This is a genomic window from Nocardia otitidiscaviarum (assembly GCF_007362295.1).
Taxonomy (GTDB): domain Bacteria; phylum Actinomycetota; class Actinomycetes; order Mycobacteriales; family Mycobacteriaceae; genus Nocardia; species Nocardia otitidiscaviarum.
The window spans coordinates 3,610,801-3,667,231 of sequence record NZ_CP041695.1 but is presented as its reverse complement, the minus strand read 5'-3'; the positions used below and the strand labels follow the sequence as shown (position 1 = coordinate 3,667,231).

The 56,431-nt window shown below is 68.2% G+C and carries 59 protein-coding genes (2 of these 59 running past the window's edge); 29 read left to right on the top strand and 30 right to left on the bottom strand.

The window, feature by feature from the left end:
* The 3 genes from lexA to FOH10_RS16245 form a co-directional block, all read left to right on the top strand.
* Positions 1-107, top strand: the final stretch of a protein-coding gene (gene lexA / locus FOH10_RS16255; RefSeq protein WP_143981368.1) for a transcriptional repressor LexA. 559 nt of this gene lie to the left of the window's left edge; the window shows 107 of its 666 coding nt (coding positions 560-666); the start codon falls outside the window, past its left edge; its stop codon occupies positions 105-107.
* 92 nt (positions 108-199) lie between these two features.
* Entirely contained in the window at positions 200-649 is a 450-nt protein-coding gene (locus FOH10_RS16250; RefSeq protein ID WP_143981367.1) for a DUF4189 domain-containing protein, read from the top strand.
* Between the two features lie 161 nt (positions 650-810).
* On the top strand, positions 811-1,431 hold the full coding sequence (locus FOH10_RS16245) for a hypothetical protein (protein ID WP_143981366.1): 621 nt from the start codon (positions 811-813) through the stop codon (positions 1,429-1,431).
* Positions 1,432-1,642: 211 nt separating this feature from the next.
* On the opposite strand, the gene FOH10_RS16240 is transcribed toward FOH10_RS16245, so the two are convergent.
* The 4 genes from FOH10_RS16240 to FOH10_RS16225 all read right to left on the bottom strand — a co-directional run bounded on the left by FOH10_RS16240 (position 1,643) and on the right by FOH10_RS16225 (position 5,014).
* Positions 1,643-2,125, bottom strand: a complete 483-nt coding sequence (locus tag FOH10_RS16240; protein WP_143981365.1) for a hypothetical protein — start codon at positions 2,123-2,125, stop codon at positions 1,643-1,645.
* 118 nt (positions 2,126-2,243) lie between these two features.
* Positions 2,244-2,798, bottom strand: a complete 555-nt coding sequence (locus tag FOH10_RS16235; protein WP_039814827.1) for a GNAT family N-acetyltransferase — start codon at positions 2,796-2,798, stop codon at positions 2,244-2,246.
* Between the two features lie 76 nt (positions 2,799-2,874).
* A complete protein-coding gene (gene ku / locus FOH10_RS16230) occupies positions 2,875-3,783 on the bottom strand; it encodes a non-homologous end joining protein Ku (protein ID WP_186000863.1) in 909 nt (302 codons plus the stop codon).
* 139 nt (positions 3,784-3,922) lie between these two features.
* Positions 3,923-5,014 carry a lycopene cyclase family protein gene (locus FOH10_RS16225; RefSeq protein WP_143981363.1) on the bottom strand — a complete coding sequence of 364 codons (1,092 nt, stop codon included), beginning with the start codon at positions 5,012-5,014 and terminating at the stop codon, positions 3,923-3,925.
* A gap of 102 nt (positions 5,015-5,116) precedes the next feature.
* Here FOH10_RS16225 and FOH10_RS16220 point away from each other — a divergent pair, with 102 nt between their 5' ends.
* The 5 genes from FOH10_RS16220 (at position 5,117) to FOH10_RS16200 (ending at position 9,677) form a co-directional block, all read left to right on the top strand.
* A complete protein-coding gene (locus tag FOH10_RS16220) occupies positions 5,117-6,055 on the top strand; it encodes a hypothetical protein (RefSeq protein ID WP_143981362.1) in 939 nt (312 codons plus the stop codon).
* Positions 6,056-6,117: 62 nt separating this feature from the next.
* The gene (locus FOH10_RS16215) at positions 6,118-6,687 is read left to right on the top strand and encodes a TetR/AcrR family transcriptional regulator (RefSeq protein WP_143981361.1); all 570 of its coding nucleotides are present in this window, start codon (positions 6,118-6,120) and stop codon (positions 6,685-6,687) included.
* Entirely contained in the window at positions 6,684-7,862 is a 1,179-nt protein-coding gene (locus tag FOH10_RS16210; RefSeq protein WP_143981360.1) for an NADH:flavin oxidoreductase, read from the top strand. Before FOH10_RS16215 ends, FOH10_RS16210 begins: the two co-directional genes overlap by 4 nt.
* A 106-nt stretch (positions 7,863-7,968) precedes the next feature.
* A complete protein-coding gene (locus tag FOH10_RS16205) occupies positions 7,969-8,388 on the top strand; it encodes a YciI family protein (protein ID WP_143981359.1) in 420 nt (139 codons plus the stop codon).
* A gap of 11 nt (positions 8,389-8,399) precedes the next feature.
* Complete coding sequence (locus FOH10_RS16200; protein WP_143981358.1) at positions 8,400-9,677, top strand: RNA polymerase sigma factor; 1,278 nt, start codon at positions 8,400-8,402, stop codon at positions 9,675-9,677.
* Between the two features lie 30 nt (positions 9,678-9,707).
* Here the strand turns inward: FOH10_RS16200 and FOH10_RS16195 are convergent, their stop codons facing one another.
* From FOH10_RS16195 to FOH10_RS16180, 4 genes are all read right to left on the bottom strand, one after another.
* Entirely contained in the window at positions 9,708-10,472 is a 765-nt protein-coding gene (locus FOH10_RS16195) for an SDR family oxidoreductase (RefSeq protein ID WP_143981357.1), read from the bottom strand.
* Positions 10,473-10,551: 79 nt separating this feature from the next.
* Positions 10,552-12,591, bottom strand: coding sequence for a TerD family protein (locus FOH10_RS16190; protein WP_186000862.1), 2,040 nt, complete (start codon positions 12,589-12,591; stop codon positions 10,552-10,554).
* A gap of 254 nt (positions 12,592-12,845) precedes the next feature.
* Positions 12,846-13,220 (bottom strand): nitroreductase/quinone reductase family protein, encoded by a 375-nt coding sequence (locus FOH10_RS16185; RefSeq protein ID WP_244962017.1) that lies wholly within the window; start codon positions 13,218-13,220, stop codon positions 12,846-12,848.
* Between the two features lie 215 nt (positions 13,221-13,435).
* Positions 13,436-13,771 (bottom strand): spore germination protein GerW family protein, encoded by a 336-nt coding sequence (locus FOH10_RS16180; RefSeq protein WP_143981355.1) that lies wholly within the window; start codon positions 13,769-13,771, stop codon positions 13,436-13,438.
* 274 nt (positions 13,772-14,045) lie between these two features.
* Between FOH10_RS16180 and FOH10_RS16175 the strand changes: the two genes are divergently transcribed.
* Positions 14,046-14,735, top strand: a complete 690-nt coding sequence (locus FOH10_RS16175) for a hypothetical protein (RefSeq protein ID WP_143981354.1) — start codon at positions 14,046-14,048, stop codon at positions 14,733-14,735.
* Positions 14,735-16,030, top strand: coding sequence for a hypothetical protein (locus FOH10_RS16170; protein WP_143981353.1), 1,296 nt, complete (start codon positions 14,735-14,737; stop codon positions 16,028-16,030). Before FOH10_RS16175 ends, FOH10_RS16170 begins: the two co-directional genes overlap by 1 nt.
* 112 nt (positions 16,031-16,142) lie before the next feature.
* Here FOH10_RS16170 and FOH10_RS16165 read toward each other — a convergent pair whose 3' ends face one another.
* On the bottom strand, positions 16,143-16,946 hold the full coding sequence (locus tag FOH10_RS16165; protein ID WP_143981352.1) for a hypothetical protein: 804 nt from the start codon (positions 16,944-16,946) through the stop codon (positions 16,143-16,145).
* Positions 16,947-17,252: 306 nt separating this feature from the next.
* Here FOH10_RS16165 and FOH10_RS16160 point away from each other — a divergent pair, with 306 nt between their 5' ends.
* The 5 genes from FOH10_RS16160 (at position 17,253) to FOH10_RS36280 (ending at position 21,971) form a co-directional block, all read left to right on the top strand.
* Entirely contained in the window at positions 17,253-19,268 is a 2,016-nt protein-coding gene (locus tag FOH10_RS16160) for a P-loop NTPase family protein (RefSeq protein WP_143981351.1), read from the top strand.
* Positions 19,265-20,749, top strand: coding sequence for an ABC transporter substrate-binding protein (locus FOH10_RS16155; protein WP_143981350.1), 1,485 nt, complete (start codon positions 19,265-19,267; stop codon positions 20,747-20,749). The genes FOH10_RS16160 and FOH10_RS16155 overlap by 4 nt, the downstream gene beginning before the upstream one ends.
* A gap of 141 nt (positions 20,750-20,890) precedes the next feature.
* A complete protein-coding gene (locus FOH10_RS16150; protein ID WP_039814804.1) occupies positions 20,891-21,148 on the top strand; it encodes a hypothetical protein in 258 nt (85 codons plus the stop codon).
* Between the two features lie 66 nt (positions 21,149-21,214).
* A complete protein-coding gene (locus FOH10_RS16145) occupies positions 21,215-21,595 on the top strand; it encodes a hypothetical protein (RefSeq protein WP_143981349.1) in 381 nt (126 codons plus the stop codon).
* Positions 21,522-21,971, top strand: a complete 450-nt coding sequence (locus tag FOH10_RS36280; RefSeq protein ID WP_425326146.1) for a DUF6000 family protein — start codon at positions 21,522-21,524, stop codon at positions 21,969-21,971. Before FOH10_RS16145 ends, FOH10_RS36280 begins: the two co-directional genes overlap by 74 nt.
* A gap of 349 nt (positions 21,972-22,320) precedes the next feature.
* Here FOH10_RS36280 and FOH10_RS16140 read toward each other — a convergent pair whose 3' ends face one another.
* Both FOH10_RS16140 and FOH10_RS16135 read right to left on the bottom strand, forming a co-directional pair.
* Positions 22,321-22,908: a DUF6630 family protein gene (locus tag FOH10_RS16140; protein ID WP_143981348.1), complete on the bottom strand. Its 588-nt coding sequence runs from the start codon at positions 22,906-22,908 to the stop codon at positions 22,321-22,323.
* Between the two features lie 301 nt (positions 22,909-23,209).
* On the bottom strand, positions 23,210-23,758 hold the full coding sequence (locus tag FOH10_RS16135) for a hypothetical protein (protein WP_143981347.1): 549 nt from the start codon (positions 23,756-23,758) through the stop codon (positions 23,210-23,212).
* A gap of 173 nt (positions 23,759-23,931) precedes the next feature.
* Here FOH10_RS16135 and FOH10_RS16130 point away from each other — a divergent pair, with 173 nt between their 5' ends.
* On the top strand, positions 23,932-24,624 hold the full coding sequence (locus FOH10_RS16130; RefSeq protein ID WP_143981346.1) for an SMI1/KNR4 family protein: 693 nt from the start codon (positions 23,932-23,934) through the stop codon (positions 24,622-24,624).
* 83 nt (positions 24,625-24,707) lie between these two features.
* Here FOH10_RS16130 and FOH10_RS16125 read toward each other — a convergent pair whose 3' ends face one another.
* The 5 genes from FOH10_RS16125 to FOH10_RS16105 all read right to left on the bottom strand — a co-directional run bounded on the left by FOH10_RS16125 (position 24,708) and on the right by FOH10_RS16105 (position 28,818).
* Entirely contained in the window at positions 24,708-25,232 is a 525-nt protein-coding gene (locus FOH10_RS16125) for a DUF1499 domain-containing protein (RefSeq protein WP_143981345.1), read from the bottom strand.
* A gap of 81 nt (positions 25,233-25,313) precedes the next feature.
* Positions 25,314-26,048 (bottom strand): dienelactone hydrolase family protein, encoded by a 735-nt coding sequence (locus FOH10_RS16120; RefSeq protein WP_143981344.1) that lies wholly within the window; start codon positions 26,046-26,048, stop codon positions 25,314-25,316.
* Positions 26,049-26,239: 191 nt separating this feature from the next.
* Positions 26,240-27,046: an LLM class flavin-dependent oxidoreductase gene (locus FOH10_RS16115; protein ID WP_143981343.1), complete on the bottom strand. Its 807-nt coding sequence runs from the start codon at positions 27,044-27,046 to the stop codon at positions 26,240-26,242.
* Positions 27,047-27,071: 25 nt separating this feature from the next.
* Positions 27,072-27,716 carry a maleylpyruvate isomerase family mycothiol-dependent enzyme gene (locus FOH10_RS16110; protein WP_143981342.1) on the bottom strand — a complete coding sequence of 215 codons (645 nt, stop codon included), beginning with the start codon at positions 27,714-27,716 and terminating at the stop codon, positions 27,072-27,074.
* Between the two features lie 184 nt (positions 27,717-27,900).
* The gene (locus FOH10_RS16105) at positions 27,901-28,818 is read right to left on the bottom strand and encodes a YqjF family protein (protein ID WP_244962016.1); all 918 of its coding nucleotides are present in this window, start codon (positions 28,816-28,818) and stop codon (positions 27,901-27,903) included.
* A gap of 66 nt (positions 28,819-28,884) precedes the next feature.
* Between FOH10_RS16105 and FOH10_RS16100 the strand changes: the two genes are divergently transcribed.
* The 4 genes from FOH10_RS16100 (at position 28,885) to FOH10_RS16080 (ending at position 35,227) form a co-directional block, all read left to right on the top strand.
* Positions 28,885-29,973: an AraC family transcriptional regulator ligand-binding domain-containing protein gene (locus FOH10_RS16100; RefSeq protein ID WP_143981340.1), complete on the top strand. Its 1,089-nt coding sequence runs from the start codon at positions 28,885-28,887 to the stop codon at positions 29,971-29,973.
* Positions 29,974-30,400: 427 nt separating this feature from the next.
* Positions 30,401-31,654 (top strand): cytochrome P450, encoded by a 1,254-nt coding sequence (locus FOH10_RS16090; RefSeq protein WP_244962015.1) that lies wholly within the window; start codon positions 30,401-30,403, stop codon positions 31,652-31,654.
* A gap of 450 nt (positions 31,655-32,104) precedes the next feature.
* Positions 32,105-33,874, top strand: coding sequence for an acyl-CoA dehydrogenase family protein (locus FOH10_RS16085; protein WP_143981339.1), 1,770 nt, complete (start codon positions 32,105-32,107; stop codon positions 33,872-33,874).
* A gap of 372 nt (positions 33,875-34,246) precedes the next feature.
* Entirely contained in the window at positions 34,247-35,227 is a 981-nt protein-coding gene (locus FOH10_RS16080; protein ID WP_186000861.1) for an AraC family transcriptional regulator, read from the top strand.
* Positions 35,228-35,424: 197 nt separating this feature from the next.
* Here the strand turns inward: FOH10_RS16080 and FOH10_RS16075 are convergent, their stop codons facing one another.
* A complete protein-coding gene (locus tag FOH10_RS16075; RefSeq protein WP_221937984.1) occupies positions 35,425-36,633 on the bottom strand; it encodes a cytochrome P450 family protein in 1,209 nt (402 codons plus the stop codon).
* 811 nt (positions 36,634-37,444) lie between these two features.
* Complete coding sequence (locus tag FOH10_RS16070) at positions 37,445-38,068, bottom strand: TetR/AcrR family transcriptional regulator (RefSeq protein WP_143981336.1); 624 nt, start codon at positions 38,066-38,068, stop codon at positions 37,445-37,447.
* A 73-nt stretch (positions 38,069-38,141) separates the two neighbouring features.
* Between FOH10_RS16070 and FOH10_RS16065 the strand changes: the two genes are divergently transcribed.
* The gene (locus FOH10_RS16065) at positions 38,142-39,560 is read left to right on the top strand and encodes an MFS transporter (protein ID WP_143981335.1); all 1,419 of its coding nucleotides are present in this window, start codon (positions 38,142-38,144) and stop codon (positions 39,558-39,560) included.
* 45 nt (positions 39,561-39,605) lie between these two features.
* On the opposite strand, the gene FOH10_RS16060 is transcribed toward FOH10_RS16065, so the two are convergent.
* Complete coding sequence (locus tag FOH10_RS16060; RefSeq protein WP_143981334.1) at positions 39,606-40,223, bottom strand: TetR/AcrR family transcriptional regulator; 618 nt, start codon at positions 40,221-40,223, stop codon at positions 39,606-39,608.
* 118 nt (positions 40,224-40,341) lie between these two features.
* Here FOH10_RS16060 and FOH10_RS16055 point away from each other — a divergent pair, with 118 nt between their 5' ends.
* From FOH10_RS16055 to FOH10_RS16035, 5 genes are all read left to right on the top strand, one after another.
* A complete protein-coding gene (locus FOH10_RS16055) occupies positions 40,342-41,349 on the top strand; it encodes a Rieske 2Fe-2S domain-containing protein (protein WP_143981333.1) in 1,008 nt (335 codons plus the stop codon).
* Positions 41,346-42,428: an NAD(P)H-dependent amine dehydrogenase family protein gene (locus FOH10_RS16050; RefSeq protein WP_143981332.1), complete on the top strand. Its 1,083-nt coding sequence runs from the start codon at positions 41,346-41,348 to the stop codon at positions 42,426-42,428. Before FOH10_RS16055 ends, FOH10_RS16050 begins: the two co-directional genes overlap by 4 nt.
* A gap of 66 nt (positions 42,429-42,494) precedes the next feature.
* Positions 42,495-44,063, top strand: a complete 1,569-nt coding sequence (locus FOH10_RS16045; RefSeq protein ID WP_143981331.1) for an HD domain-containing phosphohydrolase — start codon at positions 42,495-42,497, stop codon at positions 44,061-44,063.
* Positions 44,064-44,174: 111 nt separating this feature from the next.
* Positions 44,175-44,888, top strand: a complete 714-nt coding sequence (locus tag FOH10_RS16040; RefSeq protein ID WP_221937983.1) for a hypothetical protein — start codon at positions 44,175-44,177, stop codon at positions 44,886-44,888.
* Between the two features lie 85 nt (positions 44,889-44,973).
* Complete coding sequence (locus FOH10_RS16035; protein ID WP_143981330.1) at positions 44,974-45,258, top strand: hypothetical protein; 285 nt, start codon at positions 44,974-44,976, stop codon at positions 45,256-45,258.
* A gap of 94 nt (positions 45,259-45,352) precedes the next feature.
* Here the strand turns inward: FOH10_RS16035 and FOH10_RS16030 are convergent, their stop codons facing one another.
* The 9 genes from FOH10_RS16030 to FOH10_RS15990 form a co-directional block, all read right to left on the bottom strand.
* Positions 45,353-45,805: a hypothetical protein gene (locus FOH10_RS16030; protein WP_143981329.1), complete on the bottom strand. Its 453-nt coding sequence runs from the start codon at positions 45,803-45,805 to the stop codon at positions 45,353-45,355.
* A gap of 107 nt (positions 45,806-45,912) precedes the next feature.
* Positions 45,913-46,212 (bottom strand): hypothetical protein, encoded by a 300-nt coding sequence (locus tag FOH10_RS16025; RefSeq protein ID WP_143981328.1) that lies wholly within the window; start codon positions 46,210-46,212, stop codon positions 45,913-45,915.
* Positions 46,213-46,286: 74 nt separating this feature from the next.
* Entirely contained in the window at positions 46,287-46,877 is a 591-nt protein-coding gene (locus FOH10_RS16020) for a maleylpyruvate isomerase family mycothiol-dependent enzyme (protein WP_143981327.1), read from the bottom strand.
* Between the two features lie 38 nt (positions 46,878-46,915).
* On the bottom strand, positions 46,916-47,914 hold the full coding sequence (locus FOH10_RS16015; protein ID WP_244962014.1) for an RNA polymerase subunit sigma-70: 999 nt from the start codon (positions 47,912-47,914) through the stop codon (positions 46,916-46,918).
* 81 nt (positions 47,915-47,995) lie between these two features.
* Positions 47,996-48,409, bottom strand: coding sequence for a MerR family transcriptional regulator (locus tag FOH10_RS16010; RefSeq protein WP_143981326.1), 414 nt, complete (start codon positions 48,407-48,409; stop codon positions 47,996-47,998).
* A gap of 1 nt (position 48,410) precedes the next feature.
* A complete protein-coding gene (locus FOH10_RS16005; protein ID WP_143981325.1) occupies positions 48,411-49,928 on the bottom strand; it encodes a SulP family inorganic anion transporter in 1,518 nt (505 codons plus the stop codon).
* Between the two features lie 223 nt (positions 49,929-50,151).
* Positions 50,152-51,147: a BtrH N-terminal domain-containing protein gene (locus FOH10_RS16000; protein WP_143981324.1), complete on the bottom strand. Its 996-nt coding sequence runs from the start codon at positions 51,145-51,147 to the stop codon at positions 50,152-50,154.
* Positions 51,148-51,285: 138 nt separating this feature from the next.
* Positions 51,286-51,654: a hypothetical protein gene (locus tag FOH10_RS15995; protein ID WP_143981323.1), complete on the bottom strand. Its 369-nt coding sequence runs from the start codon at positions 51,652-51,654 to the stop codon at positions 51,286-51,288.
* Positions 51,655-52,041: 387 nt separating this feature from the next.
* On the bottom strand, positions 52,042-52,425 hold the full coding sequence (locus FOH10_RS15990; RefSeq protein ID WP_143981322.1) for a PLD nuclease N-terminal domain-containing protein: 384 nt from the start codon (positions 52,423-52,425) through the stop codon (positions 52,042-52,044).
* 264 nt (positions 52,426-52,689) lie between these two features.
* Here FOH10_RS15990 and FOH10_RS15985 point away from each other — a divergent pair, with 264 nt between their 5' ends.
* Together FOH10_RS15985 and FOH10_RS15980 are read left to right on the top strand one after the other, a co-directional pair.
* Positions 52,690-53,802, top strand: a complete 1,113-nt coding sequence (locus FOH10_RS15985; RefSeq protein ID WP_143981321.1) for a class I SAM-dependent methyltransferase — start codon at positions 52,690-52,692, stop codon at positions 53,800-53,802.
* 333 nt (positions 53,803-54,135) lie between these two features.
* Positions 54,136-54,465: a nitroreductase/quinone reductase family protein gene (locus tag FOH10_RS15980; protein WP_186000860.1), complete on the top strand. Its 330-nt coding sequence runs from the start codon at positions 54,136-54,138 to the stop codon at positions 54,463-54,465.
* Between the two features lie 18 nt (positions 54,466-54,483).
* Here FOH10_RS15980 and FOH10_RS15975 read toward each other — a convergent pair whose 3' ends face one another.
* Positions 54,484-55,185, bottom strand: a complete 702-nt coding sequence (locus FOH10_RS15975; protein WP_143981319.1) for a hypothetical protein — start codon at positions 55,183-55,185, stop codon at positions 54,484-54,486.
* 53 nt (positions 55,186-55,238) lie between these two features.
* Positions 55,239-56,192 carry an alpha/beta hydrolase gene (locus FOH10_RS15970; RefSeq protein ID WP_143981318.1) on the bottom strand — a complete coding sequence of 318 codons (954 nt, stop codon included), beginning with the start codon at positions 56,190-56,192 and terminating at the stop codon, positions 55,239-55,241.
* A 216-nt stretch (positions 56,193-56,408) separates the two neighbouring features.
* Here FOH10_RS15970 and FOH10_RS15965 point away from each other — a divergent pair, with 216 nt between their 5' ends.
* On the top strand, positions 56,409-56,431 hold the 5' end (the start) of the coding sequence (locus FOH10_RS15965; protein WP_143981317.1) for an HpcH/HpaI aldolase/citrate lyase family protein. It continues 805 nt past the right edge of the window; 23 of the gene's 828 nt are visible here — the first part of the coding sequence; its start codon is at positions 56,409-56,411; its stop codon lies beyond the right edge, outside the window.

Below are 56,431 nucleotides of genomic sequence, written 5' to 3'. Positions count from 1 at the left end.
CCGGCGGGCACGTCTATCTGGAACCCCGTAATCCGGCCTACCAGGTGATCGACGGCGACGAGGCCGTGATCCTGGGTAAGGTCGTCTCGGTAATGCGGCGGGTTTGACCCTGCTGTTCGCACTACCAGCCAACTGGACATAACGGTTGGTCTCGGCAAAGATTCCACCCGTTATTGCCTTTCTTCACGGGGAGAAGTGAATGTCGTTGCTGCGCAAGACCTGTTTGGGTCTCGCTGTCTCGTCGATGGCGACGCTCGGCGTCGTCGCCGCGGGTCCCGCGTCGGCGGTCGATGGCGGTTTCACCGCCACCGCCGGTGATCTGTACGGCGCCCTGGCGCTGTCCAAGAGCACCGGAAACGTCGCCTACGCGGTGAACTACGGCAGTTACGGTGCCGCGGACACGGCCGCGATCGCCGAATGCGGCGGTGGCGACTGCGAGGTCGTCGTGCACTTCGCCAATGCCTGCGGTGCGGTGTCCCAGGGCGCCGACACCCGTTTCGGCTGGGCGTGGGCGGCGACCAAGGTGGAGGCCGAGCAGGCCGCCATCGATGTGCTCGGTCAAAGTGCGCCGTCGTTCCCGGATGCGGGTTCGGCGTCGCCGCGGCAGGCGAAGGTGATCCTCTCCGCCTGCACCGATAACGCCAGGTGAGACAGCAATAACAAGCGAACGCCGCGGTCTTCCGGATCTTTCGGAAGGGCGCGGCGTTTCGCTTTCCCGGGCGGAATCGGGGGAGGGCAACCGGCAGTGATCGGCGTGTCCGCCGGCCGAATTCCCCGCCTCACCCACGGTGCCCCGGCGATGATTTCGAGGTGGACGACATCACCTACGAGGACACCCGATTCGCGTTGCACGCGGCCGCGGAACTGCTGATCGCGGGACCGCAGTATCGGCGCTTCGGCACCATTCGAATGCGCATCGTGCTGGGTGGGTTCACCGGAATCAAATGGCCGGTCTCGGTGACGGGCACCGATCTGGTCTGGCCGCGGGGCCGCGCCGCGCTGCACGGCACCTACCGCGAATTGGCCGCGGCCGCCGGATTCGAACCGGACGGGCCGCCGGACGGTCTCTACAGCGACGGCACCAATATGGACCCCGACGAGCCGTTCAGTCTCGATTCCGGCGCGGCCGCGACCGTGCACGACTGGTTCGCCATCGGCGATACCGCACTACGCCGCTTCGCCGCCGAACAGCCGGTGCTGTGGCCGGAACACTTCGATCTGTCCGTCGCCATCGACGAGGTGAACTACGGGGTGTCACCGGGCGACTGGGACAACCCCTGGCCCTACGCGTATGTCGGACCGTGGACCCGCCGCCGGGGCGAATTCTGGAACGCGCCCTTCGGCGCCATGCGCCCGCGCGACGAGGTCGGCACCGTGGCGGGGCTGCTCGACTTCTTCCACGAGGGCCGGGCGCGCGCGGCGGAGAACTGAGCCGCCGCGACCGGTCGTGCCCGTGCCAGGCGAGCGCGCCTGTATCCGCCGCGCCCCGCACCGATCGCGCCGCCACAGCCGTGCCGGTACCCGGGTCGCGCCTGCACCGGTCACGCGGTAAACGGCCACGCCGCACCGGTCACGTCAACTACGGCCCACTCGCGCCGCCCCGGTCGGCCGGATATATCGGCCGTGAGGCGAGTCGTCGGTGTCAGTGTGTGGGTAGGCGTTCGGTGGATCCCTCGGCCAGGGCGGTCTCCACATGGGAGATGCCCGCGCGTACCCCCGCGCCGTAACCGTCGTCGTCCAGGGCGTCGAGGCGGGCGCGGGCCGCGTCCAGGTGGGTGTGCGCGGTGTCGAATGCGCCCAGGCGGCGGTAGTTGTCGGCGAGGTTCAGGTGCAGCGACGGGTAGAAGCCGCGCACGGTGAGGGCCGAGTGCTCCTGTTGGGCGCGTTCGTCGGTGAGCGAGGCGGCCGCGTCCAGGGCGCGTACGTCCCAGGTGAGCGCGTCGGCGGCGTGCTCGTGCAGATCGGCCAGGTAGTGGGCGATGGTGCAGCGGTGCAGGGCGTCGCCGGTGACGCCCACCGTCTCCCAGAGTGCGGTGAGCGCCTCCCGGGCGCGGGCGGTATCCCCTTGACGCCCAAGGGTTACCGCGTCGGTGATGGCGAGCATGGTCGGGTCCGCGACGGTCATGCCGACACCGTAGGGGAGGGGGCCGACAGATTCGGACGATCGACGAAGGCACCCTCGTGCGAGACACCGCTCGCGGAGGTCCGCGCGGTCGACCGCGACGCGCTGGATGTCGACCCGGTCAGCCCTTCGGACGGCCGTGCCTGCCGTCGCCGGTGATGCGGCCGCGCCGGATGAGGTCGCGTTTGGTTCCGGGGCCCAGCGTGATCTGGTCGTCGCCCGCGTCGTCGTCCGGATTGGGGCGGACGAACAGGGTGACCGTGGTGCCCTCGGTGAAGCCGTTCTTGCGCATCATGTTCGCCGAGGCGGTGTTGTGGTTCTCCACATCGGTGACGATGCGCCGCGCGCCGTGCTTGAACAGCGTGTCGCAGCAGGCGGTCATGAGCCGTCCCGCCACCCCGCGCCCCTGCATGTCCGGCGCGACCGCGATCCACTCCAGGTAGGCCCAGTCGTCGCGTAGCTCGAACTCCATGGAGGCCAGCACGAATCCGACCACCCGATCCGAATCCACCGCCACCCAGCAGGAGCGCCCCGCGCTGTCGAGATGCTCGGCCACCGAGGTGAGCGACCAGGAGGTGTAGGGCTTGGCGGAGGTGTCGAACACCTGGTAGCCGAGGTCGATGACCTGGCGCAGATGGCCGAGTCCCATCGGGACGATGGCTATGTCGGATTCCATACCGCTAGTTTGCCAGGGGTGTGCCGGTGAGTATCGAATCGCGCTGGTAGACGCGGGCGAGCGGCGCGGGGCCGGGTCACGCGCCCTTGCGCGTCTGCTTGCTCGCGGTCTTCTTGGCGGCCTTGGCGGGGGCCTTCTTCGCGGGCTTCTTCTCGGCCTTGGCGGCCGTCTTCTTGGCGGGCGTGGCCTTCTTGGCGGGCTTCTGCCCGGACGCCTCGAGGCTGCGTTGCAGCGCCGCCACCAGATCGACCACCTCGGCGTCCATCTCCGGCTCGGCCGGTTCCGGAGCGCGGGTGACCTTGCTGCTGCCGCTGGCGATGGCCTCGTCCAGCATGCGCTTCAATTCGATCTGGTATTCGTCGGTGTAGAGGCTCGGATCGAAATCGTCGGACATGGTGTCCACCAGCGTCTCCGCCATGGACAGTTCCTGTTTCTTCGGTTCGGCCACCCCGTCGAGGGATTCGAATTCCACCGAACGCACCTCGTCGGGCCACAGCAGCGTTTGCAGCAGCAGCACGCCGTCGTGCACGCGCAGCGCGGCCAGGCGGGTCTTCTGCCGCAGCGTGAAGTGCACCAGCGCGACCCGATTCACGTCCTCCAGGGTCTTGGCCAGCAGCACATAGGCTTTCGGCGTACTGGAATCGGGTTCGAGATAGTAGCTCTTCTCGTACAGGATCGGATCGATCTGTTCGGACGGCACGAATTGCAGGACCGGAATCTCGTGCTTCTCGGCCACCGGCAGTTTCGCGAAGTCCTCGTCGGTGAGAATCACGCGATCGCCCTCGGGCGATTCATACGCCTTGTCGATATCGGCGAAGGCCACCGATTTCCCGCACACGGTGCACACCCGGTCGTACTTGATTCGCCCACCGTCGGCCGCGTGGACCTGGTGGAACCGAATATCGTGGTCCTCGGTCGCGGTGTAGACCTTCACCGGTACATTGACCAGTCCGAACGCGATCGAGCCCTTCCAGATAGACCGCATGGCCTCCACTGTACGTTCGGTCCGATTCGCTGTCTCAGCGAATCGCCGCCGACCTGGGGAGACGGCAGGTCGGCGGGTTGCGCTCGGCCGCATCAGCACAGCGGGCGCGCCGCACCGGCACAGCCGGGTGCGCACGGCATCAGCGTGGCGGACGAGTGCCGATCGTCGCGCTCACCAGGGTGCGCCGCAGCCGCCACGGAAGGTTGGCGAACAACCATGACATGGCCGCGGTTGTGCCGGGCAGGTCGTCGCGACCGGAGAGGTACGCGCGCCGCAGGTGTGGCGGCAGCGCGAAGAAGGCATCGAAGAATACGGGCACATCCTGCGCGGGGAGGGCGAGCAGGGCGCGCAGGCCCGCCAGCCGCAGGGCATGGACCGCCCGCGCCGATGGCGACCAGAGCGAGTGCCCAACGGCCAGGTCGTCGGCGGTACGCAGGGCGGTGGCGACGCTGTACCCGGTGGCGGGGTGGATGAGCGCACCGGCCGCGCCGAAGCCACGGCGGCTCGGTCTACCCCCCTGAACGGGAAACCGGACCCGCTCGACCGGCACGTCCACGCCGACGGTGATGCCCCGCGAACGCAAGCGGTGGTGCAGCCGGGTGCGGAGTTCGGCGGTGTCGAGGGCGGGGCGGCCCGCCAGGCAGGTTTCCTCGAGCAGCATGCTGTGCTCGTTCAGCGGGATCGCGTAGAGGAACGACCGCGGTGCCGCCGCATCCGCGCCATTGTCCGGACGCCAGTCCATGAACAGGGTGTCGAATTCCGGATCGCGTTCGACCACCACGCCGAAGGCGGTCTGCTCGGCGCGAGCGGGGGAGCGGGTGAGCCCGCGGGCGTCGATGACGCGTCCGGCGGTGCGGACCGAGCCCGAGGCGAGCCGGACGCCCTCGGGCCGATCACGATGGGCGGGAAGGATTTCCACGACGCTGTCGGCGACGATCTCCGCCCCGGTCAGGTCCAGGCAGTGTTGCAGGGCCGTCGTGTCGAACACGGTGTAGGCGCGGTGCAGGTCGACGCGGCGCAGCGCCCAGGCGGCTGGGTTCGCGACCGTCGCCGCGACGGCCGCGGACGGCAGCCAGGGCGGCAGCTCGTCGGCCCAGGCGGCGTAGGTGGCCGTCCATCGCCGGTCCGGATGCGGATCGACCACGGTGACCGACAGCCCGTGGGTCAGTGCCCGGTGGGCGAGGGCTCGCCCGGCGGGGCCGAGCCCGCAGACGAGGAGATCGCAGCTCACCCGGTGATTGCATCACGGTCCGCACGGAGCGTTCGGTGCGGGCGCGTTTTGTCTGATTCGGTAGGGTCACGAGGTCAGCAGTGATCGGGGAGGAGCAACGCGATGACATACCCACCTGGGCAGGACCCGTACGGGTACGGCCAGCAACCGCAACAGGACCCGGCCGGGTGGGGGCAGCCGGTGCCGCCGACCGGACCCCAGGCGAGTCAGCCGGGCTGGGAGCAGCAGGGGTGGCAGCAGCCGGATTACCAGCAACCGGGTTACCAGCAGCCGGGCTATCAACAACCGGGATACCAGCAGCCCGATCCGCATGCCGGGTACCAGCAGCCCGACTTCCAGCAGGGCTACCAGCCGCCCGGCTATCAGCCGATGCCGCCCAAGAAGAACAACGGCCTGCTCATCACCCTCGCGGTGGTCGTGGTGGCCGCGCTGGGCTTGGTCATCGGCGCGGTCGTGGTCGTCACCGGCAAGGACGACGACAAGCAGGCCGCCGCCACCACGACCACCGCCACGGCGACGACCTCCGCCGCCCCCACCACCACGACCCGCACCACCACGACCGCCGCCCCCACCACGAAACCGGCGGCGGGCGCGAAACTCAGCTACACCGAGTACGGCGGCGACTGGAACTTCCGGCTCGGCGAGGTGGCCTTGCAGGCGCAGTGGGTGCAGGGCAAGGACGACACCAGTTGCGCTCCCATCGAGGAGAACGGCACGCTCACCAATCTCGGCTGCGAGTACGCGGCGGAGCTGACCTGGTCGGCCGAGGGCGGCGACCTCATCCTCACGCAGCTGATCCTGGGCATGGGTGATGCGGCCACCGCGACCGCGGCGGTCGACCAGTTCGACGACGGCGATGTGCGGCTCGGTCCGGGCATGTACGTCGAGCACTGGGAGACGGGTAAGTGGCGCAATGGCAGTGAGAAGGAGTTCCTGGTGATCACCTTCGCCACCGCGACCGCCGCCGTGCCGACCGAGACCGTGGAGAAGTACCTGCGCTACCGCCACAGCGACACCACCGCCGCGCTGCTCTGGCGCTAGCCGCTCCGCACGCGTTTCAATCAATGATTGAAACGACGAATGGAACGTGTTTCACTTCTTCCATGGTCGAGAAGACATCCGCGCGGGCGGCTACCCGCGACCGGCTGCTGGCCGCCGCCGAGAAACTGCTGTTGACCGAGCGCTACGAGGATGTCTCGGTGCGCGGGATCTGCACGGCGGCGGGGGCCAATCCCGCTGCCGTGCACTACCACTTCGGTTCGAAGGAAAACCTGGTCGCCGCGCTCATCGAGGATCGTCTCGGCCCGCTGTGGGCCGACCGGCTCACCGCTCTGGACACCGAGCACGCCTCGGTGCCGACGGTGGTGGACGCGGTCATCGCGCCGTTCGTGGAGTTGTCGGGCGATCCGGTCGGGCGGCTGCACCTGCGGCTGCTCGCGCAGCTGGTACTGGGCCGGTATCCGATGACGTGGACTCGCCATTGGTTCCACATGGATTCGTGGGTCGGCCTGCTACCCGAAATCCCCCCGGCCGACAGTCGCCGTCGCTGGAAACTGGCCTTCGATCTCATCATCAGCCGCTTCGGCACCGACACCACCGTATCGCCGGAATCCGTGGCGGCCCTGCGCGCTTTCGTCGTCGCCGGGCTGACATCACCGGGCGGCCGGGCATGACCGAGATCTTCGCACCCGCCCGGCTCGGCCCGATCACCCTGCGCAACCGGGTAATCAAGGCCGCGACCTTCGAGGGCCGCACCCCCGACGCACTCGTCACCGATGAACTCATCGCCTTTCACCGCGAAATGGCCGCGGGCGGAGTCGGACTCACCACCGTCGCCTACTGCGCCACCGCACCCGGCGGCCGTACCGACCGGCATCAGATCTGGATGCGGCCCGAGGCGGTACCGGGGCTGCGGCGGCTCACCGACGCCGTGCACGCCGCCGGTGCCCTGGCCAGCGCCCAGATCGGCCACGCCGGGCCGGTCGCCAACGCCGCCTCCAATCGCGCGCCCGCACTCGCGCCCAGCCGCCTGTTCAGTCCGCTCGGCATGCGTCCCATGCACGTCCCGGACGACACCGAGATCCGGGGCATCATCGCCGAACACGCCACCGCGGCCCGGATCGCCGAGGAGGCCGGATTCGACGCGATCGAAATCCATTTCGGCCACAACTATCTGGTGAGCTCCTTCCTCAGCCCACTGCTCAACCGGCGCCGGGACGGCTACGGCGGCTCCCTCGTCAATCGGGCTCGGCTCGCGCGCGAGATCGCCCGCGCGGTACGGGACGCCGTGGGCGACCGGCTCGCCGTCATCGCCAAACTGAATATGGAGGACGGGGTGCGCGCCGGTCTCCGGCTGCCCGAGTCCCTGCGGGTCGCGGCCTGGCTGGAACAGGACGGCGCGCTCGACGCCCTGGAGTTGACCGCGGGCAGCTCCCTGCTCAACCCCATGCTGTACTTCCACGGCGACGCACCGCGCCACGAGTTCGCCCAGGTGCTGCCGCCCCCGGCACGCTGGGGATTCCGGCTCATCGGCCGAGGGTTCCTGCGGGAATACCCGTACCGGGAGGCGTATCTGCTCGACCGCGCCCGTCAGTTCCGGCGGGAGCTGACCATGCCGCTGATCCTGCTCGGCGGCATCACCAACCACGACACCATGCGGTTGGCCATGGCGGAGGGCTTCGACTTCGTCGCCATGGGCCGGGCGCTGCTGCGGGAACCCGATCTGGTGCGCCGCATCGAGGCCGATCGGACGCGGCGGTCGGCCTGTATCCACTGCAATCAGTGCATGCCGACCATCTACTCAGGCACCCGCTGCGTGCTGCGGTTGGACAGCCCGGCAGCGCTGTAGAAAAAATTCGCGAGAAAAATTCGCGGCCGTGTCGATTCGATGTCGCGCCCGTTCGACCTAGGGATGAGAGGGTTCGAGAGGGACCCGCGACACCGAGGAGACAACCATGAAGTACATGCTCATCATGCGCGCCACCGACGAAGGCTTCGCCCGGTTCGCCGACGTCGACTTCAACGAGATGCTCGAGACCATGGGCCGCTTCAACGACGAGCTCATCCGGGCGGGCGTTCTGGTCGCCGCCGAAGGGCTCGACGATCCGGCGGAGAGCGTGGTCGTGGACTACTCGTCGGAGACCCCCGTGGTCACCGACGGGCCGTACGGCGAGACCAAGGAGCTGTTCGGCGGCTACTACATCCTGAACGTGACCTCCAAGCAGGAGGCCGTCGAATGGGCCAAGCGGATGCCCATGACCGGTCCGGGCATCAAGACCGAGATCCGCCGCGTGCCCAGCATCGACGAATTCCCGCAGGACAACGAGTGGGTCAAGCGGGAGCGGGCCTGGCGCGAAGAGACCGGTCAGCTCTGACGTCCGAGCGCATGAGTGAGGTCGCGAGCCGGGAGAGCGTCGCCGCGGTCTGGCGGATCGAATCCGCCCGGATCGTCGGCGCGCTCGCCCGCTACACCGGGGATTTCGCGCTGGCCGAGGATCTCGCGCAGGAGGCGCTGGCCGAGGCGCTGGTGAGCTGGCCGCGCGACGGGGCACCACGCAATCCGGCAGGCTGGCTGCTCACCGTCGGCCGTCGGCGCGCGATCGACACCTTCCGCCGCCGCGCTGCCCTCGACGATCGATACGCCGACCTCGCCCACGGGCTCGGGGAGGGCGGGATCGTCGCGGGCGCGACCCCCGTGGACTCGGAACCGGATATGCCGTGGGATCCCGATCAGATCGACGACGACGTGCTGGCGCTCATGTTCACCGCCTGTCATCCGGTGCTGTCGGCGGAAGCCCGGGTGGCCCTCACGCTGCGGGTGGTCGGCGGGCTCACCAGCGACGAGATCGCGAAGGCGTTCCTGGTCCCCACCGCCACCGTGCAGGCACGCATCACCCGCGCCAAGAAAACCCTTGCGGCGGCGCGGGTTCCGTTCGAGGTGCCGCCCGCCGACAAACGGGCGGAACGCCTCGTCTCGGTGCTATCGGTGGTCTACGTGATCTTCACCGAGGGCTCGTCGGCCAGCTCCGGTGACGACCTCATCCGACTCGATCTGGCCAGTGAGGCACGGCGTCTCGCACGGGTGCTGGCCCGGCTGGTACCCACCGAACCCGAAACCCACGGCCTGCTGGCCCTGCTCGAACTCACCGCGGCGCGCTTCCCGGCCCGCACCGGACCCGACGGCGAACCGATCCTGCTCGAACACCAGGACCGCCGCCGCTGGGACCGGTCAGCCATCCGCCGCGGCCAGGCCGCCCTGGCCCGCGCCGCCGAGATCGGCAGGGGCCTGGGCGCTTTCGGCCTGCAAGCCGCCATCGCCGAATGCCACGCCGTCGCCCCCTCGGTCGAGGAGACCGACTGGGAGCGCATCGTGGTGCTCTACGAGGCGCTGGGCCGCCTGCGCCCGGCCCCCATCGTCGACCTCAACCGCGCGGTCGCGGTATCCATGGCGCACGGCCCCGCCGCCGCCCTCCCGATCGTCGATCGATTGGCTTCGAGCGGAAGTCTTTCCGCCTCGCACCTGTTGCCGACCGTGCGCGCCGAACTCCTCGCCCGCCTGGGCCGCACCGCCGAAGCGCGCACCGAGTACAAGGACGCGATTCGACTGTGCGGCAACGACCGTGAGCGGGCGGTGCTGGAACGCAAACTCGCCGAACTGGTTTGATCCGCCGCCCTGCTGGGGGGAGGCGAACCCTCAGATCCCGCCCGTGGACAGCAGCCCGCCGTCCACGCGCACGGTCTCACCGGTGATCCACGACGCCTGATCCGACACCAGGAACGCCACCAGCGCCGCCACATCCTCCGGCTTACCGAGCCGCTTCATCGGGTACACGTTGGCGGCAGCCTCCTCATCGGCCGAGTAGAGCGCGTCCGCGAACTTCGTCTTCACCACCCCCGGCGCGACCGCGTTCACCCGAATACGCGGCCCCAACTGCCACGCCAACTCCTCGGTGAGCCGGATGAGCGCCGCCTTGGACGCACCGTAGGCCGCGATCACCCCGGTGGAGCGAATCCCGGCCACACTGGCCAGGTTCACCACCGCGCCACCGTTGTCCCGCATCCACGCCCTGTACGCCTCCTGGACATAACCCAGCGCCGCCACGACATTCACGTCGAAGATCTTGCGCACGGCATCCAGATCGGCATCCATGAGCGCGCCGTACACCGGATTGATCCCCGTGTTGTTGACCAGAATGTCCAACGACCCGAACTCGGCCACCGCCGCGGCCACCTGCTCCGCCCGCGCCCCCGCATCCCCGGAATTCCCCGCCACCGCGAGCACCTTCCCCGGATGTCCCAACGCCCGCAACTGCTCGGCGGCCTGCTCGAGCGGTTCCGGCTTACGTGCGGTGATCAGCACACTGGCCCCCCGCGACAACAACTCCGCCGCCACCGCATGCCCGATACCCCGGCTCGCCCCACTGACCAGCGCGCCTTTGCCCTTCAGATCATCACTCATGTGACGGCACGCTACTTCAGTCACAGATACGCGTCGAGTCTGCCCTGACTCTGACGCACTTGTCGGGAGCACCACAGTGTCAGGAGAGGGGAGCCCATGCGGTGGCCAATTGCAGGTGTTGACCGCTGGCGGCGATGTCCGACCATTCGGCGTAGTCGCCGAACGGCAGGTTCTGCTCCGCGTCGTCGGTGATCGTGGTGTACCAGTCTCCGTCGGGTCGCCCGTCGGTGCGGATGTTGATGGCTGCGATGTACTGTCGGTGGATCGTGAATCGGACGACAGCCAGGTATTCGCGTGTGCGGTGGTCGCCGTGGGGTTTGATCGGTTCCCATGCTGTCGCGATCTCGAATTCGCGGACGCGTGCGGCCAGGCGGGGCCACGACATGACCTCGTCGATCACGCCCCAATCTTGTGTGGCGGTGGTTTCCCACCGGTTGCCGCGGCGGACCGCGATGTAGTTGTAGCGGCGTCCCTTGGTGAAGCGAACGACCGATCCGTCGGCGGGTTCTGCCGGGATGGGTGGCGGCGGTGGTGGCGGGATGGGTGGCAGTGGCTGGAGTTTCGGTCGTAGCGCGGTGAGGTCGTAGTCGTACGGATCCGGCATGGTGGCTCGGAGGATCGGGATGGTGGCCGGAGGCCCGTTCAGCACATCGTCGGTCGCTTCGTTGGCTTTGACGGCATCGATCCGGACTTTGGCCGCCACCGCCGAGCCGGTGATGTCGGCCCAGCAGGCCGCGACCAGAGCCCGTTGGTTCAGATGTCGAAGCATCGGCAGGAAGCGCTGGCTCATCTGCGGGGTCAGCTGACCGATCCGTTTCTCGTCGAGACGAACCTCGACATGGGGTTTGGCTTTGTTCGTGGCGGCCGTGTTCTCGTGGAGGGTGGCGAACAGCAGGCCGTATCCCTTGTCCGGGACGTACTTTCGGAGGACATCGAAGTGGTCGTCTTCCTTGGTGACCTGAATGATCGACGATCGGGGCAGCATCGTGTACGGCACCGCGGGCGGCTCGTTGAGAGGTAGCGCCTCGTCCGGGTCTCCCAGCGCGATGTGCATGTAGGCGCTGAACTCGATGCCATCGAATCCGTCGTATTCTCGGGCCCAAATCCGGCTGGTGGTGGTCGGCACGAAACCCGAGGAGACGATACGTCTCAGCACACCTGCCCAACGTGGAGCATCCTCGTCGTTCAGGTACCCGACCGTGCGGCCGTCCGCCCGAACCGATACCGCCCATTCGCCTCGGTCGCCGTCGGGCTCGGGAACGAGCTCGACGATCGGTCGCAGCTCTTCGCCGTCTGTCAGGAAGTCCTGTGGGAACAGGCTACGAAGAGCGGGCAGAAGCGGGGGCTCGATGGTGAGTTCGTAATCGCAGAATGTCCTGGCCTGGGTCCACAGCCGGTATCGATCACCGACCTCGTGTCGCACGGTCTCGTCGGTACGCTCGTGGTCGATGTCGTCGTCGATGTTCACGCCGAAATCCGTTGCCAGACCGGCGAGCCCGGAGTCCCAGCCCTGCCCGACCGCACGGATCTTCCAGCCGTCGCCACGGCGGTAGACCTCGCCGCAGAACAGGGCTGTCTCGGTGGTCGCATCGCTGGTGATGTACTCGGCCAGCACGCGGTTGTGTTCATCGGCGAAGGTGAGGGTCAGATCGCCGAGTTCGGTGAAACGACGGGATTCGAGGCTGGCGACCACGGCGATGGAGGCAACGGAGTCCGACAGCCTCGCCAGGTCGATCGAGATTCGTGCCTGCACACTGTCGTCGTCGGTAGGGGTGATGCCGAGGAAACGCACCGTACCGTCCGGCGAGGCGGGCTGGTTGAAGAAGATGAAATCGCTGTCGGCACCGACTTTCCCGCCACTGCCGAGCAGCAGGGCCGAGGCATCGACATCGATGTGCGGATCGGTCCATCCGATAGCGACCGTGATGCGGCGCGTATGCGGTGGCAACGGCTGATTCTGTCCCTTGCCCAGCCTCGGAGCGGACACAGCGATCCAACCTTTCTCTCGTGTGAACACACCAACTGCGCAGCGATCACGTGTGTCGGTCGGGTGGGGCGAAGATATTGCACCGGGGCGCCTCGAGCCCTCGTATCTGCCTGACGTGGCTCGATTTGTCACCGATCCCGTGCAACAGCCCCCCTTGTCGGTGCGCTGGCTGATGATGGTGGTGGCATCTCGCTCATATTCCTTTGGTCACCACAGGAATACGGCGTGCTGTGCACCGCCGGAATCGGCACGATGCCTACGACGAATGTGAGGGGATTCGATGACTGTCACCGACCGCCCAGCCCGCCAAGGCCAACCCTGGACGCCGCGAGCGCGGATCTGCCCGATCGGCGCAGTCGGCGCGGCGCGGATGACGCCGGGCTGTCCTACCGCGTGATCCGGAAGACCGGGTAATCCGCGGCGATGCGCTGCCAGTCCGTGAGAGGCGCGTCGCGCCCGACCGGGATGTGCGGGCGCGCGCCCGGCGCTATCTGGACATAGCGCCGCAGGATGGGAGGTCTGTGCGCCGGTTCCACTTCCGTCAGTCGGACGTCCTCGCGGCGGCCGTGGCGCAGTACCGCCCGGCCGTGGGCCGCGGCCAGATTGCGCACCCAGTTGACGTTCGGACCGAGCATCGACACCACATACCGTTCGCCGTCGACCTCGGTCAGGACGATCGGAAACCAGATAAGCCGTCCGCTGCGCCGTCCCACGATGCCGAGCGCGGCTACCCTGCGCGGGGCGATGCCGAGCGCGAACACCCACGCCGAGGCTCGGTTCTGTACTCGGGCAAACCAATTCGGTCGGCCGGTTCGGTACAACCAACGCAGATAATCGCTGTAGCTTCGCATCGCAACCCCGTACGGCGGACTCGTCGCCACGGTAGCACGGTGCGGCGTACTCGACTCCGGAGTGATCACGGACGCGGCGGGCTGCCGTCTCGTCGGACGACAACCCGGCGAACGTCCTTGAACACTTAGCGTTCGTGCGCTCTGGCGATGCGCGCACCGATGATCATCGCGACGGCGATGACGAATCCGGCGACGGTGATCACCCGATTGACGTCGACGGCAGGTTGCCAGCGCAACTGACCGTCCTGCAGCACGAACGCGCCGACCGGTTTGGCTCCGATGCCGTAGCCGCCGCCGGAGCCTTCCTGCCCCTCCTTGTCGTGGCCGCCACCGCCGCCTGCGCCGCCGGAGACCGCGGCGGCCGCGATCACCGTGATTCCGTCCCGCTCGACCGGTTCGGCGTAGACGCGCTTCACCGTGGCGTTGTCCTTCGCGGCCGCGAGGAGTTCTTCGACCTTCATGATGTTGCCTCCGTGATAGGTGTCGGGCACCTCCCAGTCTCGGCCGGTCCGGTATCCGGAACAGGGGCCGATGGACCCGCAAAGGTGCGCGAAAGACCCCAGCGTGGTCATCCGGAGCCTCGCCCGATCGAGACGGTGGAAGTGAGAATCGTTCCGTCCCAGGGCTTACCGCTGAGCGTGACCCGATCTCGAGGCCGCCGAACCGGGTGGGCCGATTGGCGACCAGCTGGCCGAAAGACCGCGCGGAGCCACCGGTATCGCTACTGTTCTCGCTGTGCTGGTGATCTCGGTGCAGGCCATCCTGGAGGAGGCGACCTCCGACGCCCGCTTCGACGGAGGGAATGTCCGACAGCTGTCCAGTCTGCTGGAAGCGGAGAACCTGGCGCGGCTGCGCAGGGACTACTCGACCGTGTGCTTCCTGGCATTCGATCCGGCTGCGGACCGGCCGGTCGCCGATTATGTACAGGGGTGCACGCTCGCCGACGACAGCGGGCCGGACATTCTGGTCATGTTCACCTGGCACCAGCCCGCGCCGATCGTGGTTCCGGTCTCGGGCAGCGTCACCGGTGGGTGGGGAGAGATCCAGCGCGGGGTGAATCCATCGTACGAGTTGCTGCGGACGCTGTTCGACGGCGGGCGACGCGTGCCGCGCCCACCGGGGCTGGTCGTGTTCGGCGACTTCGCCGAATCGACCGATGGCGTGTTTCTGCCCCTGCCCCAGGAGGACTCGGACGCGGTCCGCAGCCATCTGCGCACGGTTTTCGCCGATATCGAGGAGATGGCCCAACACACCAAGCCGCGAAAGTTCCTGGACGCTCTCGGTGTGCACTGGACCCAAGCGGGACTGGAGTACGAGCGCACCAGCGCGCGCCCCATTCGGGAATGGCTGCTCAAGGGATTTCAGGCGGCACGGCGAAACGGTGGTGACATCGTCGGGGTGGTCGGCGGGCTCGGGGTGCTGTGATGATCCCGATCGGGTTCACGGTCGATCGCGGTGTCCGGGGGTTGGACACCCTCGCGGAGGTTCTCGCCTTTCTGATGAAAGAGGCATTGCTCGTCAGTGCGTTCGAGGCGGTGACGCCGAACGCCGCCGACAGGGTGACGGCGCGGCGCTCGCGGCACAGTGTCGTCTATTCCTTCGCCCAGGGCCTCGAGCAGGCGACCGGTCTGCGGTTCACCGCTATGTGGACACCGTTCCTGCACCACGCGGTCGGCGGTTCATCCGACATCGAACTGAGTGGCTACCTGTCCGAGCGCCCGCAGTACCCGCCGTCGGACTGGCTTCTCGACCTTTTCGTGCGCTGGGAGGCACACACCGAGGTGCGCCGGAACTCGGGGTCGAGCCGGCAGTCCGACGGCGACAGCTATGTGTTGGAGTCGGCGCGCTTACAGCGAGCCGCGCTGCATCATGCTTGGAAGTGCGGAAGTCTCACCACCGCAACGGATTATGTTGTCGACCTGGTGGAGAGCGGCTTGTGCCGCGACGCTCGCGGGGCGGCGCGAGCGCTCACGTTGCTGCTGTGGGCGATACGTGATACCGACACTCCGGAGGATCTGGTTCGCCGCTACTTCGGCGGTCAGGTGCCGGCGACCAGGAACGACTGGGCGCACTCGCCGCTCACCGAGCCCGACCGGCCCGCCCGCGTCTCCAGATCGGCATCGGCGGCACTGACCGGCCTCATCCAGCGTCCATGGTTGCGACTGGCGGACGCGCGCGGGGCCTCCGATATCGACGGGTGGTTCATTGCCCTGACCCGGTCGGTTGGCGTCATTCAGTGCACACTGTATGTGCTGCAATGGATTTCCGATCGTATTCCGCTCGGCGCACGTGCCGTTCGCGGTCAACTCGCCGAACTCGACGCCGACTACGCCGTCCTCTGCGCGATGCTGCGGCTCGACGGCACAGTGGACATGTCCCGAGTCGTCGCGCACCAACGCTCGAAGGCGGAGGTGTTCCGTCGTAAGGGCGACAGCACCGGCGACCGATTCGCGCACGAGCGCATGGTGGTGCCACGGTTGCTGCTGGAACATGACGGTGAGCTGCCGCCGTCCTGGCGGTATCCCGGATGGCGCACCGCCACACTGCTGAATCCGCCGCAGGCTGTGCTGGCACACCTGTCACCTACACAGGCTCTCGTCGTCGACCCCCTCGATCCCGGCCGCTGGCGAGTACTGGCACGACGATTCGAACAAGAGGGTGCGCCGTGGGCGGCGGCGATGTCGGAGCGCGTCGCCAAAGCCGCCGAGAACCCCCGATAGCCGGAGCGACGTGGCGCCGCTCGCCGGGACGCGGTTCTGGAGTTGGGGGCGGTGTCGGGTCGAGCACGGGTCTGCGCCACAGGACTCCGTACGTACCGTCCGAGGGGGTTGCTCAGAATGCGGCCTGCACCGCCGCGAGCAGGTCGTTGGCTGGCTGGGTCAGAGGACCCAGCGTGTCGGGGGCGAGCGGTGGCATCGCGTCGAGCGCGGCGTCGAGCGAGGTGATGGCGGCGTTGTCGGGGCTGACCGCGGCGAAGGCGTCCACCGGCGCGGCAATCGGCGAATCAGCTTGGGGCACTGGATCGTTGGCGATGGTGGTGGGCGCATGTGTGGGAGGAATCGGTTCGGTGCCGGAGCCCAACGCGCCACCGATGGTTCCGCCGATAACGGCCCCGCCGACCAGGCCGAGCACATCCACCGGGATGGCCACCGCCAGTCCGCCGAGCAGGCAGCCCGCCAAGCCGCCCACCGCCGCGCCGACCGGGACGCCCGCACCCACGGTCGGAAGTCCGCCGATGACGCCACCGGCGATCGCGCCGACCGTCGCGCCGACTCCGCACCCCACGATCTCCAAGGGAAAGACGACGACCTTGCCGACCGCGGCGCCGATGACGGCACCGGCCACGGTGGACGCGGTGCGGCGGTCGGATTCGTTGCGGGGGAAGCCGATATCGTCGTAGGCGGTGGCGATTCGCCGTTGCGCGTCGTCCACGGAGTTCTGCGCTTGTTCCCGGAGATCGGGGTCGATCCCCTCGGGCAGGGGAATCGTCTGGGAACCGATCCGCAGGTGGTTGAGATCCTGCGCCGCGGTCCGCGTCTCGGCCGCGTCGAAGTTGCCCGCGACGGGCCGGGGGAGATCAGGGTGTTGCGGTGCCGCGGTAGCGGTACCGGAGCCGAATGCGAAAAGCGCGGGCACTGCGATCAAAACCGTGTAAGCGCGCGGGTCTGACATCGGCACATCCCCTCGATCCGGCGAACCACCATCGGGCCTCTCGGGGTGGACCCGAATCTGAGACGGCTACGCCGACCGTGATCCTACTCCGAACGCGGTGCCTTCCAGATTGATTCGCGATGCCGCGTCACGCCCCGTCGCATGCGCGACCTTGACGGCAGTGTTACGAGTTGACGACGGTGTGCAGCACCGGGCGTTCGGTTCGGCTGTCGTGACTAGCATCTCCGGTACGCATTGATCGGAATCGAATGAGCTCTGGAGCGGGTGGGGATGGCGATGGATCCACCGCGGCTGTCGGGCACCCGCCCCTTCACCGGGTGGTTTCTCGAACATCTGCTCGCCCGGCCGCGGGGGCACGATGTGGATTCTCCGATCGTGGTCGCGGTCGGCCCGCGAGGTACCGGAAAGACGGCGCTGCTGAGCGAGATTCGGTATCGGTGCCGGGAGATACCGCACGTGTATGTGGATTTCGAGCATCGAGAGGCGGAGCCGAGTGAAGTGCTCGGTGAATTGGCGTTCGGGCTGAGCCGCCGTCGGTCGCAGTTCGGTCGGCTGGCTTTTCCGCGACTGTGGCTGTGCCTGTTGGTCGTCGGCAGTTCGATCCACACCGACGCCGACGATCGTCGGCGCGCCCTCGACGGGTTGCGACGAGTCGTTGCCGGCAGCCAGCCGATCGAACGCAACCACGGCGCCATCACAGACCTGGTGGAATTCGCTGACGGGGTGGTAGCGGGCGGATCGGGTCTGCCGCCTTGGATTTCGTCGGCCACGGGGTTGCTGCTGCGAGGTCTGGGTTGGTTCGACCGGCGGAGGCTGCTACGGCACATCGGTCGGCTTGCCGCCGTCGAGGGCGGTCCCGAGGACGCACTGATCGATCTGGCCCGGTGGTCGCACGGCGAGGGCGAAGCCGAGCGAAGCGAGGTCGACACCATCTTCTGCGAGGCGTTCCTCGGAGATCTGCGGCACGCCTACTCCGGGTTCAACCGGAGCAGGAGGACCCTCAATTGCGTTGTCCTGCTGGACAATGTGCACACATCCGCGGGCCGGAACTTTCTGTCCGCACTAGAGCGCAGCCGGTACCGGTCGGATGCGGAGAACGATCCGATGGTGGTGTTCGCTACCAGCCGGACCTGGATGCCGCGGTGGAGCGAGGGCTGGCACCATCCGGGCAGTCAGCTGCCCCGCGGCCCTCGGCATCCATCGACACAGCTCACCGGTGGCCTGAACATGCCCGCACCACGCATGCTCACCGATATCGCCGCGGACTGGCATGAGCACCGCGAATCGGCCCCCTGCCCGTGGCTGCCCTGGTACCTCGTCGATCTCGGACGCTTGGCACCCGAGCAGATCGCCGATGTGGCGGCCGCCCGTGGCATGCGTCCGGACGCGACCCTCGTCGGCTTCGTGCATCGACTGACCGACGGCCATCCCGGCGGTGCGATCGATGTGCTCGGCGCCGCGTCGAATTGCGGCTACCAGGAGAGGCCGACGCGGCTGCGGCAGGTCATGACCCTGCGTGTGCCGCCCTCGACCCTGCCCGGTCATATCTCCGAGCAGCCGCCGACGGTTTCGGAGAAGGCGCGCGAACATCTGCTGCGGGATTTCGACCACGCCGCCGAACGTCGCGACCTCGTCACGGCGAGCGCGGCCCACACCATCGACATGCTGTACGAACCCGAATTGCTGGACTCCGCCCGCCCGGACGCGGCCGCGCTGGTGGAGAAGTTGCGTAACCACCTGTGGATCCGGGAACAGTCCGGTGTCGGCTTTCGCGTCAATCCGTGGCTGCGTCGAATCCTGTTGTCCGAGTTGTCCGAGCGAGCAGCGGACGATCCGCGGGACTGGGTCGCCACGCACTCGATCTGCCGCGACAGCCTCGTGCGGCGGGAGCGGACAGCGGAGGCGTGCTACCACGACCTGGCGTTGGAGAACGTGGCCGCCGTGATCGGCTACCTGCGTCGGCCGTTCGACGCGCCGGGCACCGAATTCGATGTCGCGGCCGCCACGGCGTGGCTGGCGGACCTGGACCTCATCACCTCCGCGCCGAACCGGCTCGCGACCGATGTCGCGCCCATCGACCAGATCCAGCCGATTGTCGGTGAGCCGGAGGACGAATTGGGCAGCAGCCTGGGCTGGTTGACCGCCGCACTCTGGGTCACGAACGATCCGCTCGGCGATCCGGATTCGACGTTGCACGCCATGATCCGCAGCGAGCTCCAGCATCTGGCGATCGGGCGGGGCAGCGGGTCCATGGTGCTGTACGAGCGTGCGGAGAGGTATCGATGAGCGGTCGAAGCGAGCCGATAGCGCCACCGCGACCGCCGTGGCACCGGTGGGCGTGGATCGTCGGTGGCACCGTGCTGGTGGTGATCGCACTGGTCGCGGCGTTCGTCGTGGTTCCGTCGGTGCGGGACGCGCTGCGCGCGTGCGGGGCGGGCGTGACCCGCACCGGCGAATCCGGTGAATGTACGGGCATTACCGACGGCAGCTACGTCTTCGCTCCGGAACTCGACGACGTGCAGCGACTGATCCACGCGGAGAACCAGGACGTCGCACGCCGGGACGAGAACTACGTCAGCGTTGCGGTCCTGCTGCCGATGACGCTGCGGCCGGGGGATCAGGTGACGATGCCCTGGGTGCGCCATCAACTGCAGGGCGCCTACCTCGCCCAGCACGCCGCGAACCATGACGTCACCGCGAGCGGCGGTAGGCCGCTCATCCGGCTGCTGCTCGCCAATCCCGGTAGCGGACTGCGGGATTGGCCGCGGGTGGTCGACGAATTGCGTCGGCGCGCGGACAGCGATCGCATCGTCGCCGTCACCGGAATCGGGCTCAGCACCGAGAATGCCCGGGAGGCGATGGAACAGCTGTCCGAATCGCGGCTGCCCGTGTTCGCCTCCACCCTCACCGCGGACGACCTGACGGGTATCGGCGGTTTCGTCCGGGTGTCGCCGACCAACTCCGCCCAGGCGCGCGCCGTCGCGGACTATCTGAAACCACAGCACCGCACGGCTCTACTGGTACAGGACCGGAACCCCCGCGACCACTACCCGGAGACGCTCGCTACCGCGTTCTCGGAGGGCTTCGTCGATGCCGATCATCGACTCGCCGCCCCGACGGAGTGGTATCTGTCCGACGCCGGCAGTGTGGCCAACGCGTTCTCCCTCATGCTGCCCAATATCTGCGCGGCCCGGCCCGACGTGCTGTATTTCGCTGGTCGCGGAGCCCACGCGACCTTGCTGATCAAGGCACTGGCGGAGCGTCAGTGCACGGATTGGCCGATCACCGTGGCCACCGCCGACGATCTGTCGCAGTACGCCGCCCAGGACGATGCGGTCAACCGCACGCTGGACAGCGGTGTGCGGGTGGTCTTCACCGGGCTGGCGCATCCGCAGGCGTGGCAGGTTCGGCCGGAAGCCTTCAGCGCGGGCTCGATCGCCAAGTTCACCGACTCCTGCGATACGTGCTACCCCACGCTGTTTCCGGGGGATTCGCTCGACGACGGAGTCGCCATCATCGCCTACGACGCGGTGCAGGCGGCCGCGTGGTCGATCCGGAGCGCGGCGGGCGACACCGTCGCCGACGTCGGCGCGACCGATGTGCTGCAGGTCATGAACAGGTTGCACGGCCGGTCCGCGATCAGCGGTGCCAGCGGTTCGATCGCCTTCGACGAGATGGGAAACCCGATAGGCAAGCCGATTCCCGTGCTCGAACTCCGATCGGATGCGGTTCCGGGGTTCGCGGGGCTGAGCTGGCCCGACAGTTGAGCCGGGCGACGTGTTCGCACGGACGGGATGACCGCGTCGATCAGAGTCTCATTGATACTGCGCGCCAGTGGAATTCGCTTGGGTAGCCGCATCGTGTCGCGGTGTATGCTGCTGAGGTTCGTCAGCTCGAAGGGAACTTCTGTGCAGTTCGTCGCCACGCTCGGCGTATCCGCGATCACCGCTCTCGGATTTGTTTTGGTCGCACCCGCCACCGCATCGGCCGCCCCCGCGCGTGCCTCGCAATGCCACGCCTCCTACGACCCATGCCTGCCCATCACCAGTGATGTCGACTGCGAGGGCGGCAGTGGCAACGGTCCGGTCTACACCGGCCGGGTTCGCGTCATCGGTCCGGACGAGTACGGACTCGACCGTGACGGCGACGGCATCGGCTGCGAATAGCGCTCGCCCCCGTCGGGCGTCTGCTTTCGCCGCACAGTGCGGTCGGCGGAGTGGGAGGGATGGTCCGTGCACGACGACTACGTCGTTCCGCCGAAGGGGTACGTGCCGATCCGGGCTTGGCCGCACTCGATGCGCCTGAGCGCCTGGTACGCGCTCCTCGGCGTGGTGTTGCTGGTCGTGGGCAGCCTCGCCGACAAGCCGCCGGGCACGATGCTCGCGGCGGTCGGGATCATGATGGTGTTGGGCTGGGTGTTTCCGCGTCGAACGACAGTGGAGAGCCGTTCGGCCCCACCGGTTCTGCACGCGCAGCGGCTACGCGACCCGCAGCTGATCGCGGTGCTGTCCGGCGTCGGACTCGGGGCCGCGGCCCTCAGTGACGGGCTGCACGGCGGGGGTCGTTCTTCGCGATCCTGGGAGTCGCGGTCATCGCGCTCACCGCGTATGTGATCGCGCAACGGTTGGTGGTGCTGCGCGCCTACACGATGACCTTCTCCCCGGTGAGCTTGACCATTACCGGCGGAACCCTGGTACACGAATTCCCTTGGGACGACATCGAAGACGTGGAACTGGTCCCGCGCCCGTGGGCGTCACGGGAAGCATCACTGAAATTCAGCTGTTGCTTGCCGATGAACTCGTTCACGCCGGCTGGGGCTACTGCCTCGCACTCGCCCGCTTCGGTACGCCCGCCGACGCGGACGTCCTCGTAACCTACCTCACCTGCCAGCCGGCCCGGCGAAGTCCGGCTACAGCCGCGTGCGGGCACTCGGTGCGCTGTGCGCCCTGGACCGAACCCTCGGTACCGCCCATGCGACCCGTTTCCTGAACGCAGCAGTTGAGAGCGCTCAGCCGCCATCGGGAGACTCCCGACAATCGCCCGCCGACAGCGGGGTGATCACGCGACTGTGCGCACGCTCGGACCGAATCATGACATGCACCAGCTGAGCTGAAGGCGGCTCAGCGTGGCGAGTTCCGTTCTCCCAGAGAGATATGCGGCGTTCCGTCGCCACCAGCGTAGGTCTCCACTGGCGGATTCGGTGTGGGGGATTCGCCGTGATCGGTCAGCAGCCGACAGATATCTGGTTCCGCCGATCCGATTCAACGTCGCTGCGGCCTACCGGTAGGGGTCACAGCTGGGTCCAGTGATGTAGAGCCGCGCACCTCTACGGCCGGTCTTATCGAGTTCGCGCGTCATTCAGATCGAGTGCGGAGGCTGCCGTCCCGTGGCACAACAGCAAGCGGCGGCCGACGGCTGTCAACATAGCGTCAAGTTGGTCGACTGCCCCTGCCTTGATGAAGAGAAGCTCGTACATGTCATCGTCATCCGACGACTTGAACTCGGTTAACTCGATGAGAGCGAAACCTATTCGGAGGCACCGATCTCCGACCTCACCGACCAGCTTGGTTACGACGTCGCCTCCGGTCGATCCGGCTTCACGAAGACGAGATACGAAGTCCGGAAACCATTCCCAGCTCAAAGATTCCGGGTGGGAGCTCAATGCCAGGAGGTTATGCCGGAAGTCCTGGGGATCGCTGCACCAATCGAGGCAAGCCGCCACCGCTGGCCCATCGTCGAATGGATTCGGGTCGGTCAACAAATGGTTCAACTCATGCCGAGCTAGCGACTCCCATTCCGACGCGGGAATATCGAAACCCTCTCCCGGCAGCCCTGCCGCAGCTCGGTGTACCGCGTTGATCAGCTCAGGCCGACCATGCAGCAGCACTTCGGCAGCGGTGACGATTTCCTTCAGAACCAGTTCCATGATGCCTCCTCGCAGCACCAACGAGCCTAGAGTGCCCTGTGGCGCGGGCGGCCGGCAGACACCCGGGTCTAGGCCACCACCGTCGATGGTCGATCCGAGCAGATCGCCGGATTCGCGGACAATCCTGCGCCTGGGCTCAACTCCGCCGGAAGAGCGCTGGATCGCCCGCTACGTGAATCGCTCGAAGCCGTCTTCTACAGCCAGCCAGAACAGCGCGATCCTTCACGCTGAGCGGCATGCCGCTGGCGGCGGGCTTTCGGTCCCGGTGTTCGGTTCCAAGGTTCGGTGAAAGGGTCTGCGTTCACTGGTCGCCCTCGAGCAGTGCCAGTACGCGCCCACTGGCCGCGTCTCCGTCAGCGGGGGCGCGTCGGCGAAGTTCCTCGCGATCGACCCCCGCGCAGGCCTGGCGAAGTGCTTCTGAGGCGTTCAATCCAATGAGGTTCTGGACTATGTCGGCGATCATGACGGCGTCGTGGACAACCACCGCGTCGGCTGTGATCAACGGACCCAGCCACGACAGTCCACCGTCGCTGCTCCCCGCAGCCAGCGCCGATGCGACCAACACCCACCGGGCTGTCCGGTCATCGGGTGTGGCTTCGAGGCGTTCAACGGCATGGTTGCCCAGCTTGTAGAGCGTGGCGACGGCGTTGGTACCCCGCCAGAACGGTTCGTCACGTGGGAGGCTGTCCAGAACCCGCAGGCCGTCGATCAGTATCGATGCCAGGCGATCGGTGAATTCGGGGCAGTTGGCTTCCCTCCCGGTGTCTTTCAGGGATTCGACCGCCCTGATGGCGTCCTGTCCGTAATGGCCCGAGCTCAGCAAGTCGTGTGGGGACAACTCCTCTGTCATTCCCACCATGATGCCGGGATCCCGCATGCACGGCATTCGGCGTCGCAGTGCGCCATATGTCGGCTGCGATCGCTACAGTCGCACCGTGGTTGAGATCGCTGTTCTGCGTGCACGTCCGGCGTCCGGCGAACTGCGGCACAGCTCCCGCGTACAGGCGCTGCTAGTTTGAGTCCGTGCGTGCGCTCGATGTCTTTGCCGCCTATGTGGACTGGCTCCGCAACAATGTCCCATTGGCGTTCGAGAACCTGGCAGGTCCCGTGACCCCGGGCGAGCTGGCCGCACTCGAGAACACCATCGGTCGTGAACTACCACCCGAGGTGAAGGCCGTGCTCGGCATGCACAACGGTCAATTGGTTCCCTCCCTCGGCTACTACGATCACGGCGTCCCCTGCATTCCGACACTGACACTGCTGTCGGCCAACGAGATCGAGCAGATCTGGCGGTCTTGGGATGATGCGCGCGATCACCCGGCGACGGTGTCTCTGCAACGCAGCGGTGCCGTCTATCCCGGTGCCGAAGGACTGATCAAGCCGCTCTACACCTCGCCCGGCTGGATTCCGCTGTGGGCAGACGCCGAAAGGCCGGACTACATCGGTCTCGATTTCGACCCCGGCCCGCGAGGCACGCCGGGCCAGATCATCAACTTCGGCAGTAACGAGGAACACCACTACCTGTGTGCACCCGACTTCACCGACCTGCTCGAGTTCTTGCTCGAGCAGGTCGCCATCGGTGCCTGGCCGGCTTCCGTCATCACCCACGACGATGAGGAAGAGGACGATCGCGAACCCACCCCGTGGTTCGGCGATCCGAGGGAGTCCTTCTTCAACGCGCTCTATGACCGTTTCGAGACCCGACCACGTCACTGAATCAAGCCAGCAGTCTTATCCCCCGATGGTGACAGCACCGACATCGGGATGTCAGTGCCTCGGACAAGCGTCGGGGACGGCCACTACGCCGGTATGGACAGCGCCCGCACGATCGACCGCACATTCTGGAGATTGCGTCCGTAGTCGATGGTCGTGATCGGAAGGCGCGGACGACTGGAGATGTCCACCGTGCTGCCCTCGGGCCGCTCCGCCACCACCACCCGCAGGTTCTCACCCCAGCTCATCCACGACACCTTCGTTCGCGCGGTGAGTACGCCAGTGGCGGGGTCGCGCTGCGTGATGGTCGCCGGTACCTCGGCCAGGACCCGTTCGGCCACGGCGAACGCCTCCTCGGCGGGCCGCTCCGCCTCTATCGAGACCTGCTGGCGCACAGCGGCTCCGAGCTCGTGGCCGGTGCCATCGCGCCGTGCCCGCATGATGGACAACCCGGTGATGACCGCACCGAACAGCAGCCCGCCGGTCAATCCGGCGATCACCCCGGCCCACACGGAGCCGGAGGTCAATCCCAGATAGAGCGCCATGACTATGCCGAAGATCAGGCCGCTGCGCAGAAATATCAGGGTTGCCCCGCGCCAGAGAGGACTCATGGTCGGCAGCCTACTGACTCGTCGTGGCCATGTCGTCTTGTCGCACGTCATCAGGTCTGTGGCCGACGCTTCTGCTCGGCCTCATGTCAGGTGCCGGACGAAGAATCGGTTCGCCTCATCCGCCGCGTATCGGGGGACGCCGGTGTGCCCACCCATATTGGCGTGGAGTGTCTTCTCTTCGGAGCCGAAGGCGTCGAACAGGTCCAGGGCCGTCTGTCTGTCGTTTCCCGCGTCGTCCCACTGCAACAGGACGTGCAGCGGGATGGTGACCTGGCGGGCCTCCTCGATGATCGCGCGGGGTATGAAGCTTCCCGCGTACAGGACGGCGGCCTGGATGCGTGGTTCGACTGCCGCCAGGCGGGTGCCGATGGAGATCAATCCGCCCGAACATCCGACCGCGCCGTTGAGTTCGGGGAGTTCGAGTAGGGCGTCGAGTGCGGTTCGCCATTCCGGGACCGACTGGTCGACCAGGGGGAGGATTAGGCGGTCGATGATGTCGTCGGTGATCGGTGCGCCTGCGCGCTGTGCATCCTGCATATCGGTGCGGGCCCGGTCGACGGCGGCGGAGCGGGGGCGTGCGCCGCTGCCGGGGAGTTCGATGGTGGCGGTGGCGAAGCCCGCCGCCGCGGCGTGCCGGGCGCGGGTCAGTAGTCGCGGGTACATCCGGTGCAGGCCGAGGGGAGGATGGCCGAGCAGGAGCAGCGGCATCGGTTCGGTCGTGCTGTCGGGTGCCCACAGGATGCCGGGGATCTCGCCGAGGGTGAATCCGCGCTCGAGGAAGTTGTCGTCGAGGCGCTCGGTGGAAGTGAATTGCACGGTCGTGCCTTTCGGGAGTGCTGTTGAACGGCGCTCCCGAACGACCTATCGTCCGACCGTGACCCCGGAGGGGAGCACCCACGTCGATACTGCGTTCACGGGTACCACCTCCTCGTTCTCCGGCACGGCCGCTGGCAGATTAACAGTGATGATCGTGGTGCGCCAAAGGGTTTTCGCGGCGCACGTCCCGACTATTTCCCGGAGAGTTCGGCGACGATCGGAGCGAACCGTTCGGCGACGTCCGCGCCGAAGACGAAGTAGGAGAAGCCGAGTTCCTCGCGTCGTCGCTGAATCTCCTCGGCGGCGGCCGCCGGGTCGTCCGGGAGGACGGTCATCGCATCGGCCGCGTGCAGGGCGGCGGTGTCGGTGTCGGGTGGTGCCATATGCGGTGCGACGGTGTCGCCGACGACCGGTACGGCGACCGCGAGTTCGATGCCGTTGTCGGAGCGGAACTCTCGTGTCATCCGCTCGACCTCCCCGCGCGGCTGATCGCCCAGCACCAGGGTGACCGTATCCGCGACCTCCGCCGCCAATGCGCGGGCCTTCGGGCCGTAGACCGCCATCGCCACCGGCGTGTGACGGTCGGGTCCGTCGAGTTCCCGCAGCCTGGTGACGGTTTCGCGGATCTGGGTCAGCCGCTCGCGCGGCGGTGGGACGTCGGGTATGCCCTTGTCGCGCAGCTCGTCTTCGATTCCGGGCCTGCCGGTGCCGATACCCATCTCGAAGCGGCCCTCGGTCAGCAGCGTCAGCGAGTGCGCCTCCCACGCGGTCAGCCAGGCGGGGCGGAACGGGGAGGCGTACACCCAGCTGCCCACGCGCAGGTCGGTCAGCGCCGCGGCGGTGGCGAGCAGGGGAGCGGGCGCCGGTTGCAGCTGCGGGAAGTCGGGTACCAGCAGCGTCGAATAGCCGCTGTCGGCGATGCGGCGCACCCGATCTCGCCAGGTCGGCACGTCGCTGCGGAGCGGGGCGACGACCCCGAATCGGAATGGTCTCGGCATGGGTGCAACTCCTTGTTTCTCGGATCTAGCTCGGGCAGCGAGCGCGCAGGGTGGGCACGCCGGGGCCGGTGAGTTCGTCGCAGTAGCCGGATCGACCGGCCATCGCCATGGTCAGCGCGAGCGTCGTACCGGTGACCAGGGGGCCGGTACCGGTGGCGAACGGTCCGTCGGTGGCCTCCAGCCGGAGTCCCTTGATCGCGCTGCTGCTGGTGACCGTGAAGTCCCGGCCCGCGTAGAAGCGCGCGACCTCGGTAGCGGCGTCGACGGCGGGCTCGCGAGACAAACCCAGCGGGCGTCGGATGTCCTGCGCGTGCACGACCACCTCACCCAGCCAGGCCGCCGTGTGCCCCGACGCGGCCGTGGTGCTGGTGACGACCGCGCGAAACCGCTCCAGGGTCTGCGCGGGAGTCGCGCCCCGGTGCTCCGCCAGCCGCCGCGCATTGTGCTCGTCGAAATCGAAGCGGACACCGACGACACTGCGCAGCCAGCGGAACCTGCCGATACTCGCCGCCGCGGTGAGATGGGCGACAACCTCCTCCACCGTCCAGTCCCCGCACAGCGACCGCTCGGTCCACTGCGTGTCCTCCAGTCCGGCGAGATCGTCGGCCAACGCCGCACGCTCGGCGTGGGCCATGGCCCACAGTTCGTCACGGGAAGCGGGCGTCGTCACGCGAGGCAACCTCCTGGTTCAGCGCTGCCGCGGACGACAGCACGGACGGGACCCGTCGACCGCAGCGGCGATCGCAGGTTATTGCTGTACCGACGACAGCGGCCGCGAAAACTCATCGGTCGCCCCGGACGGCCCCGCTCGAGATACCCGAGGCGGGGGCGGAGGGTGCGTCGTCGGTGTCGGGTCAGCGTGGGCGATCGGGGCGGCCGAGACGGGCCGCGACTCCGGGGGAGTAGAGCACGCTGATCGGGGGGTGGTCGGGTTGCGCCAGGCCCGCCGCCTCGAGGAGGGTTTCCTCGCAGTCGAGGAGTTCGGCGCGGTGCAGGGGCCAGCGGGGATGGGCGTTGGGGAGGTAGAGAAGGCGGTCGTGCCGGGCGGTGTGCAGCCCCCAGCGGGCGGTGAGGAAGTGGTCGAGTTCGGTGGGCCGGGCGATCGGTTCGCCGACGCGGATGGTGATCCGGCTGCGCGCGTCACGGGGGCCGGGCCAGCGGCGGGTACTGGCGTAGGTGCGGAGGTCGCCATCGGTTCGTATCGCCATGCGCGACCACCGGTACGGGAGCTGAAATACGGTGCGCGCCAGAGCGACCGGCAGCAGACGGGCGGCGTCCAGGGAGCGGAAGACCACGCCGCGCCGTCCACGCGCGTCCACGGAGTAGAGGCGGACGTTCGTCTGGGGAAAGGTGCCCAGATAGGGCAGGCCCGGCAGCCGCCGCCACCCGATGCGGTGCATCCGGAACGCCACCAATCCGACATAGGTGACTCCGGCCAGCGTGTCGGGCGCGACCCCGGTCGGCAGCAGCGGGGCGATATCGGCCGGATCGGCGGCCCAGTGCAGGAAGGTGAGGTCGAGCCACGACTGGGTCAGCAGTGGACGGTCGATCCGCCCCGGGGCGTCGGACGTGATCGGCTCCGGGGGCACGCTGCCGTGCGGTTCGGGCGACAGTGCCACGCCGCCAGTATTCCAGGTCCCCTCCGGTCGGCCGCCGTGGTGGTCCGAGTGCGACCGCCGATCCCGGCAATGGTCGCCACCGCGCTCACCGTCGAAATCCTGCCCGATGGGCGATTCCCGGCGCAGCGGGATCGGATTCGATTTTCCGAACACGGCGCGTATCCCTCGGGATAGCATGTCGCACCGACCCGACTGGCAGCGACCGGCGTGGAGGTTTGTGTGGGGACCGATCAGACGCTGTTGCACCGCTTCGTGCTGAATCAGCTCGAGCGGGCCGGACTGGATCGGGCGCGGATGATCCGGGAGTGCGGGGTGCCCGAGTGGGCGTTGTCCGGAGACGGCGTGCACGTATCCAGCGAGACGTTCTGGCGGCTGTGGGAGATCGGGTCACGCTGGCTGGACGATCCGGATGTGGCATTGCGGGTGGCGAGTCGCTACGAGTTGAAGGCAACCCGGCTGTACGACTACCTGTTCGTCAGTGCGCCGACGGTCGGAGCCGGACTGGCGACGTGCGGCCCGTACGTCGCCGCGGTGACCACCAATCACCGCTTCGATCTCGTCGATGGTGATCGCGGCCCGATGCTGCGACTCGATATGGTCGACGGCGGGGGCCGCGCGCGTGATCACACGCATCTATGGGGATTGACCGCCGTGTTGACCCGAGCCCGACGCGTCGTCGCGGCACCGCTGGATCCGATCGTGGTGTCGCTGCGGCAGCGCGCACCTCGGCGACTGGACCTCTATCGCGAGGTGTTCGGCGACGCCCGATTCGAATTCGGTGCGGACGTCGACGCACTGACATTTCGCGCGGCCGATCTGGAATTGCCGCTCACCACCGCCGATCCCGACCTGGCCGCGGTGCTGCGACCGCTGGCCGAGGCGCTGCCGCCGCCCCCGGCGCTGGCGGCGGCCTGGCCGGAGCGGGTCGCGGTGGCGATCGCCGAAGCGCTCGACGGCGGCGACATTTCCCTGGCGGAGGTGTCGCGCCGCTTGGCCACCAGCCCGCGCACCCTGCAACGTCGCCTGGCCGAAGCGGGGACGACGTGGCGTCGAGAGTTGGATCGCGCCCGCCACGCCCGCCTCACCGCCGCGGGCCCCCTGGGCCGCAACCGGCAGGCCCGCCTGCTCGGCTATGCCGACGCCGCCTCCATGCGCCGCGCGACGCTGCGCTGGGCGGTGGCGAGCCGGACGCCGGTGGTCGCCGGGCCGGATCCCGAGCCGCTAAACCCTGAGGTGACTGGCGGCGAGGGTCCAGAACAGCGATGGCGGCATCCCTTCGAGGTCCCAGCTCCCAGCGATCGCGCGTGAGGTGGCGACCAGCCCCGGCACATCGAAATCATCGCGTGTCGCAGTACCTTTGGCCTCCAGAGCCGTGATCACGTAGGCGACAGCGCTCTCTCGGGTGTGGGGCACGGTATCTCCAATCACATGTCGACAGGCACGGTGAACCGCGAATGAAAATGCTCTACAACTGATTTCGCTCCAAGATCAGAACGGCGCGACGCCATGCCGCGCATACCGACTGTCACTGTCGCAGGCGCTCCCGGCGGGCGGCCAGGACGGAACGCGCCAATCTCGGGCAAACGCGCCAGCCCGTCGGTGGGGACGGTATCGATACGTTCGGGCCTGTGCAGGGCGACCAGTCTGTAGCACAAACCTCGCTATCCGGGTCGAAGCCCGCGCGTCCCCCCGTCCTTGGGTACGATTCTGCCGCAACCGATTCCAAGGAGGCTTCGTGTATCCGCAGCACACGCATCAGGGTGCTAGCTCCAGCTCGCTGCCACCGATCGAGGCCTTAGGTCCGCGGATTCCGATCTACGATCCCGCGTTCGCGGCCGATCCACACGGAGCCTACCGGCGGATGCGCAGCGAATATGGATCGCTGGTGCCGGTGGAGATGTGGCCGGGACTACCGGCGACCTTGGTCATCAACTATGCCACCGCGGTGCGAATTCTCGGCGATTCCGACCGCTTCCCCGCCGATCCGAGTATCTGGCAGCGCACCGCGCCCTCCGGCTGCCCGATCATGCCGATGGTCGAGGCCCGGCCCAATGCCATCCGCACCACCGGCGCGGCACACGCGCGGTACCGCGCGGCCCTCAACGACGCCCTGGCCGGAATCGATCTGTACGCGGTGCGTTCCATGGTGGAGCGCTCGGCCATCCCGCTGGTCAACACCTTCTGTGCCGACGGCAGAGCCGACGTGCTGAGCCAGTACGCCCTCCCGCTGGTCTTCTCGGTTTTCTGCGAGATACTCGGCTGCCCACCGGAAATCGGCACCCGGGTCGCGGCGGCCTCGGCCGCCATGTTCGACGGCGTGGACACGGCCACCGTGAACGCGCAGATGGGCGAGGCGCTGTTCGACCTCACCGCGCTCAAGCGCGCCCACCCGGGCGACGATGTCACCACGAGACTGGTCCGGCATCCGGCCGCGCTGACCGATGAGGAGATGGTCCATCAGCTGGTGCTGCTGTTCGCCGCCGGGGTCGAACCACCGCTGAACCTCGTCGCCAACACGCTGCTGTTGATGATGACCGATGATCGTTTCACCAGTGGCGGACAAGGGATTCCGCTGACGACGCGGAGCGCTATCGACGAGCGGCTGGCGACCGACCCGCCCATGGCGAACTACTGCATCACCTATCCGCGCCAGCCCACCCTGATCGACGGCGTGTGGCTGCCGGCGCACGAGCCGGTCATCATCAGTATGGCCGCCTGCAACACCGATCCGGAATTGAACACCGGCACCTTCGTGGACAATGGCTGGAACCTGGCGTTCAGCAGCGGTGATCACGCGTGCCCCGATCATGCTCGGCCGTACGGGATTCTGCTGGCCCAAGACATCATCGATCAACTGCTCGACCTCCTGCCCGACATCACATTGGCGGTTCGTGAAGAGGATCTCGTCTGGCGGCCCGGTCCGTTTCACCGGGCCTTGACGGAGCTGCCGGTGGTGTTCCCGCCCGCGCACCCGTTTGCCGTCGTGTAGCTTTCCGAGGAGCTGACCCGCGCCTCGCCGGTCGAGGTGCGGGTGCGAGCGCGCCGTGGTTTGTGAGCGTTCACTATGAGGCGCGAGAGAATCTGTGTAACAATACAATTCGTGACTTGTTCGACACTGCCGGAAGCTCGGCCGGGCGGTGCCGACGAGCTGCCGCACCACTTCGACACACAGCTGTCCGCCCACCGACCGGACCGGCCGCAGCAACCGTAGCTCGGCGATATCGCCTCGAGCTATTCCCGCCGAACGGCATTCATGTGAAGGTGTGTGGTGCAACGAACTTTTGACAGGTGACTCGCCCCGTCCCCCAAACTGTCGGTTGCTGCCGTACCCGCGTGCGCGCGGTGCGACAGGTGACCGGTGTGTCGAGGTTCGGCAGCGATCGCCTCATGCCCAGCGGTGGACGAGTGTCCGCTGGGATCGTTGAGTAGGAGGCCGAAAATGAACACGCACGGGTACCAGGAAGGGACGACGCTGGCCGAGTTGCTTCGGCACGGCAGCCTGGACTTCCACCGGAAGCTCCAACACGTTCTGACCAACCCGCACTACTTCGTCAACGAGAGAATGAGCCAGGCCCAGCGCCGGGAGAACGCTTACGACCAGCTGCGGTACCTGGTCAAGGAAATCGGCAGCACCCAGGCCGTGGCTACGAACCTGCCACAGCTGTTCGCGGTCTTCGACTGGTCGGCGGTGCTGGCGACGGATCTCATCCCGCTGATCTCCGGGCACTACAACCTGGCCTCCGGCAGCCTGGCCACGCTCACCGACTCCGACTCGGCGGCACCGTATCTGGAGGATCTGGACGACGCCGCCAGTATCGGAGTCATGCTGCTGACCGAGTACGGGTGCGGTTCGAACATCCAGTTCATGCAGACCACCGCCACCTGGGACGGTGACGGGTTCGTGATCAACACCCCGAACCCGCGGGCCCGGAAGTTCATGCCCAGCGTCGGTATTCCGGTCTCCCGGGTCTGTGTCGTGGGCGCGCGCTACATCGATTCGGCGGGTGTCGACCAGGGCGTGCACCTGTTCGCGGCGCGACTACGCGGCCCCGACGGCGCACCGGCCCCTGGAGTGACGATCACCCAGCTCGACCACCAGCCGCTGGTGATCATGGACAACTCTGTCATCAGTTTCGACGGTCTGCGGGTGGAGCGCAGTGCCTGGCTGAGCAACGACCTCGCCACGATCGACGACCAGGGCGTGCTGACCTGGCGCGACGAGAACAGTCGCAAGCGGTCGTTCGCTTCGGCGATCAGTCAGCTGACCGTGGGGCGCCTGGCGCTGTCGTCCTGCCTTAACGCGGCGGCCCGCGCCTCGCTCTACATCGCGTTGCGCTATGCCGCCAAGCGGACGGTGCCGCTGACACCCAACGACACCCCCCCGATGCTGGATCTCCCGCATGTGCGAGACACTCTGCTCACCGACCTGGCCGGCACCGTGGCGCGCACGATCTACGGCAACGCGGTCAAGACGTCGTTGGCGAACAGCGACCTCACCGACCGCGACACCGTCGTATCGGTGATGCTGGCCAAGCACTTCATCCAGCTGCACGCGCTGTCCACGGTGACGAACAGTCGTCTGAAGATGGCCGCGCAGGGCATGTTCAGCGCGAATCGCGTCGCCGACTACCTCGGCGTCTGCCACGCCGCCATCACCGGTGAGGGCGACTGCCACGTGCTCGGGTCCGTGGCCGGCCGGGTGCTGGCCAAACATCTGGCCGGAAAGCCGGTTCCCGAACCCGGCCTGCACGATGCCGCCGATCCCGCCGATCGCCTGGGCCTGCTCAACGCGCGCACCCTCACGATCGTGCAGGAGGCGCAGCGGCATTTGGCGACACCGGATCTCACGGACCGGTTGGCGGTCATCCCGGAAGCGCTGAGCCTGGCCGAGGCGTACTGCGCCGAAGAGGCGTTGCAACTTCTGCACCAGTACGCCGATCTGCCCGAGATCGCCGCGGTGCGTGATGTTTTCGCACTGCACTATCTCAATCAGCATGCCGCGTGGTACCTCACGCGCGGTCTGCTCGACGCCACCGCCGTGCGGTCGATCGAGCAGGCGCTCCGCCGTGCTATCGACACCCTCGCCGACCACCTGCCTCAGGTGTTGGAGGCGTTCGAGTTCGATGACGAGGCTCTCGGTGCGCCGGTGCTTTCCTCGGATATTCCGGCCGCCTGGGAATCTCGGTGCCGACAGCCCATGGCGGGGTGAGTCCGGGATAACCGGGCCGTGAACGGCTCTGTCCGGCAGCGTGGCCAGCCGTCGCGTCCGGATGGATCCGGTGGGGAGGGGTAGCACCCCGGTCTTCGTCGACCGAGGTGCTGTGGTCGGCACTCGCCGACGCCCTTCGAGCGTGTACTGATGCCCCCTTCGCATCAGTACACGCTGGTCCGAACGAGTCTGTCGCCCACGATGTGGTCGTTCGTGGCCATCATCGGCCCCCTCCCTACTCATCCGCGTTCGGCGTAGTGCCGGGTACGCTCACCCGAAGCTATGAGGGCAACGGCAGTCCGCGCGCCTCGATGCGCGACAGGATCTGCCTCGCTTTGCGACAGTCGTGGACGTTTGTACAGGGGGCTGCCAGTGGACGAGGTGCGGTACGAGCCGGTCACCGGCTCCACGCGAGAAGTCTCGACGGCCGACAGGCGCGACTTCTGGACCGAACATGTGCGCGCGAACCACGGCGCGCTCGACTTTCGATTCGACAGCAGCGCAACCGATTTCCTCGGCAACACCCATGTGCTGCGATTGGCGCCGTACCAGCCGACCCGATTCCAGATCATCGACTTCACCTCCGGGCCGGTGCGATACGTGAGGGACGCCGCGCAACTGCGGCGGGATCCGGTGTGCAGTGCACGGCTGCTGATTCCACGAACCGGTGAACTCGCGGTCGCACAGAGTGGCGAGGCGGTGCGGCTCCGGCCGGGTCAGCTGGGCCTGATGTCGTGGGGACGCCCGATGCGACTTGAGCACGGCGACGGTGCTCGCGCGTGGATAGTGACCATCCCCGAGGAGGTGCTGCCGCCCAAGATCAAGGACCGTCCGCCACTGCGTCTGCGCGGCCACTCCGCGATGCTGGGCACGGTGGCGGCGATGACCAAGGAGATGACGTCTAATCGCGAGACGCTGACGGCATGGGAGTTCGGCCAGCTCAGCTCACACCTCATCGATATCGTGGTGAAAGCCCTGATCGGCGAGACGATGTCGCAGGACCGACAGTACGACGAGATCGCCGCCGCCGCTCGGGCTCTCGTCGCCGCATGCGCCGACGATCCCACCGTGACCCCCAGCTACCTGGCGGAGCGGCTCGGATGCTCCCGCCGACAACTCGAGCGGGCGCTGGCGAGCCAACAGACCAGCCCGGCGGCGCTGTTGCGGGCGATCAGGCTGCAACGCGCACGCGAGCGACTCACCCGTGAGCCGTACCGGACCGTCGCCGACGTCGCCTTCGCGTCGGGTTTTCTCTCCCGCGGGGCGTTCGAACGAGCATGGGCGAGCGAATTCACCGAATCGCCCGGTCGATACCGCCGCCGGACTCGCACTCCGGGACAGCTGGAACGCTGACGCGCCGGGTGTCGGTTTCGGCCGCGCCCGCGGTGGGGTGTCCGCTCCACGATGGCGATCAGAACACCAGTCCCCAGGTGTCGGTTGTCGCTCTGATCACGCCGTGGCCAGGTGATCGGCCTCTCGCCGTAGGCGGGAGAGACCGATCGGGCCGAACCTGTGGAGCTTCGTCGGGGCACGACGGGCCGACGCGGCTCCTAGAGGTGGGGCAGCGACGGGGACGTGTGGACGTAGGACAGTGGGGGAGAGGGTGGGAAACGGGTCGGGACGGCGGCGGGTGCGCGGTGGAAGGCGCTCGCGCGCCAGTGCACCTCCTCCAGCGGCACCGCGAGTTCGATATCCGGGAGCGCGTCGAGCAGCTGATCCAACGCTTCCTGCACGATGACCATGGCCAGCGAGCGGGCCGGGCACTGATGTGGGCCCGCGCCCCATGCCAGATGGGAGCGGTTGCCGGTGCGGTCACCGCCCACGGCGGGGTCGCTGTTGCCGGCGGCCAGGCTGACCAGCACCGGCTGATGTTCGGGCAGAATCGCCTCACCGATGATCTGCATCTGCCGTGGGAAGCGCGGACAGGCGTTGGCCAGCGGCGGGTCGGCGAAGAGCACCTCGTCGATGGCATCGCGGGCGGTCAACGCCCCCGCGAGCAGTTCCTCGCCGAAGCGGTCGTCGGTCATCAGCAGCAGCAGGGTGTTGGCGATGAGATTCCAGGTTGGTTCGCACCCGGTCACGTACAACATGACCAGTTGGTACGTCACCTCGGTATCGTCCAGTCCGGCAGGATGATTCAGCAGCCAGGACGCCACATCACCGGCAGGGGCGGCATGTTTGGCGGACACCGTCTCCCGCATGGCCGCGAGCAGCATCCGATCGCCGTGGTCGACGGCGGCCGCGTCGGTGGCCTCACGCATCAGGGCGAGGGCGTCGAACGCGGCCTGCGCCGCCGCCGGGGCGAGTCCGAGGATACGGTTGAACGCCTGGACCGTGAGCGGAATCGCGAAGCGGCTCAGCAGATCCGCGGAGCCGGACTCGCAGAATCCGTCGATCAGCCGGGCGGCGGCATGCTCGACCGTCATGGATAGTGCGAACGGGTCCACGCGGTCGAGGCAGTCGGTGACGGCGCGCCGGTACCGGGCGTGGTCGTTGCCCGCGCTGCGCATCGCGTCGGGTCGCCACTGCAGCATGGGCAGGGCCGGGCAGTCGCCGGTGACGCGTTGCTGCCACTGCCGCGGATCCGCCGGGAAACGCGACGGATCGGTCAGTACGTCCAGGGCCGCCCGATATCCGGTCACGAGCGTGACGGGTACCCCGGGGGCGACCTCCGCCGGTGCCAGCGCACCGTAGCGGTAGCGCAGATCCTGGTATGCGGCACCGGGATCGGCCGCGAATTCCGACGAGTACAGCCTCACGGGCGCACACCGCCGTCGCTGTCGTGTCCACGGGTGCCGAGGTGGTGCGGATGAGATTGCGTCGGCAAGAACATCTCCTCACTGCGAGTAGGGGCGACGAGATCGCAGCGATGCCGGTGGCTTTCCCGGGCCGACACCGCCGCGGCCATGCCGCTGTCGATGGGGATCGACCGGATCAGATCGATGGTGCGGGTAACGAAACAGCCGTCGACGCGCTCCGCTCGCGCCGTGAGACAAGGAGCGTGAGTAGTATGAGGCTCGAGTGCCGATCCGACCTCGCCACAATGAACTCCCTGTTTCATGCGGTCGGGGGGCCAGCGCAGGGCTCGACTCGACATCCTGCACCGGCGCGCCAAATACGTTCGACCGCAGCGTATTCAGATACCGCCGCTTGATATTACCGGCTGGAATCGCCGCGCGCAGCGCTAACGGTCCAGGAGCAACATCGCCGCGTATCGCCAGGCATCCGACCAGTTTTCCGTGTGCCCATACGCCGAACGCCGCATACTGCCTGCATACCGGATGCTGCGCCGTTAACCGCACCGAAAGGTCTGGTACATCTCCGTGAAATGCGGGCAATTGCCATAGCATTTCGATCGCTCATCCGGTGATCCGGTTGCGCCCGCCGGGCTGTGAAGTAGGTCTCGCAACCGGACTGGATAGACGATGAATACTGACCGGTCGTATTTGTTAATTCGGATCTGTCCATTCGGCCGACGGCGGATCGCACGGATTCGCCGGACTACGCAATCGGTAATCGCATCTTCGAAAGCCGTTGGACCCGCCGCTGGAATCGGCATCCGAGGTGTGGTCAGCGAGCGGACCCGCCGCGCGCGGGCCGGAACAGGCGATCGAGGTGATAGCGGACCACCGCGATGGCGTCGTCGACGCTGCGCTGGCCGACCAAGACGGTGGTCCCCAAGCCGTTGGTGAGGGTGACCAGGCGTGTCGCCTCGATGTCGACATCGACGTCGTCGGCCAGCTCGCCCCCGGCCCGGGCGGTGGCGAGGGTGTCGGCGAGTTGTCGTTCGAGGCGGCCCACCCCACCGATGAAGGGCTGCCCGGCGATGCGAGGATCGGTCATGGCGAGCACGGCGTAGGAGGTGCCGACCAGATGGAACACCCGGCTCGCATCGTCGGTCGGCAGTGCCTCGAGCAGGAACGCCTCGATGACGGCGCGTGGCGGCGGGGGATCGGGGAGTGCTGCCAGGCGCTGCGCCCAACGTCGGTGGCTTCGCTGTTCGAGATGTTCCAGCGCGCCGATCAGCAGATGTTCCTTGTCGTGAAAGTAGTACTGCACCAGGCGCAGTGAGACCTCCGCCTCGGCCGCGACCGATCGCATGGTGACCGCGTGCAGACCGTCGCGGCTCGCCACCCGGACCAGGGCGTCGGCGATCTGTGCGCGGCGAGCCGCGTGGTCGGGAGTGCGGGGCACGGCCCTTCCTTTCGCTCAGCGAAACTTCGTGATACAAGTGTATATGATACAAGCGTATAAGCCGGGAGGTGGGATGGCCGAATACGCAGCCCAGGCGAACCGCGTCGACGAGCAGCGGAGCGGCGCCGGAGCGATCGTGCTGGCGGTGGCGTGCGCCGCCCAGTTCGCGGTGGTGCTGGACATCTCGGTGGTGAATGTGGCGCTCCCGTCGATTCGGGCGGCACTCGGCTTCGGTGAGACCGGACAGCAGTGGGTGGTCACCGCCTACGCGCTGACGTTCGCGGGGTTGCTGCTGCTGGGTGGTCGCCTCGCCGACCTGTACGGTCGCCGCCGCGTCTTCCTTGCTGGACTGCTGCTGTTCTCGGGTGCGAGTCTGGTTGGCGGTCTTGCTGATTCGGCCGGAATGCTGGTGGCGGCGCGCGCGGTGCAGGGGTTGGGCGCCGCAGTGCTCGCGCCCGCCACCTTGACCATGCTCACGGCCACCTTCCCCGAGGGGTCCGCTCGCACCCGCGCATTGGCGATCTGGACCGCGGTGGGGACAGCGGGCGGCACCGCTGGCAATCTGGTGGGCGGCCTCCTCACCGAGTATCTGTCCTGGCGGTCCACCCTTCTGGTCAACGTGCCGCTCGGCATGGCGGCGGTGGTGCTCACGGTGCGCTACATCGCCGCCGATCGGCCGGACGGCGCGCGGCCACGGCTGGATGTGGTCGGTGCCGTGCTGGCGACGGCGGGCATGGGCGCTCTCGCCGCCGGGATCGCGGAGGCGGCGAGATCGGGATGGGCCGCGATGCCGACGATCATCGGCATCGCACTGGGTCTCGGCCTGCTCGGCCTGTTCATCGCTGTCGAGGCGCGGGTGGCGGTGGTTCCGCTGATCCCCCTGCGCCTGTTCGGCATGCGTTCGGTCGCGGTGGGCAATGCGGCCATGCTGCTGGCGGGTGCCTGCCTGAATCCGATGTGGTTCTTCCTCACGCTGTCCATGCAGAACGTCCTCGGCTACAGCCCGCTGCTGACCGGTCTGGCCTTCCTGCCGCACACCGTGGTCGCCATCCTGGTGGGTGCGCGTGCGACGCCGTGGCTGCTGCGCCGCGTCGACGGCCGCGTCCTCATCGCGGTTGGCGCGCTGCTCGCCGCGGCCGGATTCTGGTGGCAGGCGCAACTCGCCGTCGACAGCGGGTACCTGCTCGGAATACTGGGCCCCGCGGTCGTTTTCAGTATCGGCAGCGGCCTGCTCAACACCCCGATCACCACGACGGTCACCTTCGGCGTCCCCGCCGATGACGCCGGAGCCGCCTCCGGCCTGATGAACACCACCAAACAGGTCGGCGGTGCACTCGGGCTGGCCGCGCTGATCACCGTGGCGGGTGTGTCCGGCAGTGCCCCGGCGGCACTGCTCGACGCCTACGATCGCGCCTTCTACGCCATGGCGGTCCTGATGCTCGCGGTTGCCGTCATCGCGGTCGCCCTGCCCGCCGGGCGCGACGGCGACTGACCGTCTCGACCGCATCGTTTCGAATGCCGGATCGCGTCGGCTGGTTCAGGTCTCCAGATACGCGACGATGCTGCCGATGAGGCCGTCCAGTGCGTCATCGAGGTTGCCGTAGGTGCCCAGGGTCCGTTCGGAGGTGATGCCGCGCATGGCCGCCGGGAGGAGCGCGGCCACCTGCCGCACCCTGACCGGGTCCACGTTCAGGTCGGCGAAGGTGCGTTCACACGCCTGATCCCACCGCGGCTTCCAGGACGACAGTTCGGCGGCGGTGCGGGGGTAGTCGCGTTCCAGTTCGGCATGGTCGCGGGGCAGGGCGGCGCGCAGCGTCTCGATCGCCAGGGATTCGGGGGTGCGCAGTCCCGCGGCCATGGTGTGGATCAGGTTCGACACCCGTTCCCGTAGGGTGCCACCGGGTTTCGTGCCCGCGGGCAGATCGCCGCGCTTGTCGGCGGTATGGCGCAGCACCGCCGCCCACAGCCCGTCGATATCGCCGAACTGGTACTTGATCACGCCCCAGGTCGCGCCGATGTCACGCGCGATCCGATTGCCGGAGACCGCGGCGGGGTCGCCGGTGGCCAGTGAGGTGATGGCCGCTTCGAGCATGCTCTCGCGAGAGGCGATGCCGCGCCTGTTCGCCCGTCGTCCGCCGATCGCCGCCTCCGTCACGGAGGCGAAGTCTACCGATCTCGCGCTAGTCGAACCAGTTTCGTAGCAAGCTCTTTCATTCTTTCACAGAGGGTTCTATTCTTATGGTCGCCGCGTGACCGGGCTTCGGAGGATCGAGATGGCGAAACCACCACTGCCGATGGAGCCGACGGGCTGGTTCCAAGTCGCGTGGGGCGCGGAGATTCCGGTCGGCTCCGTGCACCGAATGACGTACTTCGGCCGCGACCTGGTCGCCTGGCGGGCGGTGTCCGGCCGGATCTCGGTATTCGACGCCTATTGCGAACATCTCGGCGCCCACCTCGGCTACGGCGGGCACGTCGAGGGCGAGAACCTGGTCTGTCCGTTCCACGGCTGGCACTGGGACCGGGACGGCCGCAATGTGTGCATACCGTATGAGACCCATCCGAATCGAGGACGGCGGATTCGCACCTACCCCGTCGTCGAACGCAACGAGGCGGTCTGGATCTGGTTCGACACCGCGGGGCGACCACCGTACTTCGAGGTCCCGGATCTGTTCTCCGCCTTCGGCGACGACAAGACCGCCGCCGACTACTACCCGCCGTTCCCCGCCGCGACGCTGTACCGGCGGCGGCTGGAACTGCATCCGCAGTACGTGCTGGAGAACGGTGTCGACTTCGCGCACTTCACGTTCGTGCACAAGACGCCGTTCGTCCCCGAGTTGACCCGCCACGACTTCTCCGGGCCGGTCTCCTACGTGGACTTCACCATCGCCTTCGACGCCGGAACCACCGCCGCCGAGGCGCGCAGCGGCGTCGAGTCCGTCAATGCCGGGCTGGGTTGCTCGCTCACCAAGAGCTGGGGCATGGTCGACAACCGCACCATGCCCGCGGTGACCCCGGTCGACGACAGCACCTGCGATGTGCGGTTCACCGTGTGGATCGGCCGCAAACCCGGGGAGGACGGTCCCGACATCACCGAATACGGCAGGGCCATGGCGGGTTTCGTCATCGAGCAGTTCGAGGCCGATATCGAGATCTGGGCGCATCAGCGGTATTCGGACCCACCGGCGCTGTCGCGCAAGGAATTCCAGGGGTTCACCGCACTGCGGGAGTGGGCGGTGCAGTTCTATCCCGCCATCGCACGGCAGAAAGGTCCGTCAGCATGAGCACCGGCACGATTCGGGTGTTCCAGGTCGCCACCGGCAACCTCGGCACCGAGATGATCGGACGCGTCCGCGCACACCCCGACCTCGAACTGGTCGGATTGCACTGCTACACACCGGAGAAGATCGGGCGCGACGTCGGTGAGATCGTCGGCATCGGACCGATCGGCCTGCGCGCCACCGGATCGGTCGAGGAGATCATCGCGGCCCGGCCCGATGTGCTCACCTTCCACGGGGTGTTCCCGGACGAGGATCTGTACGAGCGGGTGCTCGAGGCGGGTATCGACGTGGTGACCACCGCCGACTGGATCACCGGCTACCACCGTGATCGCAACCATCCGCACCCCTCGGGCCGAAAGGTCAGCGAGATCATCCAGGCCGCCTGCGAGCGCGGGAACTCGACCTTCTACGGAACCGGCATTAACCCGGGGCTGTGCCAGATCCTCGGCATCGTGCACAGCGCCGACGTCGCCGAGATCGAGAATGTCACCGTGACCGAATCGGTCGACGTCTCCTGCCACCACTCCGTCGACACCTGGCGGGCGGTGGGCTACGGACGCCCCGTCGACGATCCGACAATCGCGGATTCGCTCTACACCTACACCGCCGTCTTCGCCGACGCGGTCCACCTCATGGCCGACGCCTTCGAGCTCGAGCTGGACGAGGTGGCGTTCGGCTACGAACTCGGCGCGTGCACCGAGGACGTCGACCTCGGCTGGTACCACCTGCCCAAGGGCTCCCTGGGCGCGAGCTACCTCAGATATCAGGGCATGGTGGACGGCGTGCCGCGGGTGGAAACCCATCTCGAATGGCAGATGACTCCGCATACCGACCCCGCATGGGATATCAAGGGCTGCTACATCACCCAGATCACCGGTGACCCGAACATCTACAGCAAGCACATGATCTTCCCGCGCAAGGGATTCGACCTGTCCGACCCCGCGAACTTCGCCGCCATCGGCATGACCGTCACCGGATTGCCCGCGTTGAACGCCATCCGTGCCGTGCACGCCGCGCCGCCCGGGATCATCACCAGCGCCGACCTGCCCCTGCGCTCGTTCGCGGGCCGGTTCGCACGCTGAGCCGATCGCGCCGCTCCGGCGAGCGGCACCCGGCACGCCGGCGATTGCCGCGTCTATGCTCGCACCATGACGCGCGACGCTCGGGATTCGGGTGTTTCGCTGGCAGCGTTGCTGGCCGCGTTCTCCTTCGCGATGGACCTCGGCCTGGGCCAGCCGATGGCGCATGTGCTGCGCTCCTGGCGGCTGGCCGCCCGGCTCGGCGAGCAGGTGGGGCTCAGTGCCGAGGAGCGGTCGGAGCTGTACTACATCGCGGTGCTGGCCTGGGCGGGCTGCGTGGCGGACGCGCCCGAGGTGGCCGCGTGGTTCGGTGACGACATCGCCTTCCGCGCCGACAGCTACCGGGTGGATCTGCGCGGCGTGGGCGGGGCGATGTTCTTCCTGTCGCACGCCGGATCGTCGGGGCCGCTGCCGCAGCGGGTGCGCAAGACGGTGACGATCGCGGCCAGGGGCGGCCGCGATATCGAGCGGGGGCTCATCTCGCACTGTCTCACCACCTCGACCATGGCCGAGCGGCTCGGGCTCGGACCGGCCGTGGGCGACTCGCTGCGGCAGTTCTTCGCGCGATGGGACGGCAAGGGCGTGCCGGTCGGTGTGGGCGGTGACCGCATCGGACTCGGTGTACGGCTGTTCCATCTCGCCGACGTCGTCGAGGTGGTGTACCGGACGGCCGGGATGGACGCCGCGCTCGACGTCGTCCGCTCCCGGCGCGGCACCCAGTTCGATCCGGCCGTGGTGGACGCCTTTCGCGCGGCGGCCGCGGAGTTGCTCTCCGAACTGGATGCCGATCCCGATTACGGCGAGATCATCGCCGACGACCCGGCGCTGCGGCGGCACCTCACCGACCTGGAACTCGACACCGCGCTCGAGGTGATCGCCGACTTCACCGACCTGCGCTCGCCCTACCGGGCGGGACATTCGCGCGGCGTGGCCGATCTCGCCGATCGGGCCGCGGCCGTCGCGGGGCTCGCCGCATCCGATGCCACCGTGCTGCGCCGCGCGGCACTGCTGCACGACATCGGACTGCACGGTGTTCCGGCCACCATCCTGGACAAGCCGGGCGCGCTCACGGTGGCCGAGCGTGAACGGCTCCGTTTGAGTTCGTACTACACCGAACGGGTGCTGGCCCGCCCGGCGGCGCTGGCGCGCATCGGCGCCGTCGCCGCCCTGGCCCACGAACGTCTCGACGGTTCCGGTTCGCACCGCGGGCTGACCGGACCGGCGCTACCGGTGGCGGCGCGCATACTCGCCGCCGCCGACATCTATCGGGCCATGAGTGAACCGCGGGCGTACCGGGATGCGCTGCCGCCCAGTCGAATCGTGGCCGAATTGCGGGCCGGGGTGCGTGGCGGCCGTCTGGACGCGACGGCGGTGGACGCCGTGCTCACCGCGGCGGGGCAGCAACGCCACCGTCGCCGCCGGGGACCGGACGGCCTGACGCCGCGTGAGCTCGAGGTGCTGGTGCTGATCGCGCGGGGCGCGTCCACCCGGCAGGTCGCCCGCGCCCTGGGCATCACCCCGAAGACCGCCGGTACGCATATCGAGCGTATCTACGCCAAGACCGGATCGTCGAGCCGATCGACCGTCACCCTCTACGCCGTCGCGCACGGACTGCTGGACACCGTCGCCGATTCGTAGGGTGAACACCCGACGACACGCGGTCGCACCGTGCCTAGCGTTGGTGGTCCGATTCACGTCGCCACGGTACCCGCCGCCGCGTCGTGGATGGATCGCACGGAGGTGAGGACCATGCTCGACCTGGCGACCCGGTTGCGGGACCTGCCGGAACGCCGCGGTGAAGCGCCGTGGCCCGGCCACGAATACGTCCGGGGGTGGGGTGTTTTCGGTTTGCCGTTCGACAGCGGCCACATCCTCGCCCTGCGCGTCTTCCCCGACAACAGCTTCGGTCCGTATCGCAGTGTGTGGCATCGCGATCCGGACGGCCGCTGGTCGATCTTCGTCGACGGCGACCGCGTGGACACCGCCTGTCCGCGCTACTTCGGCGCGGCGTGCGGATACACCGGTCTCGCCGCCATCGAGGTGACCTGGACCGGACCGGCGTCGGTGCGTGTCACGGTCGACGACCCCGCGCTGGAGTGGACGTTCACCGCCACCGAGACGCCGGCGCTGCGGCTCCCGAACGCGCTGGGACCGCGGCTGCCGCTGCGCACCTGGCGTTCGCGATCGCTGTTGCGTGCCCGTGAAATCGCCGCCGCCGCATTGGGTATGGGCTCCCTGCGGATGTCCGGCACGATGCCGAGCGGCCACTACGGGACCCTGATGCCCGAGCAGATGTACCTGATCACGGCGGCATCGGCCGTGCTCGACGGCCAGGATCTCGGCAATCCCGTGCGCCTGGCCGAGAACCCGGTCATCGGTGCGGTCGCCCTGCCCGCCCGGGGCGTACTCGCCATCGGCGGCGGCATGTGGCGGATCCGCACACCGGACGTCAGTGCCCGATAGCCGGGCGGATGCCGCGCCCGATGCACCCACAGCGGATACCCGGACTCGCTGCGCGGCCCCCGAACGCGGTCTACGGTTGTCGAGTATGGCGAGCAAAGACATAGTGGTGACCGTGAGCGAGGGGGACTGGCTCACGTTGCGCGATGCCGCCGAGTGCGCGGGGATGAGTGTTCCGGCCTACGTCCGCTGGGGTGTGCGGCTGCTGGCCCTCCAGGCCGGTCCGGGCGGCTCCGAGCGCCGCGATATCCCCGTGCCTCCCAGAGCGAGCCACCGCACCCCCATCACCCCCGACGAACCCGAGTCCACCGCGTGGACGGAGACCTTCGCCGAACGGCTGTCGCACCGCGCGGACACCTTCCACATCGACTGAACTCGAGGGCCGCTGTGCGACGGTCGGCCCCCCCGGAATCGCCGGCTGTGGCGGTGGCCGACACCCTCGCCGGACCGGTTGGTCGCAGCGCCGCCTAGCTGAAGTCGTAGTCCAGCGGGATGTGCCAGTTCTGGTCGATGACCTCGCGGATGGCGGCGGCGTCCCGGTTCAGGTAGTACGGTTTGGCGTCGAGTTCCCGGGACAGGTTCGGCGCATCCAGGCCGCAGTCCTGGCCGATGAGCCCGTAGCGGTGGCCGACCGCCCAGACGCAGGCTCGTGCCCAGCGGACGGGCTTGCCCCGGCGGATGAGATCGGGGGCTTGCCTGCCTAGGCGTTCGACCAGTGTGAAGGACTCCAGTGCGTAATTGGTGCCGAGACAGTCGCCCGCGTAGCGCCAGGCTTGCGGTGCCGCCTCGATGACGACCCGGGCGGCGGGCCGGGACAGGCCCTCCACACCGGGACGCGGTGGCATGCCGAGTTCCGGCAGCCAGAAGAACGCGGCCGCGATCGGATCGACCGGGCCATCGCGCCGCGACGAAATGCCCATGGGGCGAGACTAGCGCCGTTCACCGACAGTCGGGTCGGAGCGGGCGAATCATCCGGTGGTGCAGGCGGAATCGCCGCGGGTATCCGCACCGATTCGGGAGTGTCGGGCTATTTGCCCGGGTTCCAGTACATCTGGCCGTCGTGGTAGTAGTAGCCGGCGCGGTCGGGGTGCTGGACCCAGTGGTGTTCGTAGCCGTTCTCGCCGAACTGGAGCACGTAGCCGTAGCCCCGCTCGTCGCCGTCGTCCGCGGCGGCCGTACCGGCCGCCCACGCGGCGGGTGCGGCCAGGAACGCGGCGGCGAGCAGGGCGACGCCGAGCGAGCGGGTCCCGCCGCCGCGGGGGCGCGGGGCGGGTGTGGAGTCGGTCGGGGCGATCGGTGTACGCGGGGTGGCATCGTTGGTCGTCACACTGTCGAGTGTCCTCGCCCGCCGAATCGGGCGCATCGGTGAATTCCCCGAGTGGCACCCTGATCCGCGTCGGGTCACCCCCGCTCGACGGGGCGGCGACCGGTGACGGTGAGAAGGATGTCCTTGGCGGGCATGGCGACCGGGGTTCCGGAGCCGATCGTGCAGTCCGCGTCGGTCGCCCGCAGTTGCACGCCGGTGAGGTCGACGCCGAAGTAGGCGAGGGTCTTCGGATCACCGTCACCGAGGACCAGCGCGATGCGGTCGGCCGGGGCCGCGGGCAGGCCCAGCGGTTCGGTGATGTCGAGACCGTGGATGACGTCGTGGCTCAGCGCGCCCGCGGGGCCGCCGCCCGGCGGCTGCCACGGATGGTTCACATTGTCGCGCAGGCAGGTCAGGAGTTCGGCGTCGCTCAGACGTCGCGTATCGGCGCGGGCCGCGCGGTCGGCATAGCGGTTGAACGAGAAGCGGGCCGCGGCCAAGCCGATGGCGAATCGCGGCAACGAGATGCGGTAGGCCATGGTCATGTGGGCGACGACCTCACGGACCCGCCAGCCGGTGCAGAGCGAGGGCGCGGCCCACTGGTCGGGGGTGAGGGTGGCGAGCAGGTCGGCGAGGCGTTCCCGCTCGGCGGTGGTGTGGGCGCGCAGGTCGATGGTGTCGGTCACGGGCTCTCCGAAGCGTCGTAGCGATGGGGTCACTACTGCTACGACGCGGGTGGCCGAAATTCATCGGTCGTCGCGGAATCGAATGTCTCGGGCAATCCGAATCGTGCGAATCGAGCGTGCGTCCCCAGGAAGGTCAGCTGTCGCGCGATGCGACCGCCGCGCTGCTCGAGCGCGAGCAGGGCGAACGGGCGCAGCACGCCGTGCTCGTCCGGGCGGTACTGGCCGAATCCGGTGGAACCATTGATCCGGACGGGCACCAGCCGATCACGCGTACAGTCGTCGGCCGCGGCGAAGATCCGGAGCTGGGCGTCGCGTCCGTCGATGCGCCAGGGGAAGGGCGGCATACTCGATTCGGCGTCCTCGCACAGCAGCGCGGCCAAGGCGTCGACATCGTGTGCCTCGAAGGCGACCAGATACCGCCGCAACAGGTCGCGATCCCGCTCGGCGTCGAGGTCGAGCGCGTGCCCGCGATCGGTCCGCACCGTGTCGAGCGTCGCCCGCGCCCGCTGTAGGGCACTGTTCGCCGCCGCCGCGCTGACCCCGAGCATCCCGGCGGTCTCGGCCGCCGAGAACGCCAGCACATCGCGCAGCACCAGCACGGCCCGCTGTCGCGGCGGCAGATGCTGAAGCGCCGCCACGAACGCCAACCGCACCGATTCGCGCCGCACGACCACCTCGGCCGGGTCGGTCGCGTCGACGAGTTCGGCGTCGGGCATCGGCTCGATCCACCGGTCGGCGGGCAGCACCGAGCCGGCGTCGAACCCGTCGGGAACCGGCCCCTCCCACACCAGCATCCGCCGCCGCGCCGACCGCAGCATGTCCAGGCACACATTGGTGGCGATGGCGTGCACCCACGTGGACAGCCGCCCCTTGCCGGGGTCGAACCCGTCGCGTCGGGTGTAGGCGCGGATCAGCGTCTCCTGCACCGCGTCGTCGGTGTCGGCGGCGGAGCCGAGCAGGCGGTAGCAGTAACCGGTCAACGGCATCCGCAGCGCCTCCAGTGCGCGGGGATCCAGTTCTTCGGTATCGACGGCCACCGCCCCATGCTCGCAGCCCGGGCGCGCGGGGGCCACCACGGTCGCGTCGGCGTGGTGGCGCCCGCGGGCGAATCCGGCGCGCTAGGTCGCGGGTGCGGAGTCTCTCGCCGCGCTGCGATCGGACAGCAGGGCGGCGAACTCCTCGGCGTAGGCGAGTTGGCGGCGCAGCGTCGCGCAGCTCGCCTCGGCCTTGTCGTGGCAGTCGCGCAGGACCTCGGCGGCTCGGCGACGCCGGTCGGCGTCGGCGGTGGCATCGTCGAGGACGGCCAGGGACTCCAGCAGTTCCTTCATCTCGGCGAGGGTGAAGCCCAGCGGCTTCATCCGGCGGATGACCATGAGGCGGCGCACGTCGGCCTCGGTGTAGAGGCGGAAGCCGCCGGTCGAACGCGCCGAGGGGGTGACCAGGCCGACCTCGTCGTAGTGGCGAATCGTCTTGATCGACAACTCGGTTCGCTCGGCGACCTGACCGATCTGCAGGGTGGCGCGGTCGGCCATGTCAGTGCGCTCCGGCGAGGTGGCCACTGAGGCGTTCGCGGCGCAGCTCGGAGGCGGGGTTGAGTCCGATGATCTCGACGTGCTTGCCCTTGGACGCGTACTTGGTGGTGATGGCGTCGAGGGTGGCGACGGTGGAGGCGTCCCAGATGTGGGCGTCGGACATGTCGATGATCACGTTGTGCGGGTCGCCGGTGTAGTCGAACTGGTAGACCAGGTCATTGCTGGAGGCGAAGAACAGTTCGCCGCGCACCGTGTAGACGCGGGTGTCGATGTCGCCGTCCTGGTCGGTGTCGGCCTCGTGCACCTTGGTCACCTCGGTGAAGTGGGCGACGCGGTGGGCGAAGGCGACCATGGCGGTGAGCACGCCGACGATGACGCCGTAGGCGAGATTGTGGGTGAACACGGTGACCGCGACGGTGACCAGCATGACGGTGGTCTCGGCGATCGGCATGCGCCGCAACGTCTTCGGGGCGATGGAATGCCAGTCCATGGTGCCGACCGACACCATGATCATGACCGCGACCAGGGCCGCCATGGGGATCAGCGCGACCACATCGCCCAGGCCAACCACCAGGATGAGCAGGAAGACACCGGCGAGGAAGGTGGAGATGCGGGTGCGCGCGCCGGACACCTTCACATTGATCATGGTCTGGCCGATCATGGCGCAGCCGCCCATACCGCCGAAGAAGCCGGTGACCACGTTGGCGATGCCTTGGCCCCAGCCCTCGCGGGTCTTGTCGGAGTGGGTGTCGGTGATGTCGTCGACCAGTTTGGCGGTCATGAGGGATTCGAGCAGGCCGACCAGCGCCATGGCCAGGGCGTAGGGCGCGATGATCTTCAGGGTGTCCAGGTTCAGCGGCACGTTCGGCAGCAGCAGCGACGGCAGGCTCGACGGCAACTCACCCTCGTCGCCGACATTCGGCACATTCAGCGCGAACGCGACGGTGACCGCGGTGAGCGCGACGATGGCCACCAGCGGAGCCGGGACGACGGTGGTGAGCTTGGGCAGGAACACCATGATCAGCAGGCCGATCGCGACCATCGGGTACACCAGCCACGGCACGCCCAGCAGGTGCGGGATCTGGGCCAGGAAGATGAGGATGGCCAGGGCGTTGACGAAGCCGACCATGACGCTGCGCGGAATGAAGCGCATCAGCTTGGCCACGCCGAGCACACTCAGCACGATCTGGAGCACACCCGCCAGGATCACGGTGGCGATGAGATAGTCGAGCCCGTGCTCGGCCACCACCGGTGCGACGACCAGCGCCACCGCACCGGTCGCCGCCGAGATCATGGCCCGGCGACCGCCCACGATGGCGATGGTGACGGCCATGGTGAAGGACGCGAACAGGCCGACGCGCGGATCCACGCCCGCGATGATCGAGAAGGAGATCGCCTCGGGGATGAGGGCCAGCGCGACGACGAGACCGGCCAGCACCTCGGTGCGCAATCGGGTGGGATGGCGCAGGGCGTGAAGTACCGACCCTTCGGTATCGCGGGTGGGCGCGGCGGTCACCATCGGCGGCTCCAATCATCACTGCGCACGCGTCACCGGAGTGCGGAAACGCGTGGGCATGAACAGAATTCATTCCGGATGCGAGCGGCCGACGATGCGGAATCACTGCTGATCGGCATCGGCCACACTGCCTGATGCGGAATCTCAGCTAACGCTCAGCGATGGGAACTCTACCCTCCCGTGCGGGTAGAGTCGCAAGCTCGGCGGGGCGGACGTGGCCGAGATCTCATTCCGGCTCGCCCAGTCGAACGAGGGTGAGCATGGCCTCGCGCTCGATGCGGGCGACCTCGCCGAGCAGCGTGCCCGCCTGGGCGAGATGCTGTGCGGCGCTTGCCGTTCCGGCCTGCGTGAGGAGTGCGGCCACCTCGGTCCAGTGGGTGGCCGCACGGGTGTACAGGCGGTGGCCGGTGCGGAGTTCGCTGGCGTCGCGCAGCTCCATCGCCTCGGCGAGGAAGTCGCGGTAGAGATTGCGGAACAGGGCGCCGCCGGTCCCGGCCCGCTCCATGAGCAGCGCGGCCTGCGGCAGGTCACGGCCCGGGTCGTCGGTGCGTTCGAACCAGGTGGGCACCAGTCGAGCGGCCTTCTCGATGCCGCGGTAGCCGACATTGGCGATGGGTGGCTCGAGGAAGGCACGGGCGCAGGCGGTGACGGCGGGAACGATCCGGCCGCGTGGGTCGGGTGGGGGAGTGGGCGGCGTGAGCGTGAACGAGCGGTTCCTGGCCGTCATCGGGCCGCGTGCGGCGCGGGCCGCGGCGAGGCTGGCCAGGCTGGTGGTGACCGCGCCGCCCTGCTGTGCGGTGTCGACCAGGAGGGCATTGTGCTCGTCGTAGCCGTACATGGCGACGATATGGCCGCCGAAGTGCACCTTCGAGCCGAAGTAGTCCAGGTGGTAGCTGTCGAGCTGAAGGCCCACCGGCTGGCCGTCGTCGAGGGCGGAGGCCACGTTCTCCCACGCCTTGCGCGGTGACGTGGTCTCGTGCACGCGCAGGTTCAGTCCGAGGGTGGCGGCGAGGTTGCGGGTGAGGTCGAACGGTTTGACGCGTCCGCCGAGGAAGGGGAAGTCCATGGCCTTGCTGTCCCAGTAGAGGAAGGACAGCCCGCCGCCGAGCCCGAAGAGCATGGGCTCGGACAGCTCGAGGCCCCGCTGTCGCAGCAGTACGCCCAGCGCCGTCGTCTCGCAGTGCTGCGCGCCGCGCGCGTCGACGTCTACCACCGTGGCCATCGTCAACCTTCCTGGACGGGAGCGGAGAACCACCGTCCATGGTGGACTCTCCCGCCGGAGGAGAGTCCAGGTGCCGCCGGGGCCGATGCGCGCGGATGGCCCGCCGATGTGATCGACGGGCCATCCGCGGTCGGGTATCTACCAGTTCTGGACGACGATCAGTCCGTCGGCGGGGCTCACCAGGACGGCCACATTCCCGCCGGGATGTGCCGCGGCCTCACCGATGATGTCGCGCAGCGGGGCGAACCGCCACGCGTCGTTCTCGGCCAGCTGCGATCCCGGCGCGAGCGCCACCGAGGTGGCGTTGTACGGCACCACCTGATCGACCAGTGCGGGTACCGGACCATTGGCCAGCGCCGCCGTCTCGCCGGGCGTCAGTTCCAATCCGACCGCCCCCGGTCCGGCGACCGGGGTGGCCGCGGCGGCCGATCCGGCGCCGATCACGGCGGCGGCGACGATTCCGCTCGCGGCGGTCAGCAGGGTGAAAGCGGTGGTCCGAGTACGCATGGTGTCCTCCGTGGGGAGCCGATGAGAAACCTTCCGAATGGTGCGACGCGCCGGGCCCGGCGACGACTGCGACCATGACACGCCGGTCATGCGACCAGGAAGTGGAATGCGATGGTGGTCACTTCCCGGCCGCTGCGGCGACCCACCTCACACGAACGAGGCATCTCCGCCGAAAGATGCTGCGGCGCTGAAGTATTCGTTCTCCACATCACGCTGCGAACCGCCTCCGGCGCAGTGTCCGTATCTGGATCGTTACCGAGGAACGGCCCCACTGTCGCGCCGTGTCGAGGGACGATCGACGAAAGGTGGCAACTGATTGGCTACTCCGCGGTCGGTAGTCAGAGCAGGCAGGAGTCGGGGCGGCTCGGCTTGTGCTCGCGCATGGGTTCAGTCCACCTGTTCGCCCTGTTGGCGGCGGAATTCGAGGTCGCGCTGCCGGGCTTCCTCCTGGCGTTTGGCCTCGGCGCGCTGCTGTTCGGCGCGGGCGCGGAGGGCGCGGAGGAACTCCTCGTCGTCGTCGGGGTTGCGGGGGATGTAGCGGCCGGGGCGGTCGTATTCGGGGTAGGCGGTGGTGGAGCGGGGGCGCGGGGGTTCGTAGGGGCGGCCGAGGATGAGCCAGAGCAGGGCGCCGACGGTGGGGACGAAGAGGATGATCAGGAGCCAGGCGCCCTTGGGGAGGTGGCGGATGCCGGACTCGGGGGCGGTGATCACGTCGATCAGGCAGAACACCCACAGGGCCAGGGTGATGAGTCCGACGATCAGGTAGGGCATGGCGTTCTCCTCGAACACGTTCGGGGTACTCGACCGGTTCGGCGGTGATACTTCGCGAATCCCCCAAGGATCTTTCGAAGGGTGAACAGTACCTCGAGTCGACCTGTGGCAACCAGTTGGCAAATGGCCGATGTGTCGGCGGCGTGACATCGAGACGGTCGGCGGAGCGACAGACGGCCGGTGGGCGCGGGGTTCAGACTCGGCCGAGCAATGTTCAGGCGGTGGTGTGGTGAGCGCCACCACCCCGACTACCGAGGAGTGCCGATGACCCACAGCACGACAGCCGTCGCCCCCGCGCCCCGAGGTGCGACCGATCCGCGAGAGGTGTTCGCGGACAGGCTGATCGAAGATGCGACGCGCGCACTGGAACTGATGAGCGTGCAGCTCGGCTTGGTGCTGGGGCTGTACGGGGCCTTGGCGGAGCGGGCGGCTACCGGTGCGGAACTCGCCGAGCGGGCCGGTATCGCGGCCCGCTACGCGCGGGAGTGGCTGGAGCAGCAGGCCACCGCCGGTTACCTGCACTGCCCGAATCCGGGCGATGCGGCGGAGCTGCGCCGCTTCGAACTGCCCGCCGCACACGCGGAAGTGCTGCTGGCGCATGAGAGCCCGTACTTCGTGGCACCGACCGCGCCCATGATCGCCGGGGTCGCGGGCGTCCTGCCCGAGCTGGCCACCGCCTACCGCACCGGCGGCGGAGTGCCCTTCTCCGCCTACGGAGCCGAAATCCGCCACGGCATACGGGATCTCAACGGGGCCCTGTTCCATCACGAACTCGCCGACTGGCTCACCGCGGTCCCGGACGTGGACGCGCGCCTGCGCACCGAGCCCGGCACCCGGATTCTGGACCTCGGCTGCGGCTGCGGACGCTCCACCACCGCCCTGGCGACCACCTACCCGCACGCGAGCGTGCACGGCGTGGACCTGGACGCCGCCTCGATCGAGGAGGCGCGTGCCGCGGCCGTAGCGGCCGGACTGGCGGACCGGGTGCGCTACACCGCGGCCGACGCCGCCGCGCTCGCCGAAACCGATGCGTACCAACTGATCACACTGTTCGAAACCCTGCACGACATGGGCGATCCGGTGGGCACCCTGCGCGCCGCCCGCCGTGCCCTCACGGCCGACGGCGCGGTCCTCATCGGTGACGATCGGGTCGAGGACGAGCTGACCACCCCCGGACCCGTGCTGGAACGCTTCCAATTCGGTTGCAGCGTGCTGCACTGCCTGCCCGCCACCATGGCCGAGAACCCGGTGGAGGCCAACGGCACCATGCTCCGCACGCCGACCCTGCTGCGCTGGGCACGGGAGGCCGGATTCACCGAGGCCCGCGTGCTGCCCATCGAGAACGCCTTCTGGCGGTTCTTCCTGCTGCGTCCGTAGCGCAACCGCTCAGGCGCTCGCTTCCCTGGCGGCGGGACGCGCGATCCCGTCCAGGATCGTGCCCGCCACCCGGTCCGGATCGTCGGATATGAGCACATGCCCACAGCCGGGCAGGCGCACCCAGCGGGTGTGGCGGGCAAATGATCTCGGCGCCGGCTGACGCCCGGCGGCAGCATGAGATCGCGGGTGCCGAAGGCGACCGTCACCGGGACGTGTTCCCGTACTCCCGCCATGGGCACGGTGTCGAAGGGTGCGCGAGCGGTTTGTGCAGGTCGACAGATCGGGCCGGTCGGCCGTGCACCCCGGATACCATGAGCCATGCGGTGGCGGCCCATGCGTGTCCTGGCTCGAGTGAACCGTCGGATCACCAATCCGGCCTTTCTCGGGGCGGCCGCCCGTCTACCCGGATACGCGAATGTCGTCCACGTCGGTCGCCGGACCGGCAAGCGCTACCGGACTCCGGTCGGAATCACCTGGCGCGGTACGCAACTGCGGATCGCGCTGAGCTACGGCCGGGGCAGCGACTGGGTGCGCAATACGCTGGCGGCCGGACGATTCGAGCTCGAGCATCGCGGGCGGGTGCTCGCGATGACCGAGCCCGAGATCGTCGTCGAGGCGGGTCGGCCGTTCCTGTCGGCGCGGGTGGACGCGCGGACGAGCTGACCGTCGACCTCGCCCGGCTCAGGACGCGGGCACCGTGCCGAGCAGGACGCGCTTCAGGTGTTCGGGGGCGATCAGGGTGCAGTAGTGCTGCCCCTTGAAGGCGTCGGGGATGCCCGGCGTATCCAGCGGCACGTGCAGGGATTTCGAGGGCAGGTGCAGCGTGCCGTCGGAATCGACCGTGGCCGTGGGGAAGTCGGCCAGCCAGTCCTGACCGGTGGCCGCCGGGGTGTCGGGATCGATGGTCACCTGGTACGGGCGGTAGACCAGGGCGTCCCGTTCCGCCCGGGTCAGATCCCGGGCCACCCGCCACAGCGTCCTCCGGTTGGTGTCGCCGCAGGTGCCGTCCGCCCCGGCCGTGCGGTCGCCGTACTCCTGGTTGATGTGATCGGCCGATTTGCCCTTGCAGCGCACCTGGCGCGGTACACCGGTGTCGTCGTAGGTGATGTAGCTGGTGACCGTGAGCGGGCGCACCTGGGGTTTCGACGCCGCGAACGCGGCGAGGTCGGTGTAGGGCACCTCGGCGAATTCGCCACCGGCTCGGTGGAATCTGACCAATCGCAGCGAGGCCGTGTTCACCTGGGCGCGCTGGCACAGTGACAGACCCGACAGGCCCTGCTCCTCGGCGGGTTCGGCGGTGGCGGGCGTATCGGCCACACCGATCACGGCGGCGGCGAGGGCGGCGGTGAGGACACCGGAGGCGAGCGAGGATCGAATACGCATGGGGTACCGGACTTTCGACGTGGAACAGGTGAGGAGGCGACCGCGAGACGCGGTCAGTAGCCGGTGAGGATGTGAGCCGCGGGCGCGGCGGGCACCGTGCCGTGCGGCGCGGCGGGATAGAAGTCGGGAGTTCGCGTTCCGGCGACGAAGTCACCCATCCAGCCGAGGGCGAGTCGGCGCAGCGTGGACGAGTTGACCGATTCCGAGATGCCGCAGAGCATTTCGCCCATCGCGTCCGAGCTGGTGCCCTCGGCGTCGGTGTGCACCCCCGAGGGCAGCAGCACGCCGAGGAAGGGGCGGTCCAGACGAGTTCGTACGGCCAGGGTGCCGATGCCGAAGCTGTTGCAGGGCGACGGCGGGGCCGAGATCGTCAATGTCGGCAGGTCGGTACCGGAGATGCCGTCGAGAGCGCGGTCGATATTGTTGCCGATGAACGAGCGCACCGGGTCGAGCAGGACTACGCCGCGCAGCGTGTTCCAGGTCTCCAGATGATGGGTGCGCAGCCGCTCGGCGACGTAGGCGACGGCCTCGGCCCCCGCCGAATGCCCGACGAACACCAGTCGTTCGGGAATGGCGGGAACGGCGCGGCCCGCGCGGTGAGCGGCGTCGGCGAGACTGGTCGACAGCGCGCCGCCCGGTGCGGAGGCGGTGCCGAACAGGGCGGCCACATCGTGCAGGAATGCCGTGTTGTCGCCGATGTTCTGCAGCGTGCAGCCCGAGAGGTTCATGAACGGCATGTTCGGCGCGAAAACCAGGTATCCGGCGTCGGCGAAGGTCGAGGCGAGCGCGCCGACATGTCCGCTGGAGCGGGCGAAGCCGTGCTGCACCCACACCAGGGCCCGGGGTGGTCCGGCGGGCAGGTACCAGTCCGCGCCCTGTTCGAGAACCGTGGCGGCACAGGGGATGTCGATGGTTCCTGGCAGCCGGTCGGCGGCCTGGGCTTCGGGTGCGGCCAGCAGCGCGGCGAGTACGGCGATGGTGGCCAGACCTGGGCCTCTGAGATGCATGGCTACTCCCACGGCGGGCGCCTGTTTCCTCTAGCGGAATGGCGTTTCTTCTTTTGGCTGACCATTAAGGGTGATGGCGGCGCTGCTGTCAAGCGGTCGGCGTGAGCCTATTGCGGCTGGACAGGGCGGGTGGTGACCATTATGTTTCGTTATGGGAAACCATGTTTCACTCAAACGTGGTGTGCCGATATGTTGCCGTTGAGTGAGGGGGAGTGGATGCGATCGGCGTTGTACGTGCC

Excerpts from the sequence above, each read along its gene's own strand:
- FOH10_RS16220 (WP_143981362.1), top strand. The coding sequence starts at position 5,117 with ATGACATACCCACCTGGGCAGGACCCGTACGGGTACGGCCAGCAACCG.
- FOH10_RS16035 (WP_143981330.1), top strand. The coding sequence starts at position 44,974 with ATGGCGAGCAAAGACATAGTGGTGACCGTGAGCGAGGGGGACTGGCTC.
- FOH10_RS16235 (WP_039814827.1), bottom strand. The coding sequence starts at position 2,798 with ATGGAATCCGACATAGCCATCGTCCCGATGGGACTCGGCCATCTGCGC.
- FOH10_RS15975 (WP_143981319.1), bottom strand. The coding sequence starts at position 55,185 with ATGCGTATTCGATCCTCGCTCGCCTCCGGTGTCCTCACCGCCGCCCTC.
- FOH10_RS16140 (WP_143981348.1), bottom strand. The coding sequence starts at position 22,908 with ATGGAACTGGTTCTGAAGGAAATCGTCACCGCTGCCGAAGTGCTGCTG.
- FOH10_RS15985 (WP_143981321.1), top strand. The coding sequence starts at position 52,690 with ATGACCCACAGCACGACAGCCGTCGCCCCCGCGCCCCGAGGTGCGACC.
- FOH10_RS16155 (WP_143981350.1), top strand. The coding sequence starts at position 19,265 with ATGAGCGGTCGAAGCGAGCCGATAGCGCCACCGCGACCGCCGTGGCAC.
- FOH10_RS16200 (WP_143981358.1), top strand. The coding sequence starts at position 8,400 with ATGAGTGAGGTCGCGAGCCGGGAGAGCGTCGCCGCGGTCTGGCGGATC.
- FOH10_RS16050 (WP_143981332.1), top strand. The coding sequence starts at position 41,346 with ATGAGCACCGGCACGATTCGGGTGTTCCAGGTCGCCACCGGCAACCTC.
- FOH10_RS16160 (WP_143981351.1), top strand. The coding sequence starts at position 17,253 with ATGGCGATGGATCCACCGCGGCTGTCGGGCACCCGCCCCTTCACCGGG.
- FOH10_RS16045 (WP_143981331.1), top strand. The coding sequence starts at position 42,495 with ATGACGCGCGACGCTCGGGATTCGGGTGTTTCGCTGGCAGCGTTGCTG.
- FOH10_RS16215 (WP_143981361.1), top strand. The coding sequence starts at position 6,118 with ATGGTCGAGAAGACATCCGCGCGGGCGGCTACCCGCGACCGGCTGCTG.
- FOH10_RS15995 (WP_143981323.1), bottom strand. The coding sequence starts at position 51,654 with ATGCGTACTCGGACCACCGCTTTCACCCTGCTGACCGCCGCGAGCGGA.
- FOH10_RS16125 (WP_143981345.1), bottom strand. The coding sequence starts at position 25,232 with ATGAGTCCTCTCTGGCGCGGGGCAACCCTGATATTTCTGCGCAGCGGC.
- FOH10_RS16005 (WP_143981325.1), bottom strand. The coding sequence starts at position 49,928 with ATGGTGACCGCCGCGCCCACCCGCGATACCGAAGGGTCGGTACTTCAC.
- FOH10_RS16210 (WP_143981360.1), top strand. The coding sequence starts at position 6,684 with ATGACCGAGATCTTCGCACCCGCCCGGCTCGGCCCGATCACCCTGCGC.
- FOH10_RS16115 (WP_143981343.1), bottom strand. The coding sequence starts at position 27,046 with ATGCCGAGACCATTCCGATTCGGGGTCGTCGCCCCGCTCCGCAGCGAC.
- ku (WP_186000863.1), bottom strand. The coding sequence starts at position 3,783 with ATGCGGTCTATCTGGAAGGGCTCGATCGCGTTCGGACTGGTCAATGTA.
- FOH10_RS16180 (WP_143981355.1), bottom strand. The coding sequence starts at position 13,771 with ATGAAGGTCGAAGAACTCCTCGCGGCCGCGAAGGACAACGCCACGGTG.
- FOH10_RS16010 (WP_143981326.1), bottom strand. The coding sequence starts at position 48,409 with ATGGCCGACCGCGCCACCCTGCAGATCGGTCAGGTCGCCGAGCGAACC.
- FOH10_RS15970 (WP_143981318.1), bottom strand. The coding sequence starts at position 56,192 with ATGCATCTCAGAGGCCCAGGTCTGGCCACCATCGCCGTACTCGCCGCG.
- FOH10_RS16195 (WP_143981357.1), bottom strand. The coding sequence starts at position 10,472 with ATGAGTGATGATCTGAAGGGCAAAGGCGCGCTGGTCAGTGGGGCGAGC.
- FOH10_RS16030 (WP_143981329.1), bottom strand. The coding sequence starts at position 45,805 with ATGGGCATTTCGTCGCGGCGCGATGGCCCGGTCGATCCGATCGCGGCC.
- FOH10_RS16205 (WP_143981359.1), top strand. The coding sequence starts at position 7,969 with ATGAAGTACATGCTCATCATGCGCGCCACCGACGAAGGCTTCGCCCGG.
- FOH10_RS16065 (WP_143981335.1), top strand. The coding sequence starts at position 38,142 with ATGGCCGAATACGCAGCCCAGGCGAACCGCGTCGACGAGCAGCGGAGC.
- FOH10_RS16170 (WP_143981353.1), top strand. The coding sequence starts at position 14,735 with ATGATCCCGATCGGGTTCACGGTCGATCGCGGTGTCCGGGGGTTGGAC.
- FOH10_RS16000 (WP_143981324.1), bottom strand. The coding sequence starts at position 51,147 with ATGGCCACGGTGGTAGACGTCGACGCGCGCGGCGCGCAGCACTGCGAG.
- FOH10_RS16135 (WP_143981347.1), bottom strand. The coding sequence starts at position 23,758 with ATGACAGAGGAGTTGTCCCCACACGACTTGCTGAGCTCGGGCCATTAC.
- FOH10_RS15990 (WP_143981322.1), bottom strand. The coding sequence starts at position 52,425 with ATGCCCTACCTGATCGTCGGACTCATCACCCTGGCCCTGTGGGTGTTC.
- FOH10_RS16085 (WP_143981339.1), top strand. The coding sequence starts at position 32,105 with ATGAACACGCACGGGTACCAGGAAGGGACGACGCTGGCCGAGTTGCTT.
- FOH10_RS15980 (WP_186000860.1), top strand. The coding sequence starts at position 54,136 with ATGCGTGTCCTGGCTCGAGTGAACCGTCGGATCACCAATCCGGCCTTT.
- FOH10_RS16040 (WP_221937983.1), top strand. The coding sequence starts at position 44,175 with ATGCTCGACCTGGCGACCCGGTTGCGGGACCTGCCGGAACGCCGCGGT.
- FOH10_RS16055 (WP_143981333.1), top strand. The coding sequence starts at position 40,342 with ATGGCGAAACCACCACTGCCGATGGAGCCGACGGGCTGGTTCCAAGTC.
- FOH10_RS16240 (WP_143981365.1), bottom strand. The coding sequence starts at position 2,125 with ATGACCGTCGCGGACCCGACCATGCTCGCCATCACCGACGCGGTAACC.
- FOH10_RS16250 (WP_143981367.1), top strand. The coding sequence starts at position 200 with ATGTCGTTGCTGCGCAAGACCTGTTTGGGTCTCGCTGTCTCGTCGATG.